Here is a 56,743-nt window from a genome sequence, read left to right on the forward strand (position 1 = left end):
TAACGCCTATCAGATAGCGATCATCGTTTCGCTGCTGTCACTTTCATTTCTCGGCGATATTTTTGGCTACCGTCGTATCTATCAGTGCGGCCTGGTGCTGTTCTGCCTGACGTCGCTGTTTTGCGCCACCTCAACCTCGCTGCCAATGCTGACGTTTGCCCGTGTGCTGCAGGGGTTTGGCGGTGCGGCGCTGATGAGCGTCAACACCGCGTTGATTCGCCTTATTTACCCTCAGCGTTTTCTTGGCCGAGGTATGGGCGTCAATTCGTTTATCGTGGCCGTGTCCTCGGCCGCGGGTCCTACGGTTGCCGCGGCGATCCTTTCCGTCGCTTCCTGGCAATGGCTGTTTTTGATCAACGTGCCGATTGGCATTGTTTCGCTGGTTTTGGCCCTGCGCTATTTGCCGCCTAATCAGCAGAAATCTCAGGGTCAGCGTTTTGATATTCCGAGCGCGATAATGAACGCCCTGACCTTCGGCCTGCTGATTTCGGCTATCAGCGGCTTTTCACAAGGCCAGCCTGGCTCAGTCATCATTGGTGAGCTGGCCGCGCTGGTGATAATCGGCTATTTCTTTATTCGTCGCCAGCTGCGCCTTCCGTTCCCGCTGCTGCCGGTTGACCTGCTGAGGATCCCGATTTTTTCGCTGTCTATCGGCACCTCAATATGCTCGTTTGGCGCCCAGATGCTGGCGCTGGTCTCCCTGCCCTTTTTTATGCAAACCGTGCTGGGGCGGAGTGAAGTTGAAACCGGGCTGCTGTTAACGCCGTGGCCGCTGGCGACCATGGTGATGGCTCCGCTGGCGGGCTACCTGATCGAGCGGGTTCACGCCGGCCTGATGGGTGCCGTGGGGCTTTTCGTGATGGCCTGCGGCCTTTTTGCTTTGGCAATGCTGCCGCACGATCCGTCCGATATCAACATCATCTGGCGTATGGTGCTTTGTGGCGCAGGCTTTGGCCTTTTCCAGTCGCCAAACAACCACACCATTATTTCATCCGCGCCCCGTCATCGCAGCGGAGGTGCCAGCGGCATGTTGGGCACCGCCCGCCTGCTGGGCCAAAGCTGCGGGGCCGCGCTGGTGGCGCTAATGTTTAACCTGTTTGGCGCGAGCGGCACCCATGCCTCGCTGATACTGGCGGGGATCTTTGCCACCGTGGCCGCCGTCGTCAGCGGGCTCAGAATGTCCCAGCCTCGGGCGCAGGCATAAAAAAAGCGTGCCGCCAGGGCACGCTTTTTCAGTTCAATGTTTCCGTTACTTCAGGTATTCACCGCTGCGCAGCGCTTCGATACGTTTGTCCAGCGGCGGGTGGGTCATGAACAGTTCGCTCATTGACTTAGCCTTCCCGTTGATGCAAAACGCCATCATGCTGCTGGCTTCCTGCGGCTCATAGCTGGTTTTCAAACGCTGCAGCGCAGCAATCATCTTCTCGCGACCCACCAGTTTCGCAGAACCGGCATCGGCGTGGAATTCACGGTGACGTGAGAACCACATGGTGATGATGCTCGCCAGAATACCAAACACCAGCTCCAGCACCGTAGCGACCGCAAAGTAAATCAGCGGGTTACCGTTGCTGCTTTCGTTTTCATCACGGTTCCCGGACAGGAAGCCGGAAGCTACCTGAGCGATGATGCGGGAAATAAAGATAACGAAGGTGTTCACCACGCCCTGAATCAGGGTCATCGTCACCATGTCGCCGTTGGCGATGTGGCTAATTTCGTGGGCGATAACCGCTTCGGCTTCGTCACGGCTCATGTTCTGCAACAGACCCGTGCTGACCGCCACCAGAGAAGCGTTACGTCGCGCCCCGGTAGCAAACGCATTGATGTCCGGCGCATGATAAATCGCCACCTGCGGCATCGCGATCCCCGCCTGCTGCGACTGCTGGCGCACGGTTTCGATTAACCAGCGCTCAGTTTCGTTACGAGGCTGCTCAATCACCTCACCGCCTACTGAACGTAACGCCATCCATTTTGACATCAGCAGGGAAATAATTGAGCCGCCAAAGCCAAACAGCACCGCCATGATCATCAGACCCTGAACGCTGCTTGACTGGATCCCCGTCAGGCTTAGCACCAGCCCGAAAACGACCATTACCGCAAGGTTGGTCAGCAGGAAAAGCCCGATACGCATCATAATTTTCTTTTTACCTCGGTTAAAAACACGCTCTTTGCGCTCCACAACATCGTAGGGGCGCGCCGCCTATTTTCAAGCATCTGACGCCGCCAAGTGATTAATAATACATAACTTTACATTTTGTATGCATTTGTCTTACATCGCTGGAGACAGGTAAAAAAATGGGCACCGTTTCGGGTGCCCATCCGGGAGAGTTATTTCGCCGGAGCCGGCTGCTCCGCCGGCCTGTCCTGCTCTATGCCGGCCAGGTCGACGGCAATGTGAACCGTCTCGTCCAGATACGGATCGGCTTCCTGATAGTCCTTCGGCAGGTCGTCGAGTTTCTTAATCGGCGCTTTGCCTTCACGTTTGAAGCGATCGTTGATTCGGGCCAGGCGCGTAGCATCATCTTCCTGATTCTCTTTTTCGCGCTGGGCGTAATTGAGGGAAACGATATTACGTTTTTCTTTCAGGGCATTGAAACGCGCAATGTCCTTCATGATGTACTGGAACTCCGGATCTTTTGCGATGCGCTCCTGATGCAGCTTCAGCAGCTCCGGCTCGAACGGCGTTAAATCACCGGTCTTCACGTAGGTCGCCGCATTGATGCTGTCCCAAGGCAACGCATTGTCTTCGAACTTCTCGCCGGTTTCCGTTTGCTCTGTCCCGGTCGGCATCATGATGTCTGGAGTTACACCTTTACGCTGGGTACTGCCGCCGTTGATGCGGTAGAACTTCTGAATGGTGTACTGCACGGACCCCAGCGCTGGCCACTCAGGGCGCAGCATCTGATCGTAGATGCGGTTCAAAGAGCGATACTGCTGGACGGTGCCTTTCCCGAAGGTCGGCTCGCCGACAATCAGCGCACGGCCGTAATCCTGCATTGCCGCAGCAAAGATTTCAGAGGCCGAGGCGCTAAAGCGGTCGACCAGCACGACCAGCGGGCCTTTGTAGTAAACCACGCCGTCGGTATCGCTATCTTCACGGACTTTACCGTTGTTGTCGCGAACTTGAACTACCGGACCACTTGGGATAAACAGGCCGGACAGAGAAACCGCTTCGGTCAACGCGCCGCCGCCGTTAGAACGCAGATCTATAATTACGCTCTTGACGTTCTGTTTTTCCAGCTTCTGCAGCTGAACCTTCACGTCATCGGTGAGGCCAACGTAGAAGCCAGGAATATCCAGCACGCCGACTTTATCTTTACCGACCGTTTTCACCGACATTTTGACCGCACGGTCTTCCAGACGGATACGCTCACGGGTCAGCGTCACGGTACGCGTTTTGGTCCCTTTGCCAGCAGGCAGGATCTCAAGGCGAACTTTGCTGCCTTTTGGCCCTTTAATCAGCGCCACGACGTCGTCCAGACGCCAGCCGATAACGTCAACCATCGGTTTGCCCGTCTGGCCTACACCAACGATGCGATCGCCTACGGTAATGGCCTTGCTTTTCGCCGCAGGACCGCCCGCAACCATCGAATTGATCAGCGTGTAGTCATCGTCCATCTGCAGAACCGCGCCGATGCCTTCCAGAGAAAGGCTCATTTCGGTGTTGAACTGTTCGGTGCTGCGCGGGGAAAGATAGTTGGTGTGAGGATCTATCTCATGCGCAAACGCGGTCATCGCCAGCGAGAACACATCTTCGCTGTTGCTTTGCGCCAGACGGCGGATCGCAAACTGATAGCGTTTGGTCAGCGTTTCACGAATTTCCTGCTCGGTTTTACCGGCCAGCTTCAGGCTCAGCTCGTCGTACTTAACTTTTGCGTCCCAGAGCTTGTCCAGCTCATCAACGCTTGTCGGCCACGGCGACTTGCTGCGATCCAGATTAATGGTGTCGTTGCCGGTGAAGTCCATTGGCTTCGCCAGCACCTTCAACGCGTACTGATAGCGTTCAAAACGGCGCTTCTGACCCAGATTGTATAAATCATAAAATACGTCGAGCTTACCGCTACGCAGCTCGTCACCAATCTGCCCTTTCTTCGCGGCAAATTGCGCAACGTCACTTGCCAGCAGCACGTTATGGCTGTAGTCCAGCAGGTTCAGGTAGCGATCGAAGATTTTTGCCGAGAAGTTAGCGTCAAGATCGAACTGACGGTAGTGCGAGCGCGTAAAGCGAGACGTCACGCGCTCGCTTACGGTTGCGTGCTGAGCTTCTTCCTTCAACTGCGGAATCTGGTCAGCACGAGTAATGTTGTCCAGGGCCAGGGCACTGCCTGCCACGAACAGCAGGCTGGCGATAGCCGTAAGCTTAAAGAGTTTGTTCATGCCTGAGTCAGGCCTCCGTTTCAGAACTGCAAGTGTTCTGCGCGTACGATCATTGCCATACCAGAAGTCAGCTGTACACGGACGCCATCTTTGGTAATTTCCAGTACGGTAGCATCCATTGCGTTGTTACCGGCTTTAACTTTAATGGCCTGTCCAACCTGCAGAGCGGTAATATCCGTTACCGGGGTACGACGCTCTTCGCGAGGTGCCTTAGGTGCCGGTTTTTCCGTCCGAGGTTTGCGCTCAGCGGCTTCTTTACGACGAGGTGCTGCGGCCGGGCGAGGTTTACGTTCGCGGCGCGGAGCCTCTTCCGTTCCGCCAGCGGCGGCGGCTGCTTCGCGTTTCTTCGCCTGCTGTTCAGCGCGCTGGGCCTGAACGCGGGCTTTTGCTTCCTCAAGCTGCTGGCGAGCATGTTCTACATGCTGTTCGTCCAGCTCACCGCACGGGTTGCCATCAAGATCTACGCGAGTCGCGCCAGCTTTGATGCCGTACAGGTAACGCCAGCTTGATGTATAAAGGCGTAATGCCGAGCGAAGCTGAGTTTTGCTGAGGCTCATTTCGCCTTCAACACGAGAAACTAAATCCTGGAAGATACCAATCTTCAACGGACGGGCTTCACCTTCAGCGCTAAAACAGCGTGGAAAACGCTCGGCCAAAAATGCGATGACTTCTTTACTACTATTCAACTTAGGTTGATTTTCCATGAAATTTCCTGATTACAACGGAGTTGCCAATAAGTCGCAGGCATGAACAGGCGACATTATAATGACGCCATCGCTAAATGCCACGTTATCCGTTGCTTATCATGCTATCGAGGGAAGAATTTTTTAAAATCAGTGCCGCTTAGCACGTCTGAAAGCCGCGAAACCAAGGTTTTTAAACCGATTTCGTCTTCTTCTGAAAAACGGCCGTACTCGGTGCTGTCGATATCCAGGACGCCGATCGTCTGACCATCAACCGTCAACGGCAGAACGATTTCAGAATTGCTGGCTGCATCGCAGGCGATATGCCCATCAAAGGCGTGCACGTCTTCGACACGTTGAATCGTTCCTGTGGAGACAGCAGTACCGCATACGCCCTTACCTACAGGAATACGCACGCAGGCAATTTTGCCCTGGAAGGGTCCCAGGACTAGCGTTTGTGCCTCAAGAAGATAGAATCCTGCCCAGTTAACACCGTCCAGACGTTCAAACAGCAAAGCACTGGTATTTGCCAGCGTTGCGAGGAAGCTGGTTTCACCTGCCATTAACGCACTAAAATCGCGGTTGAGATCCGCGTAAAATTGTTCTTTGTTCATTAAATAACCGTTATGTTGTCTTACTTTACTTCGTAGCATACTAAAATAAGCATTAAATGCGCCGTGCCACAAGGTGTATCATTTTATGAATTACGATAGGCTAAATGAATAATTCAGATAACAACGCTCCCGGCTTACGACGCACTATGAAAATACACGCCATTAGTCAGGCCCTGCCTCAGGCACGTTATCAGCGTTGTCCCCAATGCGATACCCTTTTCTCACTGCCGCCGGTCAAATCGACACAAAGCGCCTACTGCCCCTGCTGTGAGGCAAAAGTACACAATGGCCGCGACTGGTCATTAACTCGCCTGGGGGCAATGGCCGTGGCGATGCTGGTGCTGATGCCGGTCGCCTTCTCCGATCCGCTGCTGCGCATTTACCTGCTGGGTTCAAAGATTGACGCGAACGTTATGCAGGGGATCTGGCAGATGGCGAGCCAGGGGGACGTGCTTACCGCCGCCGTGGTGCTCTTCTGCGTTGTCGGCGCCCCGGCGACGCTGGTCGCGGCTATCGCTTACCTTTGTTTTGGCAACATTCTGGGGATGAACCTTCGCCCGGTGCTGCTGATGCTGGATAAGCTCAAAGAATGGGTAATGCTGGATATCTACCTGGTGGGGATTGGCGTGGCCTGTATTAAGGTTCGCGAGTACGCTTTTATACAGCCAGGTCCAGGCCTCATCGCCTTTATCGTTCTGGTGGTCCTGAGCCTGCTGACGATGATCCACCTGAATATTGAGCAGCTTTGGGAGCGTTTCTATCCGCAGCGCCCGGCGCGCGCCTTTAACGCCCAGCTGCGAGTTTGCCTCGGCTGCCATTTCACCGGCGTGCCGGACGAGCGAGGCCGCTGCCCTCGTTGCCACGTGCCGCTGTACCATCGCCGTAAACAAAGCTTACAAAAATCCTGGGCGGCGCTGATTGCTTCCCTGGTCTTTCTGCTGCCGGCTAACCTGCTGCCTATTTCGATTATCTACGTGAACGGAGCACGCCAGGAAGACACCATTATGTCGGGCATTATCTCTCTGGCGCACAGCAATATTGCCGTCGCCGCGGTGGTATTTATTGCCAGTATCCTGGTGCCGTTTACTAAAGTTATTGTATTGATTACGCTTCTTATCAGCATTCATTTCAAATGCCAGCAGGGACTAAGAACCCGTATTTTGCTGCTGCGCTTTGTCACCTGGATTGGCCGCTGGTCTATGCTCGATCTGTTTGTCATTGCATTGATGATGTCACTGGTTAATCGTGACCAGCTGTTAGCTTTTACGATGGGTCCCGCCGCGGTCTTCTTTGGCGCGGCGGTTATATTAACTATTCTTGCCGTCGAATGGCTGGATAGCCGACTACTTTGGGACGCACATGAGTCAGGAAACGCCCGCTTCACCGACTGAGGCGCGAATTAAAACAAAACGCCGGATCTCCCCTTTCTGGCTGTTACCTATTATTGCGTTGCTGATCGCCGGCTGGCTGATCTGGACGACTTATCAGGAGCGCGGTAACACCGTTACCATCGATTTTATCTCTGCCGACGGCATTGTTGCCGGCCGTACGCCCGTGCGTTACCAGGGGGTTGAAGTCGGTACCGTGCAGAACATTAGCCTGAGCGACGATCTGCGTAAAATCGAAGTCAAAGTCAGCATCAAAAGCGACATGAAGGACGCTTTGCGGGAGGATACTCAGTTCTGGCTGGTCACGCCGAAGGCCTCTCTCGCCGGCGTATCCGGGCTTGATGCACTGGTTGGCGGGAACTATATCGGCATGATGCCGGGCAAAGGCGAGCCGAGCGATCATTTCACCGCGCTCGATACCCAGCCTAAATATCGCCTTGATAACGGCGAGTTGATGATACACCTGCATGCCCCGGATCTGGGCTCGTTGAACAGCGGTTCGCTGGTCTATTTCCGTAAGATTCCGGTTGGCCGCGTGTACGACTACGCCATCAATCAGAACAAACAGGGCGTGACCGTCGACGTGCTGATCGATCGCCGCTTCACGAACCTGGTGAAAAAAGGCAGCCGCTTCTGGAACGTGTCCGGCGTTAAGGCGGATGTAGGCCTGAGCGGGGCGAAAGTTCAGCTTGAAAGCCTGGCAGCCCTGGTGAATGGCGCGATAGCCTTCGACTCCCCCGATAACTCTGCCCCCGCAAAAGCGGATGACGAATTTGGGCTGTATGAAGACCTGGCCCACAGCCAGCGCGGCGTCATCATTAATCTTGACCTCCCGAGCGGCGATGGCCTCAAGGCTGGCTCGACAAAGCTGATGTATCAGGGGCTGGAAGTTGGCTCATTAACTAAGCTAAACCTTAACCCAGGCGGCGCCGTCACCGGTGAGATGACCGTAGACCCTGGCGTTGTTAGCCTGATGCGCAGCGGAACGCGTATCGAGCTACGCAGCCCTAAAATCTCGCTCGATAATCCGAGCATCAGTAGCCTGCTGACGGGCAGCACTTTTGAGCTCGTTCCAGGCGAGGGCGAGCCGCAGGCTAAATTTACCGTAGTACCAAGCGACAAAACGCCGCTACAGCAGCCTGACGTGCTGACGCTTTCCCTGAGCGCGCCGGAGAGCTACGGCATCGACGCCGGGCAGCCCATTATCCTGCACGGAATACAAATCGGCCAGGTGGTCGAGCGCAATCTGTCGGCGAAGGGTGTCACCTTCTCCGTTGCCATTGAACCGCAGTATCGCCACCTGCTGCAGGGCGACAGCAAGTTTGTCGTCAACAGCCGCATTGACGTGAAGCTCGGCATGGACGGCGTTGAGTTACTTGGTGCCAGCGCCAGTGAATGGGTAAACGGCGGTATCCGCGTGTTGCCGGGCAGCAAAGGCGAGATGAAAAGCAGCTATCCGCTTTACGCCAACATGGAAAAGGCCATCGAAAACAGCCTGAGCGACATCCCCACCACCACCTTAACGCTCACCGCCTCCAGCCTGCCCGATATCCAGACAGGCTCCGTGGTGCTGTACCGCAAATTCCAGGTGGGGGAAATTATCTCCATTCGCCCTCGCGCCAATAACTTTGATATTGATGTACATATCAAGCCGGAATACCGCAAGCTGCTGACGCCAAACACCGTGTTCTGGGCTGAAGGCGGTGCGCGCGTGCAGCTTAACGGCAGCGGGCTTACCGTTCAGGCTTCTCCGCTTTCTCGTGCCCTGAAAGGTGCCATCAGCTTTGACAATATGAGCGGTGCGAGCGTGGGCCAGGTCAAAGGCGAAAAACGCGTACTTTATGCTTCAGAAACCGCAGCGCGGGCGGTAGGCAGCCAGATAACGCTGCACACGTTTGATGCCGGGAAGCTTTCAGCAGGCATGCCAATCCGCTATCTGGGTATCGATATTGGTCAGCTTGAGTCGCTGAACCTGACGCAGTCGCGTAACGAAGTTGAGGCGAAGGCGGTCCTGTACCCGGAATATGTTTCCACCTTTGCACGGGGCGGCACCCGCTTCTCCGTTGTGACGCCGCAAATCTCGGCGGCGGGCGTCGATCATCTTGATACGATTTTCCAGCCTTACATCAACGTTGAGCCAGGCAACGGCAACCCACGCCGTGATTTCGAGCTACAGGAGGCGTCAATCACCGACTCCCGTTATTCCGACGGCCTGAACATCGTGCTCGAGGTGCCGGAAGCCGGTTCTCTGAGCATCGGCACTCCGGTGCTGTTCCGAGGGATTGAAGTTGGTACGGTGACCGGCATGACGCTTGGCAACCTCTCAGATCGCGTAATGGTTGGCCTGCGCATCAGCAAGCGCTACCAGCATCTGGTGCGTGAGAGTTCGGTATTCTGGCTGGCTTCCGGCTACAGCCTGGACTTTGGCTTAACCGGTGGCGTGGTCAAAACCGGGACCTTTAACCAGTTTATTCGCGGCGGCATTGCGTTTGCCACCCCACCGGGGATCCCGCTCTCGCCGAAGGCCGAAACGGGCAAACACTTCCTGCTGCTGGAAAGCGAGCCGAAAGAGTGGCGCCAGTGGGGAACCGCCCTGCCACGCTAACCCTCAAGCCCGGAGCGGTGCGCCGCCCGGGCAATTCCGTGTTAAACTGCGCCCCTTAATTTTTCCAGGGGCGTTTTTCATGGCTCAATCTACTGCCGTTTATCTTCCGCAACCTTTCCTCGACGCTATTCGCGATGCGCTTCCCGCAGACCAGACGCTGGAAAGCTTTATCGAATACTGCCAGCTGCCGCTGCGCCGCAGCCTGCGCGTAAATACGCTGAAGATCTCCGTGGCCGAGTTTCTCACGCTCGTCGCCCCTTATCACTGGCGCCTGACGCCGGTGCCGTGGTGTGCAGAAGGTTTCTGGATTGAGCGAGATGATGAAGAAACCCTGCCGCTGGGCAGTACGGCCGAACACCTGAGCGGCCTGTTCTACATTCAGGAAGCCAGCTCGATGCTGCCCGTCGCCGCCCTGTTTGCCGACGGCAATGAACCGCAGCGCGTGATGGACGTCGCCGCCGCCCCAGGCTCAAAAACGACCCAGATAGCCGCTCGTATGGGTAATACTGGCGCAATTCTGGCGAACGAATACTCTGCCAGCCGGGTGAAAGTCCTGCACGCAAACATCAGCCGTTGCGGTATCAGCAACGTGGCACTTACCCATTTTGACGGCCGCGTATTTGGTGCCGCCCTGCCGGAATCCTTCGACGCCATTCTGCTGGATGCTCCCTGCTCGGGCGAAGGCGTGGTGCGTAAAGATCCGGACGCCCTGCGCAACTGGTCACCTGAAAGCACGGCTGAGATAGCCAATACCCAACGTGAACTGATCGAAAGCGCTTTTCACGCTCTGCGCCCAGGCGGCACCCTGGTCTACTCAACCTGCACGCTTAATCGCCAGGAAAATCAGGAAATCTGCCAGTGGCTGCTGGATACCTGGCCGGACGCGGTAGAAATTGCGCCTCTCGACGAGCTTTTCCCTGAAGCAGCTCGCGCGCTGACGCCGGAAGGCTTCCTGCACGTCTTCCCGCAGATTTACGACTGTGAAGGCTTTTTCGTCGCACGTTTACGCAAAACGGCCTCCATCGAGCCGCTTCCGGCTCCCGGCTATAAAGTGGGAAAATTCCCCTTCGTGCCTATGAAGGGAAAATCGGCGGCAGAAGTCACCGCCGCCGCGGAAAAATCGGGTCTTACCTGGGGCGATGAACTCCGTCTGTGGCTGCGTGATAAAGAAATCTGGCTGTTCCCGACCGAAATAGAACCCCTTATCGGCAAAGTTCGTTTCTCCCGTATTGGCCTGAAGCTTGCCGAACAGCACAACAAAGGCTTCCGCTGGCAGCATGAAGCCGTGGTCGCGTTGGTAAAAAGTGACAACTCGCTTTGTTTCCCGCTGAGCGAAGCAGAGGCCGAAGAGTGGTACCGTGGGCGAGATATCTACCCAGAAGTGACACCGTCACGTGATGAGGTTGTTGTCACTTTCCAGGGGCAACCGCTTGGCCTCGCGCGTAAAGTCGGCTCACGCCTGAAGAACAGCTATCCGAGAGAGCTGGTCCGTGACGGCAAGCTTTTCGCCGCGCCGCAGGCTGGCTGAAGAAATAAGCACGTTTTAAGTTGGCAATTTGTGCTGCCTTGACTACGCTGAAAATGGGGTGACTTACTGGTCATACCACCTGCCGCAGATAACAAGGAGCCAAAGATGACAAAAACCAACGTCCGGATCGGCATCTTCGAAATTGACGATGCCGAATTACACGGTGAACAACAGGGGGATCGAACGTTAAGCATCCCCTGCAAGTCCGACCCTGACCTGTGCATGCAGCTTGATGCCTGGGATGACGAAACCTCGATTCCCGCCGTGCTGGACGGCGAACACTCCGTCCTTTACCTACAACATTACGACCAGCACCGTGATGCCTGGGTGATGCGTCTTGCATAACTCAAGATGAACCCGTCCACGAGACGGGTTACATAGATGACAAACAGCCGAAAAACGTGGTTTTCAGCTGTTTGGAGTAAACCAGAGAACATCATTCATTGTTTTCTTAGACCAAAGTGCATTATTTAAATCAATGATTTTTGCCAGCACGTTCTCCGTCCACGGGACGGATTATTTATTTCCCCCACTCCCTTTTGCTCCCCTACACTTAAACCAAACGAAGCGGTTCTGAGGCGCTAATGTTTGCTTTGGTTTTATTTGTTTGTTACCTGGACGGCGGCTGCGACGATTTGGTGCTTGAGGTGTTTACCAGCGAACGCCAGTGCCTGAGTGCGATGAGTGAACAGCGCATGCGCCACGGTGGATGTTACCCGGTAGAAGATTTTATCGATGGGTTCTGGCAGCCTGCCCGGCAGTACAGCGACTTCTGAGCAGGAGCCAGTGAAGACTAGCGGCTAAGCGGGCGCACCAACATTCTGATCAGTTTACCGTGGTACTCCACATAGTGCTGGAAAACAAAGCCGAAACGTTCCGCCAGCCCAATAGAACGTTGATTATCGTCGTCAATAATGCAGCACACCGGCCCGTCGAAGTTTTCATCCGCCCAGCCTAAAACAGCGCTGAGCGCTTCAGCCGCATACCCTTTACCGTGTACGGCCGGAATCAGCGACCAGCCCGCCTCAGGGTGCACCAGCGCTGGCGTGAGGTTGCGTTTAGCTTCCTGGAAACCGAACGAACCGACAAACCGCCCACTCTGTTTCTCAAACAAAGCCCAGTAGCCATAGCCCAGCGCCTGCCAGTGACCGATGTAGCGCATCAGCCGTCCCCAGCTCATCTCGCCGTCCTGCGGCTTCCCGCCGCCGATAAATTTGACCATTTCCGGATCGGCCCAGCAGGCGACCAGCGCCTCGTAGTCGCTCAGCGTGAAGTGGCGCAGAACGAGGCGTTCCGTTTCAAGGCGTGGTGCTTCAGTAACCATCATGACTCCGCTCAGTTTTACTCTTGTAATCGTTGTGTAAGGCCGGATTTGCAGGCGTAGATAATAGCGCACAGCAGCAGGCTAAACAGCATTGTGGCCAAAAAGACGCCGGCTCCCGTCAGGGTCAGCATTACGCCGCCAATCAGCGGCCCCAGCGCAACGCCCAGCGTGGTCAGCGTAGAAGCCCCAAGATAAGCTCCCCGGTGCTCATCCGGCGCAAGCTGATCCAACAGGATATTCAGGTTAGGCAACAGAATCGCCTCACCGATGCTGAAAATAATCGTGACGCTCACCCACAGCAGCGCATCCGGCGTCCGCACGGACCAGAACAGAAGCTGTGAAATCGCAAAAATAGCGCCACCCAGCAAAATACGGTCAGGCAGGCTAACCTGCGCCAGAAAGCGAACCAGGAACAGCTGGGCTATCAACACCGTACAGGCGTTGGACACCAGAATCAGCGTAATCAGTTTCACCGCGGCTTCCGCGTCCAGGGTCAGCAAATAAAGCGGCACCACGGATTCATAATGAACGAAGACCACGGCGCACAACGTGCTGCACAACAGTGCCGCGACAAACAGTTTATCGCGAGCGATAATCAGCATAACGTCGCGCAATCTCACTGCCGATTTATGTTCGCTTCCATTGGCCACCAGCTTTCCGGCAGGAATAAACAGTAAGGTATAAACCAGCAGCGGCAAATAGCTGATGGCGGTTATCACGAACGTCCCTTTTTGCGACGTCAGCCCAAAAGCAATGCCGACCACCGGCCCGGTAACCGCCGCGACGTTCACCAGATAGTAACGAATCTGCAGCGCCAGGGCGCGGCGACGGCGATCGCCCAGGAGGTCACTCATCAGGGCACGAGTTGGCGGCTCAACCCACGCAAAACAGACGCCAACGATCATCAGGCCAATGATAAACAACGTCATTCCTGTCGCCAGCCCGAGCAGCGCATATCCCACGAACGACAGCGCACAGCCAAGGGAAAGCACGCCCCGGCGGCCTAATTTATCCGACAGCTGTCCGCCATACATCCCCAGCATTACGGCTAAAAGCGCGCTACTGGTCATCGCTATCCCAACCGAGATGGGCGAAAGATGGTAATTACGGGTCATGATCACCGTCATAAACGGCCAGGCCATAAAATAGCTGAAGCGGATGACCAGGGTGAAAAACAGTAGCGCAATCACCGTCGCCGGGAAGGTTTTGACCGTCGGCCAAAAGCCGCGCGCATCGTCCTCCCGGACGGCATCGTTTGTCGTCATAAAGTGTCCTGTTATTTATCGTTATTGTGGAGGCGGGGCCGCTTAATATCACTAAGCGGTTAAATAGTAATAAGTTATTCCGTAATGGCTGGCAACGGAAATGTTGCAGAAATGTTTATTTCCCCAGCTTATAATTTAAACAGCCAGCCGGGCAGCGTAAAGTAGTGGGAAATTGTGATCGCGCGCTCAAAAAGCGGCATTTCATGCTGAGAGAGATCGGCAGTAGCCGGCAGCCTGACGCTGCCGGAAAAAAGACTAAAGTTTGCCGCTCAATCGTTGATGGAAATCCGCGCTGTGGGTATCCAGGCCAACAATCTCAACGCGCGTCTGGTAACGTTGATAACGCGTTTCAATGGCGTCGAGCACGGCAACGGTGGAGGCATCCCAAATTTGCGCATAGGTAAGATCGATAATCACCCGCGGCGGATCGTCGGCATAGTGAAAATGTTCCACGAGGTCATTACTGCTGGCGAAGAACAGCGGCCCGCGCACCCGGTAAGTCACTTCGCTCCCATTCTCAGCAAGCTGCCGTTCGGCGCGCACTACGTGGGCAATGCGGCGAGCAAACAGCATCATCGCGAAGATAGCGCCGCCGAGCACGCCAAGCGCCAGGTTATCGGTATAAACCGTTACGGCGACGGTGGTGAGCATCACCAGCGTTTCCGGAAGCGGCATGCGTCGCAGCGTGGCGGGCGAGATGCTGTGCCAGTTCAACGTTTTCACCGCCACAATCATCATAATCCCGGCCAGCACCACCATTGGGATTTTGGCCATCACCTCGCTCAGCGCGGTCACCAATAGCAATAACACCAGCGCAGCCGCCACCGTCGAAAGCCGCGTACGCCCTCTTCCCAGCTCGACGTTGACGATGGTTTGCCCGATCATTGCGCAGCCGGCAATACCGCCATAAAAACCGGCGAAGATATTTGAAACGCCAAGCCCCCAGCACTCACGGCGCTTACTGGACGGCGTGTCGGTCAGGTCATCCACCAGCTTCGCGGTCAGCAGCGATTCCATCAGCCCAACGAAGGCAATACTCAGCGCACAGGGCCAGATAATTTGCAGCGTCTCAAGGTTCAGCGGCACCATTAGCTCCGTTAATCCAGGCAACCCTGCCTTCATTGGCCCACTGTCGCCGACCGTCGGCAACGTCCAGCCCATGGCAGCACTCAGGCCGGTCACCAGCACGATAGCCACCAGCGGTGAAGGCACTGATTTCAGCACCTTCGGCAGCAGCAGCACCACGCTAAGCGTCACGACAAACAGCCCCCAAACCAACGGCGATTGCCCCCAGACATGAGGCACCTGAGCGAAGAAAATAAGTATGCCCAGGGCGTTAACAAAACCGGTCATAACCGAAAGCGGTATATAACGCATCATGCGCGCCAGCCCGGTCACGCCGAACAGGATTTGGATCCCCCCGGCCAGCACCACCGCAGGCAGGATATAGCCGATGCCGTACTGGTGAACCATCGGCCCAATCACCAAAGCTACCGATCCTGCCGCGGCGGTGACCATCGCCGGGCGGCCGCCCAGGACAGACATGGCCAGGCAGAGCACGATGGAGGCGATCAGGCTGACTTTCGGGTCGACGCCCGCAATCAGCGAAAAGGAGATAACTTCGGGGATCAGCGCCAGCGCGGTTACGACCCCGGCAAGCACTTCGCGCTGAAACAGCCGCGGTGAACGGAGCACGGCGCGCAGGCTATTCTCGTGGGCATGTTGAGCGGCAGGCTCGGTTTGATTTGTCATAGTGGATGCAGGCTTATTGTCATGGATGCCGCGTCTCTCACGGAACGCGGTCAAAGAGGCCGGAATTGTAGCCTTGTCGCCATACTGATGCGAATTTTTGTGACCGACATCACCTGTTACAGGCCAGCCATGGCCTGACCCCGTCGTTTGCGCAACAAATAATTAACAAATTAAGCAAAAAACGCTGGACGGCGAGCTATCAAGGTGTGGTATGGTTTTAGCGCACTGGTCGAGCCAAAGCGTTATGGGAAACGCTTTACGGGCTGACGGGTTCCCGAATAAAAAAAAGACCGAACACGATTCCTGTATTCGGTCCAGGGAAATGGCTCTTGGGAGAGAGCCGTGCGCTAAAAGTTGGCATTAATGCAGGCTAAGTCGCCTTGCCTCTTAAGAATAGATTACCGACGCAGGTTTTCCAGTCCGCAACAAAAGTGGTCAGAAAAAAGCCGCGTTTCAGGTGACTGTTTATGCAAAAACAGCAATATCCCGTTGAGGCTATTGCTGTTTTTTTATGATAAAAATTTGTGTGGTTTTTATTCGCTACACAGCTTTTGCGCACGTTCAATGAAGGGTTCGAGACTCATCTTCTGGCCAGGATGCTGCGGATCGTCGACCTGAATCACGCTAATAGGCTGCCCGCTCGTTTTACCGCTCTTAATCTGCTGTTCGGCAATGGCGTTCAACGGATACTGCATCAGGGTGCTTGGGTTGATGGCAAACAGCGCATTCCCCGCCCTGCAGCTCAGCATCACCTCTTCACGGTTGAATGCCCAATTGTCTTTACCCACCTCAAACCGACTAACGGTGATAATTTGCGGGGCAGCAAGCGCAGAGCCCGCGCAGGCCAGCAGCAGTAAAGTCAAAATGCTCTTTTTCATGAGTCTCTCATATAACCAATTTGTGCCGTCAGAACGGCTCCCAGGTGGCGAATATGCTGACAAGCAGCAGTACCGCTACCGACAAAATCACTTCCAGCCAGGTCAGCTGAATAAAGCGCCGCTGCGCCCCGGCTTGCGCAGCGTCAAAACGAGGTACCAGCATATAGCGGTTTATAAGCGCCAGCGTCACCATCACCAGCACCAGCCCAGCCTTCAGCGCCAGTAATCGTAAATAGCCGCTTTCCAGCGGCAGCGACCAGCCCAGAATCAGCAGGCTGTTAACAACCCCGGTCACCAGCACCACCGCCACGGCAAGGTGCCCGTAGCGTGAAAAGCGCATCATCGCCGTAATTGCCGGGCCGCGCCAGCGCGGCTTGTGCGCCATATGCATACACACCAACAGCGGAAGCAGGCCCCCAACCCACCAGGCCGCGCTCAGCAGGTGAATGGCGTGGTTGATACGCTGGAACGCGCCAAGGGCGCCATCATGCATCGCGGCGTGCCCTACTCCGGCCAGAACGATCAGCTGTGCGGCGGCAAACAGCAGCAGCAATCCCTGCATCGCGCGTGGCCCAATAAGCACCACCGCCAGCGTCACCACGGCCAGCAACAGCTGCCATATCCAGACGGATCCAAAGCGGGTGGACAGTACAGCCTGCCATACGTCCGGGGAAATCACGTCGCGCCAGCCGTCGCCCATTAGCCCGGCCTGGGCCATAAACAGCAGGCAAGCGCTGACCAGCGACAGCCAAACGGCAGGCCGCCACTGCGCCCTGAGTCGGCGTACAAGAATGGGTTTAAATCGTTGCGGAGCCAGCAGTGAACAGCAGATGGCGCTGCCAAGCAGCACCATCAATGCGGTGAAATGGACAAAACGCAGCGCGATGTAAAACGCCGACAGCATGGCGCTTACTTCACGGAGAAGTGATAGTTACCCTTGGTTTTGTGCCCGTCGACCGACACGACATGCCAGTCAACAGAATAGTCACCCGGCTTTAAGGCCTCTTCTACCGGCACAATCAGCTGTTTATTGTCGGCTTCGGCAACCTTCACTTTCCCGGTCTTCACCGCTGATTTCTGCGGGCCAGTCACGGCCACGCCGCTGAAGCCAGGCTCAACGCCTTCGGAGAAGCTCAGGGTCAGCGCCTGCGGGGACGTGGTCACGGCAGAATCAGCGGCCGGAGACTGTTGCTTCAGGTGGGCGTGAGCGAAAACGGCTGGAGAAACGGCCATAGCAGCGACAAATGCCGCGACGGTTGCGATGCGGGAGGAGATGAACGCCATATTAACTATTCCTTTTTGTTATGTGATAAGGCGGAAAGGATAACCCCGGCCCGTTATCAAGTCGAGACGGGAAAAGCTATTGTTACTTGTCATCCGGGGCGCAAAACAGTAACTTCTGCGCTGACATTGCAGGAGGATATGATGAGCTACAATCTCGCCGATTTACCCCAGGAAGAAATGGATAAAGTTAACGTCGATCTCGCCGCCGCCGGGGTTGCGTTTAAAGAGCGCTATAACATGCCCGTCGTGGCTGAAATGGTAGAGCGTGAACAGCCGGAGCATCTTCGCGGCTGGTTTCGTGAAAGGCTGATTGCCCATCGTCTGGCGTCGGTAAATTTATCCCGCTTGCCGTACGAACCGAAGCAAAAATAAAAGCTTAATATTGCCCTCGCTGCTTATAAAAGTAATTCCTGCTCAGTTCACCACTAGCTTTAGCCCATCCGTCGGAACAAGAGGTTGGCATGACAAGTTCATTGCTTTACGCTAGTGCCTGAAGCCTGTTAACGGAGCCCGAAATGCTGCGCATTATAGATACGGAAACCTGTGGATTGCAGGGTGGCGTGGTGGAAGTGGCGTCGGTCGATATCCTCGACGGCCAGATTGTGAACCCGATGAGCGACCTTGTTCGCCCAGACCGCCCGATTAGCCATCAGGCGATGGCCATCCATAAAATTACCGAAGAGATGGTGGCCGATAAACCCTGGATTGAAGACGTGATCCCCCGCTATCACGGTAGCCGTTATTATGTTGCGCACAACGCCAGCTTTGATAGCCGCATGCTGCCTGAAATGCAGGGAGACTGGATTTGTACCGTGAAGCTGGCGCGTCGCCTTTGGCCGGGCATTAAATACAGCAACATGGGCCTGTATAAGTCGCTGAAGCTGCACGTGGACACGCCCGCCGGGCTGCATCATCACCGAGCGTTGTTCGACTGCTATATCACCGCGGCCCTGTTGTTAAGAATTATGGACGTGTCCGGCTGGACGCCGGAAGAAATGGTCACGATAACCGGCCGTCCGGCGCTGGTGACCACCATGATGTTTGGTAAATACCGCGGTAAGCCTATCGCGGAAATCGCCGAAGACGATCCGGGTTATCTGCGCTGGATGCTCAACAACATCAAGGAGCTAACGCCGGATCTTCGTATGACCTTAAAACATTATCTTGCCGCCAACGCGGCTGACTAGTGTGCCCGCCCTGGCAGCGTCCCCTGCGCCAGGGCTATCAGGAAAGCAAACTCCAGCGCCACGCCTTCGTAAGCTTTAAAGCGCCCCGACTTGCCGCCGTGCCCGGAGTCCATGTCCGTGCAAAGCAGCAATAGCGTATCGCCCCGCTTGTAGTCTCGCAATTTGGCGACCCACTTCGCGGGCTCCCAGTACTGCACCTGTGAATCATGCAGCCCGGTCGTCACCAGCAGATGAGGATAAGCCTGCTCGTGAACCTGGTCGTAAGGGCTGTATTGCTTCATGTAGTGATAATACTCTTCGTCCTGAGGATTGCCCCACTCTTCAAATTCACCGGTTGTGAGCGGGATCGACTCATCAAGCATCGTCGTCACGACGTCGACAAACGGCACCTGAGCCACCACGCCATGGAATAATTCAGGACGCAGATTGATTGCCGCCCCCATCAGCAGGCCGCCTGCGCTCCCGCCCATGCCATAAAGCAATTTCGCATCGCCATAGCCCTGCTTAAGCAGCTCGTCACACACGTCCAGGTAGTCGTTAAAGGTGTTATTTTTTTTCAGGTACTTACCGTCTTCGTACCACTGTTGCCCCAGTTCGCCGCCGCCGCGAACGTGGGCTATCGCAAACACAAAACCTCTGTCCAGCAGGCTCAAACGGCTGCCGCTGAAATCCGCATCCATGCTGCTGCCGTAAGACCCGTAGCCATAGACCAGCAGAGGACTTTTCCCCCGGCGGAAATGCTTGCGGTGGTAAACCAGCGAAACCGGCACCTGCACGCCATCCCTCGCCGTCACCCACAGATGTTCACTGCGGTAGTTGCTGGCCTCAAAACCGGCAACATGGGTTTGTTTGATGACCTTCCGTTCACCGCTGTCCATATCCAGCTCGAAGAGTGTATCCGGCGTAGTCATTGAGGAGTAGCCGTAACGCAAGTGAGAAGTTTCGGGCTCGGGATTGTAGCCAAGCCAGGTGACATAGGCCGGATCGTCAAAAGCAATACCGGTGGACTCGCGCGTATGGCGATTAATCTGGCGCAGGCTGGTTAGCCCCTGCTGTCGCTCTTCAACCACCAGCCAGTCGCGAAACAGCGTGAAGTCCTCGAGCATGACCTGCTCCCGCGCGGCAATCAGCGTTTCCCACTGCTTCTCATCCCGGACGGTGCTGCGATAAAGACCGAAATTTTTGCCGTCTTTGTTAGAGCGAATGTAGAAACCGTGCTGATAGTGATCGACCGTATATTCATGATCTTTCCGGCGAGGCGTAAACACGTGAGGCTCGGCGTCAGCAAGCTCTGCATCCAGCAACAAAACCTCACTCGTCGTCGCGCTGGCAAGATGGATGACAACAAAATGCTGCGAGGTCGTTTTATGCAGGCTGACGTAAAAAGCGTCATCTTTCTCTTCATACACCAGTTGATCGTCGGCAACCGGGTGGCCAGGCGTGTGCCGCCAGACCTGATAAGGCAGCAAGGTTTTGGGGTGTTTTCGCACGTAGTAAAGCGTGACGGAGTCATTTGCCCAGACAAAACTGGTCGAGACGTTTTCAAGCAGCTCAGGATACCAGTTTCCGGTTTTTAAATTGCGCAGGCGCAGACCAAACTGGCGGCGAGACAGGTAATCCTCCGCCAGCGCCATAACGGTATTATCCGGCGTGATAGCAAGCCCGCCCATGGTGTAGAACTCGCTGTGGGCGGCGCGCTGGTTGGCATCCAGCAGAACTTCCCAGCCCTCCCACTCTTCGCGAACCGCAGACTGCCGTTGATAAATCGCGTACTCATTTCCCTTCTCGTAAACCTGACGGTAGCGGAAGCCGTTTTTCACATAGGGCGCAGAAACATCGTGAGGTGGAACACGAGCGATCATCTCTTTGAGCAATTGATCCTGCAGGGCTCGCTGGCTCTCCATGATTTTTTTGCCGTAGTCGTTTTCCAGTTCGAGGTACGCCAGGACTTCGGGATCGGCACGGTCATCATCACGTAGCCAATAGTAGTTATCCAGGCGGGTATCGCCATGAAGCGTCATAGCGTGAGGAATTTTTTTGGCTTTGGGTGGCATCACTTTCAACATTTTCCGTTTAACACCCCGTAAGGGTGGCAAATTCAGCCGAGCTTGCAAGCGGAACCTGAAGGATTAAAAGAAAAAGCCGGGCAGAACCCGGCAGATTGGGAATCAGAGGGATTAAACCGGGAGCGCCTGTTTTTGCTGCTGAAGATCCTGCTCGATGCCTGCCCGGACATCCTGAGGAATGTTTAACGCATCACCCAACGCGCTCAGATAGCTGCGCTCCATAAAGTGATCGATATCGATGGCGGTGCAGCTCAGGTAATAAATCTCCAGCGCCTCTTCCTCGTTTCTAACGCCCTGAGCAAGCAGCTGTGGATCTAAAGGCCTGTCGATGGCCCGCTCGACCAGCGCTTTGCCTTCACCCTCGATGCCCACTTCACGCAGCTGCTGTTCGATAAACTGACGCTCCTTCGCGTCAATATGGCCGTCGCTTTTGGCGGCAAAGACCAAAGCCGTGATCAGCCGTTCAGTTCGAACATCAACCGACGAGTGCGGCTCGCTATAAGCCGCAGTAGCAGGCTGATTCTGGCGAACCCGCTCTTTGTATTTGTTCCATAGCACGCTACCGGCGACGGCCCCGCCGCCAACCAATAAGGCGCTGGTGCCGTATTTAGTTAGCAGTTTGCGCGAGGATTTGCTTGCCAGCAGTAACCCGGCTAATCCGCCCAGCGCCCCCGGCACCAGAAGCTTGCTAAGCCCTTCCGGGCCAGCACCGGCCGCAGGCTGCGAAGAGTGTTGGGAGGAGGTAGATTGCCCCAGTAAAGACTGAAGCTGCTGTAACCAGTTATTCATGACGGGTACCTTTTGTTGGCTTAACTCGTCGAGAGTAGGTCACGGGACGTCAAGAAACGTCGGTCAGCGCTAAAGATGGGAAAAGAATAGCGCCGGCGGCCCGGCGCATGCAGCAAAAATTACGCTGCTTTAGTCCGTTTACGTCCAGGGTGTTCGCTGACGTTATCTTCCGCAGCCGGCGCTTGCTCAGCCTCAGTAGCTTCTGTTTCAGGCTCAGCCGGATTTAACTGTGGCTCCGGTAGCTTGCCGTTTTTCAGCACGCCCGCCAGCAGATCCTTGTTTTCCGCCATCCACATTGCCAGGGTATCGCTTTGTCCTTCCTCAAGCGTAAGCGGGCTTTGCTGCAGCCATTCGCCAAGCACTTCGGCCAGATCCAGCATTTTGTCGTAAGCGTCAGCGTCCTTTTTACTGGCAAAGGCCATTTTTTCTTGTCCCTCTCTCACCACCACGTATTTAATCTCGACCGCCATTTTGCAGCTCCGTTTCACCTGTTTATTTATCCAGTATATCGCCAATCATTTTATCACACAAGCCGTAAAGCCGCTGCCAACGCAAACGTTTTCGTTTATACTGCCGCGGTCTTTTTCTTTGTTAAGGCTAAATCACATGTCAACGTTGGGAACAGCTCTGCGCCCGGCAGCTACGCGAGTTATGCTGCTGGGTTCCGGTGAATTGGGTAAAGAAGTGGCCATTGAATGTCAGCGTCTCGGGGTTGAGGTTATCGCCGTTGACCGCTATGCGAATGCCCCTGCGATGCACGTTGCGCACCGCAGCCATGTCATCAATATGCTGGATGCCGCTGCATTAAAAGCGCTCGTCGCCGCCGAAATGCCCGACTTTATCGTTCCTGAAATTGAAGCCATTGCCACCGATGCCCTGCTGGAACTTGAAGCGCAGGGTCAGCGCGTGGTGCCCTGCGCTCGTGCGACTAAGCTGACCATGAACCGCGAAGGTATTCGCCGCCTGGCCGCAGAAGAGCTTCAGCTGCCAACCTCCTCCTACCGCTTTGCCGATAGCGAAGAGGCTTTCCAGCAGGCCGTCCAGGAGATTGGCCTGCCTTGTATTGTCAAACCGGTGATGAGTTCATCCGGTAAAGGCCAAAGCTTTATTCGCACCGCCGACCAGTTGGCGAAAGCATGGGAGTACGCGCAGCTTGGCGGGCGCGCCGGTAAAGGCCGCGTGATCGTTGAAGGCGTGGTCAATTTTGATTTTGAAATCACCCTGCTGACCATCAGCGCCGTCGACGGCGTGCATTTCTGCGCGCCAATTGGCCATCGACAGGAAGAGGGCGACTACCGCGAGTCATGGCAGCCACAGCAGATGAGCGATATCGCGCTGGCAAGATCGAAAGAGATTGCGGAGAAAGTGGTCACCGCGCTGGGCGGCCACGGTCTGTTTGGCGTTGAGCTGTTCGTTTGCGGTGATGAGGTGATTTTCAGCGAAGTCTCCCCTCGCCCGCACGATACCGGCATGGTGACGCTGATTTCGCAGGATCTCTCTGAGTTTGCCCTGCACGTTCGCGCCTTCCTCGGCCTGCCCGTCGGAGAGATTCGCCAGTATAGTCCGGCTGCGTCGGCGGTGATCCTGCCCGAACTGCATAGCGACAACGTTAAGTTCAGCAACGTGGGCGCTGCGCTGGGCGGGGGTTTACAGGTTCGCCTGTTTGGCAAGCCGGAAATCGCCGGTAAACGCCGTATGGGCGTGGCGCTGGCAACCGGGAACAACGTCGATGAAGCTATCGCCCGCGCCGTGGCATCTGCCGCGCAGGTGAAGGTAGAAGGCTAAAAAAAAATCGCCCCCAGGTGAGAGCGATTTAATCATTGAGCCCCGCTAAACACGGGGCTTTTTTATGGCTTACAGCTTAGCGCCTTCCACGGCTTCGCGGGCAAGCTTAGTGATGCGATCATAGTCGCCAGCTTCAAGCGCGTCTGCCGGCACCAGCCAGGAGCCGCCGATGCACAGCACGCTTTTCAGCGCCAGGTAGTCACGGTAGTTAGCCGGTGAGATACCGCCGGTTGGGCAGAAACGTACCTGAGAGAACGGGCCAGCAATAGCCTGCAGCGCTTTGGTGCCGCCGTTGGCTTCCGCAGGGAAGAATTTAAACTCTTTCAGGCCGTAGTCCATACCCAGCATCAGTTCAGAAACGGTGCTGATACCCGGGATCAGCGGAATGCTGCCTTCGGTAGCGGCTTTCAGCAGCGGCTCGGTCAGGCCCGGGCTGATGGCGAACTGCGCGCCCGCTTCGGTCACTTCTGCCAGCTGCTGTGGGTTCAGCACGGTACCCGCCCCGATAATCGCGTCAGGCACTTCTTTCGCAATCGCGCGAATGGCCTCGATAGCGCAGGCGGTACGCAGCGTAACTTCCAGCACGCGAACGCCACCTGCAACCAACGCTTTTGCCATCGGCACGGCATGTTCCAGCTTGTTAATGACGATAACCGGCACGACCGGGCCAGTTTTCAGGATCTGTTCTGCTGTTGTTTTCCAATTTTTCATCTGAGCGCCTCTTAGCCAGTTTTAATCTGTTTTCCGTGGGGCATTGCCGCCACGGGCTTAAAATTTAATGCAGGTTGCGCCTTGTTCAGCGCCCGAAAGCTGTTCGCGCAGGGCGCCAAATAGCTCACGTCCGGTCCCTACACGCTCGGCGCTGAGATCCGGGTGATAAGCGGTGCGCGCCGCAAGTACGGCGTCATCCACCAGCAGCGTCAGCTCGCCGGTTTGGCCGTTAACGCGAATAATGTCACCGTCCTGCACCTTCGCCAGCAGCCCGCCATCGTACGCTTCCGGGGTGACGTGGATTGCAGAAGGAACCTTACCTGAGGCGCCGGACAGTCTTCCGTCCGTCACCAGAGCAATTTTGAAACAGCGGTCCAATAATACTCCAAGCGGCGGCATAAGTTTATGCAATTCTGGCATGCCGTTCGCTTTTGGCCCCTGATGGCGCACCACAACTACGCAGTCACGGTCCAGCTTGCCGGCTTCAAACGCCGGTAAGACGTCGTGCTGGCTTTCAAAAATAACCGCAGGCGCCTCGATCACCTGGTTTTCTACCGGCACCGCTGAGGTTTTCATCACCGCACGGCCCAGGTTCCCGCTCAGCACCTTGGTCCCGCCGTGACGGGAGAATGGTTTTTCCATGGTGGCGATAACGTCGGCGTCCAGCGGCTCACTGGCACCTTCACGCCAGGCAAGCTGGCCGTTGTCGAGCCACGGCTCCATGGTGTAATGGTGCAGGCCAAAACCGGCCACGGTATTAACGTCTTCGTGCAGCAGGCCGCCTTTCAGCAACTCGCGCATCAGCACCGGTACGCCGCCCGCCGCCTGGAAGTGGTTAATGTCCGCCGGGCCGTTCGGGTATAAGCGCGCCAACAGCGGCACAATTTCGGAGATGTCGGAGAAGTCATCCCAGTTGATGACGATCCCCGCAGCTCGAGCCATCGCCACGAGGTGCATGGTGTGGTTCGTCGAGCCGCCGGTAGCCAGCAGCGCAACAATGCCGTTCACCACCACCTTCTCATCGATCATCTTCCCAAGAGGCATCCATTCGTTGCCGTTGCCGGTCAGGCGAGTCACCTGGCGGGCGGCAGCATCCGTCAGCGCGTGGCGCAGTTCGGCATCAGGCTGAACAAAGGAAGAACCCGGCAGCTGCATGCCCATGAACTCAACCACCATCTGGTTGGTATTCGCCGTGCCGTAGAAGGTACAGGTTCCCGGCGCATGGTAAGAAGCGGCTTCCGCCTCCAGCAGCGCCAGCCTGTCCACTTTGCCTTCGGCATAAAGCTGGCGAATGCGGACCTTTTCTTTATTCGGCAGGCCGCTGGCCATCGGGCCTGATGGCACGAAAAGCGCAGGTAAATGACCAAACGACAGCGCGGCCATGGTCAGCCCCGGAACAATTTTGTCGCATACGCCGAGGTAAAGTGCACCGTCAAACATGTTATGGGAAAGGCCAACGGCGGTAGACATGGCAATCACTTCGCGGCTCAGCAAGGAAAGCTCCATACCATCCTGCCCTTGAGTGACCCCGTCGCACATCGCCGGTACGCCGCCCGCAACCTGCCCCACGGCGCCCACGGAGTGCAGCGCTTTGCGGATTTGCTCAGGATAATGCTCATACGGCTGATGCGCGGACAGCATGTCGTTGTAGGAGGTAACGATCGCAATATTGTTACGCAACATGCTTTTCAGCGCCGCCTTATCGTCCGGCTGGCAGGCAGCGAAACCATGCGCCAGGTTACCGCAGGCAAGTTCCGAGCGGTGAACCGTGTTGCTCCTGGCTTTCTCAATGCGTGCCAGATAGGCTTCGCGCGTTGGGCGGGAGCGTTCGATAATACGCGATGTTACCCGTAACAAATTTGGATGCATAGAAATTCCTCAGAAAGTGGCTGTTCCCCCGCGCTACTATCATCATGTTCCGGGCAGCTGAAAATAGCCTTGTAGCCCATCAATCTTGACTGTCGGGAGCAAAATCGCTTCAGCTAGTGTAAATAAAAAAGCCCCGCGGGTGAATCCACGCGGGGCTATTATTCATAAAAAACTATGCCACTTCTGTGTTAGATCATGTTACCGGTAAAATGAGATGTGTTTGTTATCACCTTTTTACCGGCAACGCGCTCCAGATGTTACTCAAATTCGTTCCAGGAGTGCCCGTCACGGGTAATCATCGCCACGGAAGCCACCGGCCCCCAGGTTCCTGCCTGATAAGGTTTCGGGGCGTCGTTATCCGCAGCCCAGGCTTCGGTGATGGAGTCGACCCATTTCCACGCCTCTTCCACTTCATCGCGGCGAACGAACAGCGCCTGAATGCCCCGCATGGTTTCCAGCAGCAGGCGTTCATAGGCATCCGCCAGATGAGATTCGTTGAAGGTCTCGGAATAGCTCAGATCAAGTTTGGTCGTCTGCAGGTTATGCTTATGCTCCAGGCCCGGAACTTTGTTCAGGATCTGGATATCCACGCCTTCGTCCGGCTGCAGACGAATGGTCAGCTTGTTCTGCGGCAATTCCTGCCAGGAGTCTTTAAACAGATTCAGCGCAGGGTTTTTGAAATAAACCACGACTTCAGAGCATTTGGTTGGCAGACGTTTCCCGGTACGCAGGTAGAACGGCACGCCGGCCCAGCGCCAGTTATCGATATCCACGCGGATAGCCACGAAGGTTTCCGTTGCGCTGGCTTTGTTAGCGCCCTCTTCTTCGAGGTAGCCTGGCACTTTTTTGCCCTGCGCGAAGCCCGCGGTGTACTGACCACGCACGGTTTTGTCACGCACGTTGGTGCGGTCAATGCGGCGCAGCGACTGCAGAACCTTCACCTTCTCATCGCGGATGTGGTCCGCGGTCAGGTCAGACGGTGGAGACATGGCAATCATGCACAGGATCTGCAACAGGTGGTTCTGGATCATGTCGCGCATCTGCCCGGCCTGATCGAAGTAACCCCAACGCCCTTCAATCCCCACTTCCTCGGCCACGGTGATTTCTACGTGATCGATGGTGCGGTTATCCCAGTTGTTGGCAAACAGGGAGTTGGCAAAACGCAGCGCCAGCAGGTTAAGAACGGTTTCTTTACCCAGATAGTGGTCGATGCGGTAAACCTGGCACTCTTCGAAGAACTCGCCGACCTGGTCATTGATTTCCTGAGAAGTTTCGAGGGAGGTCCCCAGCGGTTTTTCCATCACCACGCGAGCAGGTTTTGCATTCAGCTTCGCCTTGCCTAACCCTTTGCAGATAGCGCCGAAGGTGCTTGGCGGCATCGCGAAGTAGTTGATGGTGACGCGGTTCTGCTGGTCCAGCATTTTGCCCAGCTTGGTGAAAGCAGAGGTATCGTTAACGTCCAGGTTACAGAAATCCAGACGACCGCTCAGTTTTTCCCACAGGCTCTCGTCAATCTTCTCTTTCATGAAGGTTTCGAGGGCTTCGCGCACCACTTTGGTGTATGCCTCTTTATCCCAGTCTGCACGGCCAACACCAAGAATGCGGGTTTCCGGGTGGATTTGACCTGCTTTTTCCAGCTGATACAGGGATGGCAACAGTTTTCGGCGCGCCAGGTCGCCTTTTGCACCGAAAATGACCAGATCGCACGCCTGGGCCGTTTGCGTTACCGCCATGTTTGTCTCCTCGTTTCGGATATCCCGGCTTTTACCGGCCCTCGGGGGCGCGGATAGCATTAAGCCAGGCAAGTCTTGTAATTTTATTACGCTGCAATGTACTGCTTTTGCTGAATTGAGGACAACCGTTAACCCCGGTTTGACCGCCTCAATTGCTAACTTTTCCCACAATGCCGCACTAAAGCGTCATTCAATGGCGTTTTTTTACACAATGTAACCGTTGCCAAAGTTAGACACCGATCATGTAATGAAAAAAAACAACAACATTACCCGAGCAACTCGCCCTTTCACATTTTAGCCAGAGTATATTCTTGCTAAATCGGCCCACGATTTCTTCTTTTACTGAAATCGCTAAAACCCATGAGTGCCCGCCTTTATGAATATGCTGGAAAAAATCCAGTCACAGCTGGAACACCTTAGCAAATCGGAACGCAAAGTCGCAGAAGTGATTCTCGCCACACCTCAGGATGCCATTCACTCAAGCATCGCCACGCTCGCCCGCAGTGCAGACGTCAGTGAACCCACAGTAAACCGCTTCTGCCGCCGCCTGGAAACCAAAGGCTTCCCGGATTTTAAACTGCATTTAGCCCAGAGTCTGGCGAATGGCACGCCGTATGTAAACCGGAATGTTGATGAAGATGATAGCGTCGAGTCCTACACCGGTAAGATATTTGAGTCCGCGATGGCAGGACTTGACAGGGTTCGCCAGTCGCTGGATATGTCAGCCGTTAATCGCGCCGTCGATCTGCTGACCCAGGCAAAGAAAATCGCCTTCTTTGGGCTTGGATCTTCTGCCGCCGTCGCCCACGACGCCACCAATAAATTCTTCCGCTTCAACGTACCGGTAATTTACTCAGATGACGTTGTTATGCAACGTATGAGCTGTATGAATTGTACTGAACAGGACGTTGTGGTGCTGATATCCCACACCGGGCGGACTAAAAACCTGGTCGAACTCGCCCAGCTAGCCCGTGAAAACGATGCCATTGTGCTCGCCATCACCTCTGAGGGGAGCCCCCTTGCCCGCGAGGCCACGCTTTCGCTGCTGCTTGATGTGCCTGAAGACACCGATATCTATATGCCAATGGTGTCTCGTCTCGCGCAGTTAACCGTTATTGACGTGCTGGCAACGGGCTTTACTTTGCGCAGAGGGGCAAAATTCAGGGATAACTTGAAGCGAGTCAAGGAAGCGCTCAAAGAATCGCGCTTTGATAAACAACGCCATCTCTCAGGCGATGAACATTAATTTTTGATAACAAAGTTGTAACTTATTAGGCTGTTCGGTTACGTTGTCATGGGGGCTCACAGCACACCCTGACCTACCGAGTTTTGTTCACGCAACACCAAGTTGTTTCAGTCAACGGAGTAATACATGTCCAGACGGCTACGTAGAACCAAAATCGTTACCACTTTAGGCCCGGCAACCGACCGCGATAATAATTTAGAAAAGATTATTGCCGCCGGCGCTAACGTGGTGCGCATGAACTTCTCCCACGGTTCACCCGAAGATCACCTGCTGCGTGCGGATAAAGTGCGTGAGATTGCCGCAAAACTGGGGCGCCACGTGGCGATTCTCGGTGATTTGCAGGGGCCAAAAATTCGCGTATCTACCTTCAAAGAAGGCAAAGTTTTCCTTAACCTGGGCGACAAATTCCTGCTGGATGCCAACCTGGGTAAAGGTGAAGGCGACAAAGAGAAAGTCGGTATCGACTATAAAGGCCTGCCGGCCGACGTCGTGCCTGGCGATATTCTGCTGCTTGATGATGGCCGCGTTCAGCTCAAAGTGTTGGAAGTTCATGGCCTGAAAGTGTTTACCGAAGTGACCGTAGGCGGCCCACTGTCCAACAACAAAGGGATCAACAAGCTGGGCGGCGGCCTGTCGGCCGAAGCGCTGACGGATAAAGACAAAGCGGACATCGTGACCGCCGCCAAAATCGGCGTTGATTACCTTGCTGTCTCCTTCCCTCGCTGCGGCGAAGACCTGAACTACGCTCGCCGCCTGGCGCGTGACGCGGGCTGTGATGCAAAAATTGTTGCTAAAGTAGAACGCGCGGAAGCCGTTTGCGATGAAGCAGCAATGGACGACATTATTCTCGCCTCTGACGTGGTCATGGTTGCACGTGGTGACCTGGGCGTAGAGATCGGTGACCCGGAGCTGGTCGGTATCCAGAAGACCCTGATTCGCCGCGCCCGTAAGCTGAACCGCGCCGTGATCACTGCGACCCAGATGATGGAGTCGATGATAACCAACCCAATGCCAACCCGTGCAGAAGTCATGGACGTGGCAAACGCCGTACTTGACGGTACCGATGCGGTGATGCTGTCGGCGGAAACCGCCGCTGGCCAGTACCCGGCTGAAACGGTCGCGGCTATGGCGCGCGTTTGCCTGGGTGCGGAAAAAATCCCAAGCATCAACGTGTCTAAACACCGCCTGGACGTGCAGTTCGATAACGTGGAAGAAGCCATTGCGATGTCCGCGATGTATGCCGCTAACCACCTGAAAGGGGTTACCGCTATCATCTCGATGACGGAGTCCGGGCGTACCGCGCTGATGACGTCTCGTATCAGCTCCGGCCTGCCTATCTTTGCGCTGTCCCGTCACGAACGTACGCTGAACCTGACCTCGCTGTACCGCGGCGTAACGCCGGTCTACTTTGATAGCGTGAACGAAGGCGTTGTCGCCGCAAGCGATGCGGTAAACCTGCTGCGCGATAAGGGCTATCTGATCTCCGGCGACCTGGTCATCGTGACCCAGGGCGACGTGATGAGCACCATCGGCACCACCAACACTACCCGCATCCTCTGCGTTGAATAATCTACGCACACCCTAACCGGGTAAACCCGACAAAGCCGCGACATCCCGTTGCGGCTTTTTAATTTCCCGCACCGACGCCTGCCGGTATATCCACACTGAGTTCATCGTTTTAAATTTATAGCCCATTTAAATGATACGTTATAACATAACAATTTACATGGCGTAATCAGACCTTATATATCGCCAATTTCTGAACAGGCACGTTCATTTTGAGTCCCCACAGACATGATGAAAATCAAACGCAACCTCTTATATGCTGGCGTGTTTCTGGCGCTTATTTCTCAACCGCTTTTTGCCGCAGACTGCAACACGACATCCTGTGAGGAAAACATCACGGTAGTAAGCCAGGCCCCTGCGGAGCGGCCACCCGCCAGCGGCACGGCCTCACGCCTGGGCCTGACTGATAAAGAAACGCCGCGGTATGTGGAAACCTTTGCACAAAAACAGATCGTCGCGCAGGGTGACCGCACGCTTGCCGAAACGGTCAGTCATGCTACCGGGATGTCCGGCGTGGCCTCCCCTACGCTTTCCAACAGCTTTTCTCTGCGTGGTTTTATGCCCGTAAGCTGGCTGCTGGACGGGCTGGAAATGCCCGGCAGTACGCTGCAACTTGGCAATCCAGCCCACTACCAGCAGGTGGATATTTTGCACGGCCCAGGCTCCGCGCTGAATGGCCTGACCGCCACCGCCGGTAGCGTCAACCTTGTGTCACATCAACCCAGCTTTGTTGACTCCCCCGCCATGCTCCGCTACCAGGCGGGTAGTTACAGTACCCAGTCCTTGCAGGGCGGAGCGGGGGGGACGCTGATTGAAGACAAGGTAGCCTGGCGGCTAGATGCTTCGGGTAGCGAAGGGCACAGCCAGGTACAGCATGAACGCAACCGGCAGTCCAGAGTCAGCGGCTCGCTGCTGTTCCGCCTGACTGACGAAACCACTCTGACGCTTTACGGCGACAGAATGAACAATAGCAGCGACAACCCTTACTTCGGAACGCCGCTGATTGAAGGCAAGGTGCAGGCACAGCTGCGCGGTATTAACTATAACAATCTGACCGATGCCAGAATTGCCAGCCATGCCACTGCATTGCAGGCTGTGCTCGACACGACTCTCGCCCCAGGCATAACCTTTAATAACCACACCTGGTATTACAATGGCTATCGCTTCTGGCATAACGTTGAGCGCTATCGCTACAATGCAGCCTCTCCGGACGCCGTCAATCGTGACTCCTGGGGTGACTTAAGCCATAAAAATACGCTGCTGGCCAACCGCTCAAGCGTCTCAATAGACCACACTTTACTGGGCCTTGATAACCGAATGGTTGGCGGAATTGAGCTGCAAACCAGCCGTTTCGACTATCAAAAAAACGGATTCCCCGGCTCGCAGGATGTTCCTTTACTCAACCCGCCACGTGACCCATTTAGCGCCGAAACAAGTATTACCCGCGCCCCATGGAGCAGGGTCACCCAGCGCCAGTATGCGGTCTTTATAGAAGACAGCCTGCAACTGACCGACAGCCTCAGCCTGCTCAACCAGCTGCGGTTTACGCGACTGGATATGGACTGGCATTACTTCGCTCCGGCTCGCAGCGAAAGTCAAAATCGCAGCTTCATTAACGCCGGTGTCGGCCTGAACTGGGATATCAGCGACGGCACAACGCTCTATGCCAGCTACGCCAACGGCAAGGAAGCTGGCGGCGACATTTTCTTCCTCAGTGCAGATCAAACTCACCTGCCGCTCACCCAGTCACAACAATGGGAAACCGGCATTAAGAGTCTGTTCTGGGATAGTAAAGCATCCGTTAATCTTGCCCTCTACCAGCTGCGCAAAAATAATCTCTTTACCCCTTCTGCCACCACGCCGGGCGAACTCCTCGCTATAGGGCAACAAACTTCACGGGGTATTGAGCTGTCAGCCACGGCCCGGCCAACCGATCGCTGGGAGGTGACGGGCAACGTGGCATGGACTCATGCAAGGTTCGATAGCTTTAGTGCAGGCTCCCCACCTGAAAATCTGGACGGCAACCAGCCCGCTTACGTCCCTACCTGGACCAGCAATCTGGCGCTGATCTGGCATCCCCTCGCTCCGCTCAGCTTGAGGAGTGATTTACGCTACGTCGGCAGCAGCTACAACGACAGCCGCAATGCTAAAAAGATGGACGACTACATCACGCTGGATCTGGCGGCAGAATATCAGCTGACGCCCAAAGTTAGCCTGGGAACGCGGGTTCGCAACCTGACCGATACCTTCTACTCCTATCAGCGCACTTACGACGGCCAGGCCCTGATCGCCCCTTCACGCACCTGGGAAGGCTGGATAACGGTATGGTTCTAATGCTGAAGGCTTTTATGTTTGCGGCAGCGGGCCTTCTCTTTTCATCTGGTTCTTCGGCCGTCACGGTGACCAATTGCGGTGTGCCGCAAACAATGACCTCGGTACCCACGCGCATCGTCGTTTATGGCAACCCTGCTCTGGAAAACCTTCTGGCACTGGGCATACGCCAGGAAATTGTTGCCGTCGTGGGCTATGACCCGTCCAGAGATCCTATGGGCTTTTCTGCGCGTAATGCCCTCTCATTGCCCGTCGTTGCCCGAACCGGGCTTATCTCCGCCGAGGCGCTGCTGCTGCTGCGCCCCGAAATGATCTACTCCTCAAGCTGGTACTGGTTCTGGTCGCCGGAAGGGGCAAGCCGGGATCAAATCACAGCCTGGGGAATATCAAGCTGGCTCTCTCCCGGCGCCTGCAGCGGCCAGCAGAGCGCTCCGAAGGAAAGAATCAGCTTCGCCGTTCTGTTTCGGGAAATACAAGATCTGGCCAAAATTATGCATCTTGAGGATCGGGGACTGGCGCTGGTTAGCCGGGAAGAAGAACACCTTGCAGCCCTGCGCCAACACGCTGGCGAATTGGCTCCGGCTCGCCTGCTCTGGTGGTATTCCGGCACCGACTCGCCGTACGTTGCAGGCTGCTGTGGCGTGCCGGACATGCTGAGCAAAGAAAGCGGCAACCGCAATATTTTCTCGGACATCTCTGCGCTATGGCCAAACGTCGCCTGGGAAGAAATAGCCCGTCGGGACCCGGATATTCTGGTGCTGGCCGATTTGCCCCGCGGCAGCACCGGCGACAGCGCTAAAGATAAAATAGCCTTCCTCGAACACTTTCCCCTGACCTCGGGCCTTCGCGCCGTGAAAGAAAAAAAATTTATCATCCTGCCCGGCTATGACATGGATCCCTCCATCCGCTCAGTGGACGCACTGGACAGGCTTATCACCTCACTTTCTACCAGGAAAAATCATGACTGACGCCACATGGAATACTCTCGTCACCCTCTGGGACCAGCAGCAAAGCGCTTATATTGCCAGCAGGGAAGCTCGCTTCGACGCCCTGATGGACACGCTGGCCTTACAGTTCAAGGGGGAATTCTCGCTGATCGAGCTTGGCTGTGGGCCAGGCTCCCTTACAAAACGCCTTCTTGAAAGGTTTCCTGCAGCACACGTTACCGCCATGGATGTTGATCCCGTGATGTTGGCCATCGCCCGCGAAACGCTTACCGGTTATGGCGATCGAGTGCGTATTCTTTCTGCCGACCTGGCTACCCCAGCCTGGCAGGAAAAAATAATCGGTCCTCGCCCGGATGCCATCGTCTCGAGTACGGCGCTGCACTGGCTGATGCCGGACAGACAGCACATCCTGCACGGTGAGATCCTGAAATTGCTTGCCGATAACGGCATATTTCTCAACGCCGACCACCAGCGCTTTAACCCGGCAGACGGCAATAAAAAAGCCATCAGCGAGCGTCATGATGCCCGGACTCAACAACAGGCATGGGATAAAGGCGTGGTTGACTGGGACAGCTGGTTCACCCTTGCTAAAGAAATACCGGAAATTGCCGACCTGATCCCTGCCCGTGAAGCCGTATTCGCAGGCCGCCCGGTACCTCCCTCAACGACGCTGGCCTTTCAGCTGGCAAGCCTCAGCCAGGCCGGTTTCAGCGAAACCGGTACGCTGTGGCAGCTCATGGACGATTACCTGATTGCCGGTTGGAAATAAGCACGTGCTGCCATTGCGCCTGCTGCTGTGCGGGGTAGTAACTCTGCTTGGGCTGATTTACAGCCTGCGCTTTGGGGCCGTGACGCTGTCCCTGAGCGAAGTCATTCAGCTTCTGCATCCTGCTCCCGTTGAAGAACCCCGCCTGGCGCTATACCAGAAGATAGTCTGGTCACTACGCTTGCCCAGAGCGCTGCTGGCGATGGTCTGCGGCGGCGGCCTGGCGCTGGCAGGCGCCGTGCTTCAGACCCTAACCCGAAATCCGCTGGCCGACCCGTGGCTGCTGGGTATTTCTTCCGGGGCGGGCCTGGGGGCTGTCACCATTATCGCCCTTGGCGTTCAGCCGCTGCTAACGGCCATGCCCGGCGGGGCTTTTATCGGGGCTCTGGCAGCTTTTGGGCTGGTTTTGCTGCTCGCCGGACGCACCATTATGCAGCCGGCCCGGTTTATGCTCGCCGGCGTGGCGATTGGGCAATTGCTCAGCGCAATAACCTCATTAATCGTCTTCTGGCAAACCGATGCGACAACCTCGCGTGGCTTTACCTTCTGGCTACTGGGTGCGTTTGGACAAGCAACATGGCCACAGGTGGCTATCTGTGCCGCCGCGCTATTCTTTGCGGGGACGCTTTGCCTGGCGATGTCCCCAACGTTGAATGTTATGGCGCTGGGCAATTTTGCCGCTAAGGGCCTGGGCGTTAACGTTTTCGCCCTGCAAATATCACTCTACCTGGCCATCACGCTGCTCACCGCTACCCTGGTGTCGTTTTGCGGCGCAATTGGCTTTGTCGGACTGACCGTCCCCCACCTGGCAAAAATGATAATCGGCAATCGTCACCAATGGACTTTGCCCGCCAGCATTCTCTGCGGTGCAATGCTGACGCTAGTGTCCGATACGCTGGCTCGTACGCTATTTGCCCCCAGAGAACTTCCTCCCGGCGTCATCACGGCGCTTATCGGCGTGCCGGTATTTCTTTTAACTCTTCGCCGTCGCCCCCGGCCTTAACTCCCCGCGCAGAAAGGCTCCGGCCTGACTGCGCTTTCCCCTGGGCACTTACGCTGCCGCCCTGATAGTTGTCACGAAATTGTTAACTCTTGAAGAGGATTTAGTGAGTATTCTCTTTATAAAGTACAGGCATATGTTCATGCAGAGCCCGGTCAATTTTAGCCGGCTTTACGTTCACTCACCCTCACAGGGACATTGACGATGCTGGTAATTATCCTTGCTTATCTGGGCGGCCTGTTAACCATTGCCAGCCCTTGCATCCTGCCGGTGCTGCCATTTGTATTTGCCCGCTCCGACCAGCCTTTTGCCCGTACCGGGCTGCCGCTGCTGGCCGGTATGGCATTAACTTTTACGCTGTTTGCTACCCTTGCGGCCGTGGGCGGCGGCTGGGTGGTAGCGGCTAATCAGTATGGCCGCGGCGTGGCGTTAGTACTGATGGCGCTGTTTGGCATTACGCTGCTGTTTCCTCGCCTGGCCGAGCGCGTGATGCACCCTCTGGTTACCGCCGGTAATTCTCTGTCTAACCGGGTGGCTCCGGGCCAGCCTGCGGGACCAGGTGGTTCGTTTTTAGTCGGTATCGCTACCGGGCTGCTTTGGGCACCCTGTGCAGGCCCGATTTTAGGGCTGGTGCTCACCGGTGCCGCCTTGCAGGGAGCAAATGTCGGCTCCACGCTGCTGCTGTTAGCCTATGCCGCTGGCGCAGCCACCTCGCTCGCACTTGCGTTGCTGATTGGCGGGAAGGTCTTTAGCGCGATGAAAAGCTCTCTTGGCGTGGGGGAATGGATCCGCCGTATCCTGGGGGCCGGCATGCTGCTTGGCGTGGTCGCGATTACCTTTGGCTTAGATACCGGCGTGCTGGCTCGCCTGTCTACGGCCTCCACCGGCGGGATTGAACAGGCTCTGGTTAAGCGTCTTTCCCCGGACAGTACGACAGCGAACGCCCCCTCGCCGGCCTCCGTGGTGAAAACGTCTGACGATGACGCGATCCCCACGCTGACCGATGCAGGCGCAATGCCTTCGCTTAACGGCGCAACGCAGTGGCTAAACTCGCCGCCTCTCACCGCAGAATCGCTGAAAGGCAAAGTCGTGCTGGTCGATTTCTGGACATACTCCTGCATTAACTGCCTGCGCTCGTTGCCTTATGTGAAAGCCTGGGCCGAGAAATATCGCGACCAGGGTTTGGTTGTCATTGGCGTTCACGCGCCAGAGTTTGCCTTTGAGCGCGATCCGGGCAACGTCGCCAAAGAAGCGAAAAAACTGGGCGTGACCTACCCCATCGCTATTGATAACGATTACAGCATCTGGCGGGCCTTCAATAACCAGTACTGGCCGGCGCACTACTTTATTGATGCCAGCGGGCACATTCGCTATGAGCACTTTGGCGAAGGGGATTATGCACAGTCCGAGCGCGTCATTCAGGAACTGCTGCGCCAGGCCGGAGCCAAAAACGTCACTCGCGGCATAAGCACGGTGTCCGCCAGCGGCGTAGAACAGGCGGCCAGCGGCCAGAATGATATCTCTCCAGAAACCTACCTCGGCTATATGCGGGCACAAAACTTCGCCTCCGGCGAGGTCACCGGCGATAAACCGGCAGACTACAGTAAGCCTACCGCGCTGCCGCTTGATAGCTGGGGGCTCGAGGGGAACTGGACCGTTGGCGGGGAGAACATCACGCTTAATCGCGCCAATGGCCGTATTTTCTATCAATTCCATGCCCGCGATTTACACCTGGTCCTCGGCCCGGGGGCTGAAGGTAAACCGGTTCGTTTTAAGGTCACTGTCGACGGTCAGGCACCGGGCAGTGTTCACGGCTCAGACGTCGCGCCAGACGGCAGCGGTACGGTGACAGAACAGCGCCTGTATCAGCTTATTCGTCAGTCAAGCGGCGGCGGCGAGCACACCTTCAGCATTGAATTTGAAGATGCCGGCGTCAACGCCTATGCCTTTACGTTCGGTTAACCAGGAGATTTGAAATGAAAACCACTATTGTTTCCTCCGCTAAGCGCCGCATAGCGTTATTCAGCGCGCCTGTTCTGGTTATCGCCGCGCTGGTTTTCCAGAACACCGCATGGTCTGAGGCAGAGCCTGCCGTTGCTATTCCTGCGCCTTTGCAGGATGAGGCACCCACGACGGGCGCACACCTCGAAACCGCCGTCTTTGCCGGCGGCTGTTTCTGGGGCGTTCAGGGCGTTTTTCAGCATGTTAAAGGCGTGACCAGCGCAATATCCGGATATACCGGCGGCAAGGCGCGTACGGCGAATTATGAGACGGTGAGCATGGGGATGACCGGGCACGCCGAGTCCGTACAGGTTGTCTTCGACCCGGCGCAAGTCACCTATGGCCAGCTGCTGCAGGTTTACTTTTCCGTGGCGCATAACCCAACGGAGCTGAATCGCCAGGGGCCGGATTACGGCACGCAATATCGTTCGACCGTTTTCCCGCTCAGCGACGCTCAGGCAAAGGTTGCCAAAGCGTATATTGCGCAGCTTAATGCCAGCCATAAATTTAGTACGCCGCTGGTCACTACTGTGGAAGAACATGCCCGCTTCTACCCGGCGGAGAAATACCACCAAAATTTCCTGAACGACAACCCGAACTACCCTTACATCGTTATCAACGATCTTCCTAAGGTTGAGCAGCTTAAACAACTGTTCCCCGCGCTGTGGAGCAAAGAACCGGTGCTGGTAAAATCCTGAAAAAAACCGCGCCAGCTATGCAGTGGCGCGGTTTTTTGGTTTGAGGAGAGTAAGCTACTTCTTCTTCGGGTACAGTTCATCCCGGCAGTAAGGCTCTGTCTCACCCTCTTGGCGTGTCTTTAAGAGCTTCAGGATCCAGGTGTACTGTTCCGGATGCGGGCCAACCAGCAGCTCCACCTCTTCGTTCATCCTGCGGGCGATGGTATGGTCATCGGCTTCAAGCAGGTCATCCATCGGTGGGCGGATAAAAATATCCAGCCGGTGCGTGTCGCTGTTATAGACCGGGAACAGCGGGACGACTCGCGCACGACACACTTTCATCAGCCGGCCAATTGCCGGCAGCGTCGCCTTATAGGTGGCAAAGAAATCAACGAATTCGCTGTGTTCAGGCCCGTGATCCTGGTCCGGAAGATAGTAGCCCCAATAGCCCTGACGCACCGAACTGATAAACGGTTTGATGCCGTCGTTGCGGGCATGCATACGGCCCCCAAAGCGGCGACGGACGGTATTCCAGACATAATCGAACAGCTGGTTGCCCTGATTGTGGAACATCGCCGCCATTTTCTGACCTTCGGAGGCCATCAGCATCGCCGGAATATCCACCGCCCAGCCGTGCGGCACCAGGAAAATCACGTTCTCCCCTTTCGCACGGAACTCATCCACGATTTCTTTGCCGTGCCAGTCCACACGTGCCATCACTTTCTTTGGATCGCGTAGGCCCAATTCAGCCATCAGCACCATTGCCTGTGGCGCGGTGGCAAACATACGGTCGATGATGGCCTCGCGCTGCTCTTCCGGCATATCAGGGAAGCAGTAAAGCAGGTTGATTTGCGCACGGCGTCTGGCGCTTTTGCCCAAACGGCCCGCTAAACGCCCAAGTTTACCCAGCAAAGGATCACGGAGTCCCGGAGGCAGAAGCGCCAGCCCGGCAAAAGCGCCCACGCCAAGCCATGCTCCCCAGTAGCGCGGGTGCAAAAAGGCTTTTTGAAATTCAGGGATAAACTCACTGTGGTTTTTTTTTGCTTTTTCCATGCGACTCTCAATAGTTCGCCAGCGGCCTGGCGAGACGAATTTATCGTTATTTTAGCGGGGCGACGGGCGACAGACAAAAGAAAAAGCCGGTCACGAGTACCGGCTTTTCATATTGAGGCTAAATCAGTCAATGCGCAGCTGCGGAAGAACCTCTTTCACCTGTGCCAGGTAATCACGGCGATCGGACCCGGTCAGACCTTCAGAACGCGGCAGTTTAGCCGTCAGCGGGTTAACCGCCTGCTGGTTAATCCACACTTCGTAGTGCAGGTGTGGGCCAGTAGAACGCCCGGTATTACCGGAGAGCGCAATGCGATCGCCGCGCTTCACTTTCTGACCGGGTTTCACCAGCAGCTTCTTAAGGTGCATGTAGCGGGTGGTATAGGTCCGGCCGTGGCGGATGGCAACAAAGAAACCTGCCGCACCGCTACGCTTAGCCATCACGACTTCACCGTCACCGACCGACAGCACAGGCGTCCCCTGCGGCATAGCGAAATCAACGCCTTTATGCGGCGCGACGCGGCCGGTAACCGGATTGAGGCGACGAGGATTGAAGTTCGACGAAACGCGGAACTGCTTCACGGTTGGGAAACGCATAAAGCCTTTCGCGAGGCCCGAGCCGCTGCGATCGTAGAATTTACCGTCTTCGGCGCGGATGGCGTAGTAATCTTTGCCGTCGCTGCGCAGGCGTACGCCCACCAGCTGGCTTTGCTCACGCTTGCCGGCCAGCATTTCGCGGGACATCAGCACGGAGAACTCATCGCCTTTTTTCAGCTTCCGGAAGTCCATCTGCCACTGCATCGCTTTGATAACCGAGCTAATTTCAGCGCTGGTTAAGCCCGCATCACGCGCGCTGGAAACAAAACTTGCGCCCACTGTGCCCTTCAGCACGCTGTTAACCCAATCGCCCTGCTGGGTTTCGCTGGTCATTTTGAAACCGTTATCAGCGCGATCGTAGGTGCGCGTTTCGCGGCGCGACATTTCCCAGGTCAGTCGCTGCAAATCACCGTCTGCGTTAAGCGTCCAGGAAAGCTGCTGACCAATTTTCATGTTTCGCAGGTCTTTATCAGCGGAAGCGAGCTGGCTGATATCGCCCATCTCGATACCGTACTGATTAAGAATACTGCTCAGCGTATCGCCGGTGGAGACAACATATTCATGAACGCCAGCTTCACCGGATGTTTTATCATCCAGCTCATCCTGAGGGATGGTGTCATCTTCAGCGTCCGGGGATAGGTCAAGCGGCTCGCTGGCCTCGGGCAGCAGCGAATGAATTTCGCTTTTTTCAAGCTCGATGGTCTTGATTATCGGGCTGGAATGCGGATGGTAAATGGACGGTCGCCATACTGCGACCGCCAGAGTGAGAACCGTAAGCGACCCCAGCATTACGCGATGGGGTCGTGAAAGATTGTCAAATGCCATGGCGACAGAGCGGGCTATCTGTTGCACGTATTCACTTCCTCGTTAATCTCCTTTCAGGCAGCTCGCATACTGATTCGCAAGGCTGGTCATAAACTGCATATAGCTGTTTTTACCCAATGCGACTTCAATTCCCAGAGGATCTAAGGTGCCGGAGCGAACGTTAGTGCCTCTGGCAACGGCGTTAATTACCGCTGGCCTGAATTGTGGCTCAGCAAAAACGCAAACCGCTTTATGCTCAACCAACTGTGTTCTGATTTCATGTAAACGCTGCGCACCAGGCTGTATTTCAGGGTTCACGGTAAAGTGGCCAAGCGGCGTTAAACCGTAGTGTTTTTCAAAGTAGCCATAGGCATCATGAAAAACGAAATACCCTTTTCCTTTCAGCGGTGACAGCACGGAACCAACCTGCTTATCGGCGTCGGCTAAGCCTGACTCGAAATCTTTCAGGTTGGCGTCAAGTTTGGCTCGATTTTCGGGCATAAGTTCCACTAATTTATCGTGGATTGCAACCGCTGACAGCCGCGCTACGTCTGGGGAGAGCCAAATATGCAAGTTGTATTCGCCGTGATGGTGATCTTCGTCACTCTTTGCGCCAGGAGCGTGTTCTTCGCCGTGCTCATGATCGTCATCGTCACCGCCTTTCATCAGCAGCGGTTTCACGCCGGCAAGCGCCGCCAGCTCGAGCTGTTTTTTCTCAGGAAGTTGACGGACAGACTTCTGCATGAAGGCTTCCATTTCCGGCCCAACCCAAACAACTAAGTCCGCGCCCTGTAAGCGTTTTACATCGGACGGACGCAGCGCGTAATCGTGTTCAGAGGCGCCATCAGGCAGCAATACTTCTGTGCCAGTCACCCCGTCGGCAATCGCGGAGGCGATAAAGCCCAGAGGTTTGATGGAAGCCACGACGGCGGCCTGGGCGCCGGTAGCGGCAGAACCACAAAGGGCGGCGGAAAATGCAGCGAAAAGAAGTGTCTTTTTATGTAACATAATGCAACTTATCATCGTGATAATCAGAATAATTGTGATATTATAACATCCGCTAACTTATGCAACCCCTGAAATTGTCATGACAAATTTGGTTGAACTAGAAAATATCTCGGTCTCTTTCGGCCAGCGTCGCGTGCTGTCCGATATCTCACTGGCGCTAAAGCCAGGCCGTATTCTTACGCTGTTGGGGCCAAACGGCGCCGGTAAATCGACGCTGGTACGCGTGGTGCTCGGCCTGGTCACGCCGGACAACGGCATCATCAAGCGCGACCAGCATCTGCGCATCGGCTATGTGCCGCAAAAATTACACCTGGATGCCACGCTGCCGCTGACGGTGAGCCGTTTTCTGCGCCTGCGTCCCGGCGTAAAAAAAGCAGACATACTCCCGGCGCTTAAACGTGTGCAGGCTGCCCATTTGGTGGATGCGCCGATGCAGAAGCTTTCCGGCGGTGAAAATCAGCGCGTTCTGCTGGCGCGAGCGTTGCTCAATGAACCTCATCTGCTGGTGCTGGATGAACCCACCCAGGGCGTGGACGTTAACGGCCAGCTGGCGCTTTACAATTTGATCGACCAGCTTCGCCAGGAGCTGAACTGCGCGGTGCTGATGGTTTCTCACGACCTCCACCTGGTGATGGCGAAAACCGATGAAGTGCTGTGCCTGAACCACCACATCTGCTGTTCCGGCACGCCGGAGGTGGTCTCCACCCACCCTGAATTTATTTCAATGTTTGGCCCAATCGGCGCCGAGCAGTTAGGCATTTATCGCCACCACCATAATCATCGGCACGATCTGCAGGGTCGCATCGTTCTGCGCAGAGGGAATGGACAGTAATGCTTGAATTGTTGTTACCCGGCTGGCTGGCCGGGATTTTGCTCGCCTGTGCGGCGGGGCCACTGGGTTCGTTTGTGGTCTGGCGCCGTATGTCCTACTTCGGCGACACGCTGGCACATGCTTCACTGCTGGGCGTAGCGTTTGGCCTGCTGCTTAACGTTAATCCGTTCTATGCCGTTATCGCGGTAACCTTACTGCTTGCGGTTGGCCTGGTATGGCTGGAAAAACGCCCTCACCTCGCCATTGATACCCTGCTCGGTATTATGGCGCACAGCGCCCTGTCGCTCGGTCTGGTGGTGGTCAGCCTGATGTCGAACGTGCGCGTTGACCTGATGGCCTACCTCTTTGGCGATTTACTGTCGGTCACGCTGCCGGACATTGTGTCCATCGCTGCAGGCGTGGTCGTGGTGCTTGGCGTGCTGGCGTGGCAGTGGCGCAGTCTGCTGGCGATGACCATCAGCCCGGACCTCGCCCACGTCGACGGCGTGAATCTGCAGCGCGTGAAAATGCTGCTGATGCTGGTGACGGCGTTAACCATCGGCGTTGCAATGAAGTTTGTCGGGGCGCTGATCATTACCTCTCTACTGATTATCCCGGCGGCAACGGCACGTCGTTTCGCGCGTACGCCTGAGCAAATGGCCGGCTTTGCGGTCCTTATTGGTATGATTGCCGTTACCGGTGGGCTCGCTTTCTCCGCACTTTACGATACCCCGGCGGGCCCGTCCGTTGTGCTGGCTGCTGCGGTATTGTTTATTCTCAGCATGGCAAAGAAACAGCCGGCTTAACCTTCATGTAGACACGAAAAAGGCGCCCGAAGGCGCCTTTTTTAATGCGGAATATTCACGGCTGAGCCGGTGGCACAATGCCAAAGTGCGTCCAGGCGCGTGGCGTGGCAATACGCCCGCGTGGCGTACGCTGCAAGAAGCCCTGCTGGATCAGGAACGGTTCCAGCACGTCTTCAATCGTCTCACGCTCCTCACCGATGGCTGCGGCAAGGTTGTCCAGCCCAACCGGGCCACCAAGGAATTTGTCGATAACCGCCAGCAGAAGCTTGCGGTCCATGTAGTCGAAACCTTCGCTGTCGACGTTAAGCATATCCAGCGCCTGCGCCGCTATTTCTGCCGTAATCGCGCCGTCGTGTTTCACTTCGGCAAAGTCACGCACGCGGCGCAGCAGGCGGTTTGCAATACGAGGCGTACCGCGAGCGCGGCGGGCAACTTCCAGCGCCCCCTCGTCGCTCATCTCCAGCCCCAACACGCTGGCGCTGCGCCCGACGATATGCTGCAGATCGGCAACCTGATAAAACTCCAGCCGCTGCACAATGCCGAAACGGTCGCGCAGCGGCGAGGTCAATGAACCCGCTCGCGTGGTGGCACCAATCAGGGTAAACGGCGGCAGATCGATTTTGATCGAACGCGCAGCCGGACCTTCGCCAATCATGATATCGAGCTGATAGTCTTCCATCGCCGGATACAGCACCTCTTCCACCACCGGAGAAAGACGGTGAATCTCATCGATAAACAGCACGTCGTGAGGCTCAAGGTTGGTCAGCATTGCCGCCAGATCACCGGCTTTTTCCAGCACCGGGCCTGACGTGGTGCGCAGGTTAACGCCCATTTCGTTGGCAACGATGTTAGCCAGGGTGGTTTTACCCAGCCCCGGAGGCCCGAAAATCAACAGGTGATCGAGCGCGTCGCCGCGCAGCTTGGCCGCCTGGATGAAGATTTCCATCTGCGAACGCACGTGCGGCTGCCCGACATACTCTTCGAGCAGCTTAGGGCGGATCGCACGATCGATTAACTCGTCCGGGGTAATATTTCCTGGCGATACCAGGCGGTCTGCTTCAATCATCCTCTACCTCATAGCGCCGCGCGCAGCGCTTCGCGGATCAGGGTTTCACTGTCTGCACCGGCACGGCCCACTTTGCTGACCATGCGGCTGGCTTCCTGTGGTTTATAGCCCAGAGACACGAGGGCAGCAACGGCTTCCTGCTCCGCGTCGTCTGCCTGCCCGTTATCCGGGGAGGTCAGCACGAGATCGGCCGCCGGCGTAAACAGGTCGCCATGCATTCCTTTGAAGCGGTCTTTCATCTCAACTATCAGGCGTTCTGCGGTTTTCTTACCCACGCCCGGCAGCTTGATGAGGGAGCCTATTTCTTCGCGCTCAACCGCGTTAACAAACTGCTGGGCAGACATGCCTGAAAGAATAGCCAGCGCCAGTTTTGGCCCAACGCCGTTGACTTTAATCAACTCGCGGAACAGCGTACGCTCCTGCTTGTTGTTAAAACCGTAGAGCAGCTGAGCGTCTTCACGCACCACAAATTGGGTGAACACCACCGCCTCTTTGCCGATTTCCGGCAGCTCGTAGAAGCAGGTCATTGGCATATAAACCTCGTAGCCTACGCCGTTGGTTTCCAGCAATACCAGCGGGGGCTGCTTTTCCAGAACGATGCCTCTGAGTCGACCTATCACATTGTGCTCCTGCGTATTAGCGTTGATGCGCGAAAAATTCAGCCTATGATATAAAAAAGGCTGGATAGATATCCAGCCTTAATTATTTTAATCGTCCCCGCGCCAGATTGAGCCGCGATTCGCTCATCTGGGCCGCGTTTTGCGTGACGTGGCAGTGCGTAATGGCGATGGCCAGTGCATCCGCCGCATCCGCCTGCGGGTTGGCCGGGAGCTTAAGCAGCGTGCGCACCATGTGCTGCACCTGGCTTTTCTCCGCGCTGCCAATACCCACCACGGTTTGCTTTACCTGACGCGCCGCGTACTCAAATACCGGCAGGTCAGCGTTCACCGCGGCAACAATCGCCGCCCCGCGCGCCTGGCCCAGCTTGAGTGCGGAGTCCGCGTTTTTCGCCATAAATACCTGCTCAATGGCAAAATACTCGGGCTGGAACTGGGTAATGATTTCGCTCACCCCCGCGTAGATAAGCTTCAGGCGCGAGGGCAAGTCGGCGACCTGCGTTCGGATACAGCCGCTGCCAAGATAGGTTAGCTGCCGTCCGGTTTGGCGAATAACGCCATAACCGGTGACGCGTGACCCCGGGTCGATGCCGAGAATAATCGCCATTAAACCTCTCAATCAGGTAGAGACGATACCCTAAAAGATTTCAGCTCACAGAAAGGCGGCGACGCAGCGCATCCCCAGGAGCGTAGATGAACTACGTGTCTGGGGTAAGCGAGGAGAGCCAACGCATCTGTGGGCTGAAAAATGACGGGTATTAAAGGAGAGCCGCCACCTCGTCGGAGATCTCACCATTGTGGTAAACCTCCTGCACGTCGTCGCAGTCTTCCAGCATGTCGATCAGGCGCATCAGCTTAGGCGCGGTATCCGCATCCATGTCTGCTTTGGTCGAAGGGATCATCGAGACTTCTGCGTTGTCAGCCTTCAGGCCGGCCGCTTCCAGAGCATCTCTCACGGCGCCCATTTCTTCCCACGCGGTGTAAACGTCAATTGCGCCGTCGTCGAAGGTCACAACGTCTTCAGCACCGGCTTCCAGCGCCGCTTCCATGATCTGGTCTTCATCGCCCGCTTCGAAGGAGATAATGCCTTTCTTGCTGAACAGATAGGCGACGGAGCCGTCGGTGCCCAGGTTACCGCCGCATTTGTTGAACGCGTGGCGCACTTCAGCCACGGTACGGTTGCGGTTGTCGCTCAGGCATTCAACCATGACGGCTGACCCGCCAGGACCGTAACCTTCATAAATGATGGTTTCCATGTTCGCGTCATCATCGCCACCCACGCCGCGTGCAATGGCACGGTTCAGGGTGTCGCGCGTCATGTTGTTAGACAGCGCTTTATCGATAGCCGCGCGCAGACGCGGGTTAGACCCAGCGTCACCGCCGCCCAGACGGGCAGCCGTCACCAGCTCGCGAATAATTTTGGTGAAAATCTTACCGCGCTTGGCATCCTGTGCCGCTTTGCGGTGTTTCGTGTTGGCCCACTTACTATGACCTGCCATAACAATCTCCAAAAGCGCCTGTATCAGGCGGCATCAATTACAAACTCTTCAATCGCCTGCCGGTTACTCCATGACTTGGTCATCAGGGCCGCCTCTTCGGCGGGCACCCATTTCCAGGCCAGATGTTCCGTAATAGTAATCTGGCGTTCATGAGGCAGCGCAAGACAGAACCACGATTCCGTATTACGCGTAATCCCCGGCGCATAGCGATGACGCAAATGAGTAAATATCTCAAACTCCACGCAGCGCTGGCAGTCAACTAGCGGCAGCGGCTCACTGACCACGTCGATAGCGACCTCTTCCTTTACTTCACGCTGAGCGGCATGCAGCGCGCTTTCCCCCTCCTCCAGGCTGCCGGTAACCGACTGCCAGAAATCAGGATCGTCGCGCCGCTGTAACATCAGCACCCGTTGAGTATCCTGCGCGAAAATAACCACCAGAACGGAAACGGGACGCTTAAAGGGCATCAGTTCTTCTCAGCCTTTTTGATGACTTCAATGCCCAGCTCGGCAAGCGAGGCCGGGTTGGCGAAGCTTGGTGCTTCGGTCATCAGGCAGGCTGCAGCCGTGGTTTTCGGGAAGGCGATAACGTCACGGATGTTGTCGGTGCCGGTCAGCAGCATGGTCAGGCGATCCAGACCAAACGCCAGGCCTGCGTGCGGCGGCGTACCGTACTTCAGCGCGTCCAGCAGGAAGCCGAACTTCTCGCGCTGTTCCTGCTCGTTAATGCCCAGAATGCCGAACACGGTCTGCTGCATCTGGCTACGGTGAATACGCACGGAACCGCCGCCCACTTCGTAGCCGTTGATAACCATATCGTAGGCGTTGGCAATCGCGGTTTCCGGCTGCGCCGCCAGTTCTTCCGGCGTCATGTCTTTCGGCGCGGTGAACGGGTGGTGCATCGCGGTCAGGCCGCCTTCACCGTTATCTTCAAACATTGGGAAGTCAACCACCCACAGCGGCGCCCATTTTTTCTCATCGGTAATCTGCAGGTCTTTACCGATTTTCAGACGCAGTGCGCCCAGCGCATCGGCAACGACTTTCTTGCTGTCCGCGCCGAAGAAGATCATGTCGCCATCGGCCGCACCGGTGCGCGCCAGGATACCTTCCACGATGTCCGCGTTCAGGAATTTCGCCACCGGGCTGGTGATTCCTTCGATGCCTTTCGCACGCTCGTTAACCTTGATGTACGCCAGGCCGCGAGCGCCGTAAATTTCAATGAACTTGCCGTAGTCGTCAATCTGTTTACGGCTGATCTGTGCGCCACCCGGCACACGCAGCGCGGCAACGCGGCCTTTCGCGTCGTTTGCCGGGCCGGAGAAGACCTTAAACTCCACGTCTTTCACCAGATCGGCCACGTCCACCAGCTCCAGCGGGTTACGCAGGTCTGGTTTATCGGAACCGTAGCGACGCTCGGCTTCGGCGAAGGTCATCACCGGGAAGTCGCCCAGGTCAACGTTAATGATGTCGATCCACAGTTTACGCACCAGGTCTTCCATCACTTCACGCACCTGCGGCGCGGTCATGAAGGAAGTTTCTACGTCGATCTGGGTAAATTCTGGCTGACGGTCAGCGCGCAGGTCTTCGTCGCGGAAGCATTTAACAATCTGATAGTAGCGGTCAAAGCCGGACATCATCAGCAATTGTTTGAACAGCTGAGGAGACTGAGGCAGCGCGTAGAATTTGCCTTTGTGTACGCGGGAAGGCACCAGATAGTCACGTGCGCCTTCAGGCGTGGCTTTGGTCAGCATCGGGGTTTCAATGTCAAGGAAACCGTGGTCGTCCATAAAGCGACGGACAAAGCTCGTCACTTTAGCGCGGGTTTTCAGGCGCTGGGCCATTTCCGGGCGACGAAGATCCAGGTAGCGATACTTCAGGCGCGCTTCTTCGGTATTAACGTGATTGGAGTCCAGCGGCAGCACGTCGGAGCGGTTAATGATGGTCAGTTCGGTGGCGAACACTTCTACTTCACCGGTGGCCATATCTTTGTTCACGTTGCGCTCGTCGCGAGCACGCACGGTGCCCACAATCTGAATACAGAACTCATTACGCAGTTCAGAGGCGAGCTGGAACGCTTCCTGACGGTCAGGGTCGAAAAACACCTGCACGACGCCTTCACGATCGCGCATATCAATAAAGATAAGGCTACCGAGGTCACGGCGACGATTAACCCACCCACTAAGCGTTACTTGCTGTCCCACATGGGATTGATTGAGCTGCCCGCAATATACTGTACGCATGAGATATCCCTTAATCAGCTGCACGCGACCCGCCACCTGCGACGGCAGGCGCTTTGGTGGCAGCTATTTCGACTGTCACAACTGGATGAAAAAAGGGGGCTATTATACTGGAAATAATGGCTGGCGATAACCCCGAAACCGCCGACTGGCGCGAATCGCAGCGCCGGTATTGCAGATTCTCACAAAAATTAACAAAATTTGTAAACTCAGCAACCTGGCTTCCAGCGTAAGGTATTGACCCTTAACCCCCATTTTACCGGAGTCACAATGACAGAACTCAACGCATCTCGTACTGCCCTGGTGGTGATTGACCTGCAGGACGGCATTCTGCCGTTTGCCGGCGGTCCGCACGGCGCCAATGACGTCGTGGCACGCGCAGCACGCCTGGCGGAGAAATTCCGGGCCAACGGTTCACCGGTAGTGATGGTGCGAGTAGGCTGGTCAGCCGACTACGCCGAAGCCCTGAAACAGCCGGTTGATGCGGCACCTCCGGGCCATACCCTGCCAGAAAACTGGTGGAACTACCCTACTGCGCTGGGTAAACAGGACAGCGACATCGAAGTCACTAAACGCCAGTGGGGCGCGTTTTACGGCACCGATCTGGAGTTACAGCTGCGCCGTCGCGGCATCGACACCATTGTCCTGTGCGGTATTTCAACCAACATTGGCGTCGAGTCTACCGCACGCAACGCCTGGGAAATGGGCTTCTCACTGGTTCTAGCGGAGGACGCCTGCAGCGCGTCCTCCGCCGAGCAGCATAACCATAGCCTGAAGTTTATCTTCCCGCGCATCGCCCGCGTCCGCAGCACCGATGAGATAATCGCCTCGCTATGATTTATCTAGGCCTTCCACAATGGCAGCACCCCAAATGGAACCGGCTCGGCATCACTTCGCTTGAAGATTACGCCCGCCATTTTAACTGTGTGGAAGGCAATACCACGCTGTACGCGCTGCCAAAAGCAGAAACCGTACAGCGCTGGCGGGAGATGACAGGCGACAGTTTTCGCTTCTGTTTTAAATTTCCCGCCACCATTTCCCATAACGCTGCCCTGCGAAACTGCGGCGATCTTACCGCCGAGTTTTTTGACCGCATGTCGCCGCTGGCTGGCCGCATCGGGCAATACTGGCTTCAGCTACCGGCAGCGTTTGGGCCAGGCGACCTTCCCGCTTTGTGGCATTTTCTGGACTCTTTACCCGCTGAGTTTACCTATGGCGTTGAAGTGCGCCATCCGGCCTTTTTCAACAAAGGGGCAGATGAGCAGGCGCTGAATCGCGGGCTGCACGAACGTCTGGTAAACCGCGCTATTCTCGATAGCCGCCCTATTCATAGCGCCGTGCCGCATAACGAAGCGGTGCGGGAGGCCCAGCGTAAAAAGCCTAAAGTCCCGGTGCATGCCATCGTGACCGCTTCAAACCCGCTAGTGCGCTTTATCGGCAGCGATAACATGGCGCAAAACGCCGCGCTATTCGACGTCTGGTTAAAAAAACTGCCTGAATGGGCAACGAAAACCACGCCCTATCTGTTTCTTCATACGCCGGACATTGCCCAGGCACCAGAGCTGGTCCATACGCTATGGCCCGCGCTGCAGCAGGCATTCCCTGAATTAGGCCCCGCACCAGCAATCCCTCAGCAGGCCACACTTTTCTGACCACTAGCGACAGCACTCCGGTTGCGAGCTATCATAGCGTGAGCCGTAACTGTTTCGACATGGAGTTCATATGGTAAGCGCGCTTTATGCGGTGCTGGCTGCTCTGCTGTTAATTAAGTTTTCATTCGACGTCGTTCGCCTGCGCATGCAGTACCGCGTTTCCTACGGCGACGGCGGCTTTAGCGAACTCCAAAGTGCGATACGTATTCACGGCAATGCCGTCGAATATATTCCTATCGCCCTCCTGCTTTTATTACTGATGGAGATGGACGGCGCCGAAACCTGGATGGTGCATATTTGCGGTCTTATGCTGCTGGCCGGACGCCTGCTGCACTACTACGGATACCATCACCGACTGATCCGCTGGCGTCGTTCCGGCATGGGCGCTACCTGGTGTACGCTGCTGCTGATGGTGCTGGCTAACTTATGGTATATGCCGTGGGAGTTGGTTTTCTCGCTCCATTAACGCAAAATACGCCCCTTTCGAATTTCCGGATTTAACGTTATGTCTGACCGCGATACGCTGTTTTCCGCCCCAATAGCCAAACTAGGCGACTGGACCTTTGATGAACGGGTGGCCGAAGTGTTCCCCGATATGATCCAGCGCTCGGTGCCCGGTTACTCCAATATCATCTCCATGATTGGCATGCTGGCGGAGCGCTTCGTTCAGCCCCACAGCCAGGTTTACGATCTTGGCTGTTCTTTGGGTGCGGCAACGTTATCGGTGCGTCGTAACATCCGTCACGATAGCTGCAAAATCATTGCCGTTGATAACTCTCCGGCCATGGTCGAGCGATGCCGCCGCCATCTGGATGCGTTTAAGGCGCAGACCCCGGTTGAGGTCATCGAAGGCGATATTCGCCATATCAGCATTGAAAATGCCTCAATGGTGGTGCTGAACTTCACCCTGCAATTCCTAGAGCCCGACGATCGTCAACTGCTGCTGAATAAAATCTGGCAAGGCCTGAAGCCGGGCGGCGCGCTGGTGCTTTCGGAAAAATTCAGCTTTGAAGATGCCGAAGTCGGCGAGCTGCTGTTTAACATGCACCACGACTTCAAGCGTGCAAACGGTTACAGCGAACTTGAAATCAGCCAAAAGCGCAGCATGCTGGAAAACGTGATGCTGACCGACTCGGTTGAAACCCATAAAAAACGCCTTAAACAGGCGGGCTTTGCGCACGCCGAGCTGTGGTTCCAGTGCTTTAACTTTGGCTCTCTGGTGGCCGTCAAATCCGGAGAAACCGCATGATTGATTTCGGTAATTTTTATCAGCTGATCGCCAAAAACCACCTGGCCCCGTGGCTGGAAACGCTGCCTGCGCAGATTGCCAGCTGGCAGCGCGAATCCCTGCACGGCCAGTTTAAGCACTGGTACAACACGGTGAATTACCTGCCGGAAATGACCCCGCACCGCCTCGACCTGCTGCACAGCGTGACGGCCGAGTCGGCTGCGCCGCTGAGCGAAGGCCAGCAGCTGGGCATTGAAAAGCTGCTGCGTAACCTGATGCCGTGGCGTAAAGGGCCATATTCGCTCTATGGCGTAGACATCGATACCGAATGGCGCTCGGATCTTAAGTGGGATCGCGTGCTGCCGCACATCTCTCCACTTGCAGGACGCACCATTTTGGACGTCGGCTGCGGCAGCGGCTATCACCTGTGGCGGATGATTGGCGCTGGCGCACAGCTTGCGGTTGGCATCGATCCGATGCAGCTGTTTATTTGCCAGTTCGAAGCCGTACGCAAGCTGTTGGGTAACGATCAGCGCGCCCACGTTCTGCCGCTGGGCATAGAGCAGCTTCCGGAGCTGAACGCCTTTGATACCGTGTTCTCGATGGGGGTGCTTTATCACCGTCGTTCGCCGCTGGACCATCTCTGGCAGTTGAAGAATCAGCTGGTCAAGGAAGGTGAGCTGGTGCTGGAAACGCTGGTTGTGGAAGGGGATGAAAATACCGTGCTGGTGCCCGGTGAGCGCTATGCGCAGATGCGTAACGTGTACTACATTCCGTCCGCGCTGGCGCTGAAAAACTGGCTGGAGAAATGCGGTTTTGTCGACGTTAAGATTGTCGATCACTGCCTCACCACCCAGGAAGAGCAGCGCCGAACGTCGTGGATGACCACCGAATCACTGGGCGATTTCCTTGATCCTAACGACAGCAGCAAAACCATAGAAGGCTACCCTGCCCCGCTGCGTGCCGTTTTGGTGGCTCGTAAGCCATAATCCTCGAATAAAAAACCCGGCGCTGAGTGCCGGGTTTTTTATCTTCGCTATCGCTTAGCGATAAACCTGCGCGGTACCGCTCCACAGGCTGGAGTCGCCCGGTGTGCCAAGGCCGGTAATGTTAATTTTGCTGCCGCCAATTTTCTCGGCTTTTACCTGAAGCTGGTTGATGGCGTCATCGGTGCTGCCTGACACGCCGCGAATGGACACTACGCCAATTTGCTCCTCACCCACGGCGCTGCCGTTAAGCACCTGAGGCAGTGGTGCAGCAAAAGCGGAAGAAGCAAAGACGGATGACAGAGCCAGGATTACAGTTGCAGTTATTTTTTTCATTTTAATTCCCTCTAACATTGATAGTTGTCGGAGAGGATTATTCACAATGGGGTGTTTTGTAACGTAAGTGACTGGCAAACGATGTTAAACAATGTGTGCAAATAGTGCAGAACCAGTTACACAACGCTTCCCCGGTTACAAAATAAAAAAAGCCCCAGCAATCCGCCGGGGCCTGGTACGAGCAAGCATCATATTGGGCGACATGATGCGCGGTAAAAATCTTTTCAGCGCGACGGGCTCGTCACCGACAGCGCGTTTTTCATTGCCGCCACTACGTCTGCATCCACGCAGTAGCGATTAAACTCATCGGCTTCGGCATCGGCGCTCATGGACACGCCAGCTTTGCGATAGCGCATCGGCGAAGGAACCGAGCGCCCGGCGGAGCTGTGAAGCTCTTCAATGCCGTTTGCAACAAACTTGCTTACGTTGCTCAGACGCACGCCTGCGCCAGCCATAATGATTGGAGCACGGGAATGCTGTTTTAGTTCCCGAAGAAGTGAGATTCCCGTTTCAGCCGTTTGCTGCTGCCCGGAGGTCAGTATTCTCGCCACGCCCAGCGCCGCCAGCTGTTCGAACGCCTGCAGCGGATGATGACACATATCAAAAGCGCGGTGGAACGTCACGGCCATCCCTTCGGCGGCCTGCATCACCAGCTCCATTCGCGGCAGATCGATATTGCCGTCCTCATCAAGCATCCCGATCACCAGCCCCGGAAAGCCTAGTTCGCGCACGAAGGCGATATCTTCCAGCATGGTGGCAAATTCACCGTCGGTGTAGCAAAAATCACCGCCGCGCGGACGAATAATCGGGTGCACGGGAATCGACACCTTTTGTCTGACCTGCCGAAGCACGCCGGCGGAAGGCGTCAGCCCTCCTTCTTTAGGCGCAGAGCAGAGTTCAATTCTGTCCGCGCCGGCTTGTTCTGCAGTGACAGCACAATCTATTCCATAACAGCATATTTCAAGCAAAGCCATTGATTACTCCTAAAAAAACCTGCAGTTCGCCGGTTGTGTCCCTGTACCTCGATGAACATCTGAAAACAGGTTCACAAAAAGGTAGCGTACTATGACATTCAATTTTGATGAAGGGATCGACGGACGTCACAGCGACAGCGCGAAATGGAATAAATTTTGGCGGTACGGCGGCGCTGCCTGATGAAGCGTCCGCCGCCTGCAAACGCGGTGAAGCAATGTTAATCAGTCGGCCCGTTCGCTGGCGACGATCTGCTCGATGCTCCAGGGGTGGAATTTAATAGTGACTTTACCGTCGGTGACCGCAAGCGTTGGGTTAGGCAACCTTTCGCGTTCACCTTTTGGCGAGCTGGTTTTCACCGAAATCCCCGTTTCACGCAGCCCGGCGTCGGACAACAAATCCAGCGCCCGTGCGTTGAGCGTTTCCGGCTCGCCCGGCAGCACAATTTCAATATGCTCCCAGCCTTCGTGCGGGTAACGCTTCTCGCCCGGCCAGGGCAGCTCCACCACCGTAAACCGCCAGTGTTCTACGCACACCGGCTCATCCAGCTTGAATAAGCAAATCGGGCGACCGTTAATCACATTTTCACTCAGTAAGGCGCCGCATTTTTCCAGCCCCGCACGCCAGCGGTCGGCGGTCGCGTTCTGATGGCAGCGCAAAGAAATGTGATCGGCATCAAGCGGCGCAATATCCAGCCCGAGCCGGGTGGCAAGTTCTGTTAACGCTTTCGTAAATCTCGGCAGATCTGCCGAAATATCATGCAGTTCATCTACCGCCTGCCAGTTTGCCATGCCGCCATCCTCTTTTTCAGAAAGCGCGTAATCTACCCTGTTCCTGGGGGCGAGCCAACTCCCCGCCGGGGCCAAAATAAGATGAATGGTTATTCATTACGCCGTTAATAATAATTGCGCGCCCCGTGAGCGAGGCTTTTGCTGACGCCAGGCCGCAAATAACGTTATACTCACGCCCTGTTTCGTTCCTCATTTTCAGGCTGCCCTTGATGCGGCGGCCCAGTACAAATTGTAAGGTATCCCGGTGAATATTCAGTCTCTTCTCTCAGAAAAAGTCAGCCAGGCGCTGATTGCTGCAGGCGCACCAGCGGACTGCGAGCCGCAGGTTCGTCAGTCGGCAAAAGTCCAGTTCGGCGACTATCAGGCCAATGGCGTGATGTCCGTTGCTAAAACGCTGGGCATGCCGCCACGACAGGTCGCAGAGAAGGTCATCGCCAACCTCGATCTGACCGGGATCGCCAGCAAAGTTGAAATTGCAGGCCCAGGCTTTATCAATATTTTCCTCGATCCGGCATTTCTGGCTAAAAACGTCGATGAGGCTGTGGCGTCTGACCGCGTGGGCGTTAGCGTGTCTAAACCGCAAACTATCGTGGTGGACTATTCCGCGCCGAACGTTGCCAAAGAGATGCACGTGGGCCATATCCGCTCCACCATCATCGGCGATGCCGCCGTGCGTACTCTCGAATTCCTGGGCCACAAGGTGATCCGCGCGAACCACGTCGGTGACTGGGGTACTCAGTTCGGCATGCTCATCGCGTTCCTGGAAAAACAGCAGCAGGAAAACGCGGGCGAAATGGCGCTGGCCGACCTCGAAGAGTTTTATCGCGCCGCCAAAAAGCACTACGACGAAGACGAAGCCTTTGCCGAGCGTGCACGCGGCTATGTGGTTAAGCTGCAGGGCGGCGATGAATACTGTCGTGAGATGTGGCGCAAGCTGGTCGACATCACCATGACGCAGAACCAGAAAACCTACCAGCGCCTCAACGTGACGCTGACCCGCGATGACGTCATGGGCGAAAGCCTCTACAACCCAATGCTGCCCGGCATCGTTGCTGACCTGAAAGAGAAAGGTCTGGCGGTAGAAAGCGAAGGCGCGACCGTGGTGTTCCTTGACGAGTACAAGAACAAAGACGGCGATCCGATGGGCGTTATCATCCAGAAGAAAGACGGCGGTTATCTCTACACCACCACCGATATCGCCTGTGCGAAATATCGCTACGAAACCCTGCATGCAGACCGCGTGCTGTACTTCATCGACTCCCGCCAGCACCAGCACCTGATGCAGGCGTGGACCATCGTGCGTAAAGCGGGCTACGTGCCTGAGTCCGTCACGCTGGAGCACCAGATGTTCGGCATGATGTTGGGCAAAGACGGCAAGCCGTTCAAAACCCGCTCCGGCGGCACCGTTAAGCTGACCGACCTGCTGGATGAAGCCATGGAACGCGCCCGCGGCCTGGTAGCGGCGAAAAACCCGGACATGCCTGCGGACGAGCTGGAAAAACTGGCGAATGCGGTAGGTATTGGCGCGGTGAAATACGCCGACCTTTCCAAGAGCCGTACCACGGACTACATCTTCGACTGGGACAACATGCTGGCCTTCGAAGGCAACACCGCGCCGTATATGCAATACGCCTATACCCGCGTGCTGTCCGTGTTCCGTAAGGCAGATCTCGACGAAGCCGAACTGCTGAAAGCCAACGTTGTGATTGCCGAAGATCGTGAGGCCCAGCTGGCCGCTCGCCTGCTACAGTTTGAAGAGACGCTAAACGTGGTTGCTCGCGACGGTACGCCGCACGTGATGTGTGCCTACCTCTACGATGTAGCAGGCCTGTTCTCCGGCTTCTATGAGCACTGCCCAATCCTGAGCGCCGCCGACGAAGCCACCCGCAACAGCCGCCTGAAGCTGGCGCTGCTG

Annotated in this window: 53 protein-coding genes (2 of these 53 running past the window's edge); 25 read left to right on the forward strand and 28 right to left on the reverse strand. The window is 56.0% G+C overall.

Features of this window, described 5'->3' with window-relative positions:
- On the forward strand, positions 1-1,204 hold the 3' portion of the coding sequence (locus ACE38U_RS01085; RefSeq protein ID WP_038482050.1) for an MFS transporter. 170 nt of this gene lie to the left of the window's left edge; the window shows 1,204 of its 1,374 coding nt (coding positions 171-1,374); the start codon falls outside the window, past its left edge; it ends in the stop codon at positions 1,202-1,204.
- A 45-nt stretch (positions 1,205-1,249) separates the two neighbouring features.
- Here the strand turns inward: ACE38U_RS01085 and htpX are convergent, their stop codons facing one another.
- From htpX to msrC, 4 genes are all read right to left on the reverse strand, one after another.
- Entirely contained in the window at positions 1,250-2,131 is an 882-nt protein-coding gene (htpX, locus tag ACE38U_RS01090) for a protease HtpX (RefSeq protein ID WP_038483477.1), read from the reverse strand.
- Positions 2,132-2,325: 194 nt separating this feature from the next.
- The gene (prc, locus tag ACE38U_RS01095) at positions 2,326-4,374 is read right to left on the reverse strand and encodes a carboxy terminal-processing peptidase (protein WP_038482046.1); all 2,049 of its coding nucleotides are present in this window, start codon (positions 4,372-4,374) and stop codon (positions 2,326-2,328) included.
- Between the two features lie 20 nt (positions 4,375-4,394).
- Entirely contained in the window at positions 4,395-5,078 is a 684-nt protein-coding gene (proQ, locus tag ACE38U_RS01100; protein WP_038482043.1) for an RNA chaperone ProQ, read from the reverse strand.
- A gap of 104 nt (positions 5,079-5,182) precedes the next feature.
- A complete protein-coding gene (gene msrC / locus ACE38U_RS01105) occupies positions 5,183-5,671 on the reverse strand; it encodes a free L-methionine (R)-S-oxide reductase MsrC (protein WP_038482040.1) in 489 nt (162 codons plus the stop codon).
- A 146-nt stretch (positions 5,672-5,817) separates the two neighbouring features.
- Between msrC and yebS the strand changes: the two genes are divergently transcribed.
- The 5 genes from yebS (at position 5,818) to ACE38U_RS01130 (ending at position 11,968) form a co-directional block, all read left to right on the forward strand.
- A complete protein-coding gene (yebS, locus tag ACE38U_RS01110; protein ID WP_370527347.1) occupies positions 5,818-7,062 on the forward strand; it encodes a membrane integrity lipid transport subunit YebS in 1,245 nt (414 codons plus the stop codon).
- The gene (locus ACE38U_RS01115) at positions 7,031-9,664 is read left to right on the forward strand and encodes a PqiB family protein (RefSeq protein ID WP_038482034.1); all 2,634 of its coding nucleotides are present in this window, start codon (positions 7,031-7,033) and stop codon (positions 9,662-9,664) included. The genes yebS and ACE38U_RS01115 overlap by 32 nt, the downstream gene beginning before the upstream one ends.
- Before the next feature lie 79 nt (positions 9,665-9,743).
- Positions 9,744-11,192 (forward strand): 16S rRNA (cytosine(1407)-C(5))-methyltransferase RsmF, encoded by a 1,449-nt coding sequence (rsmF, locus tag ACE38U_RS01120; protein ID WP_375528991.1) that lies wholly within the window; start codon positions 9,744-9,746, stop codon positions 11,190-11,192.
- A gap of 105 nt (positions 11,193-11,297) precedes the next feature.
- The gene (locus ACE38U_RS01125) at positions 11,298-11,537 is read left to right on the forward strand and encodes a YebV family protein (RefSeq protein WP_038482028.1); all 240 of its coding nucleotides are present in this window, start codon (positions 11,298-11,300) and stop codon (positions 11,535-11,537) included.
- Positions 11,538-11,776: 239 nt separating this feature from the next.
- Entirely contained in the window at positions 11,777-11,968 is a 192-nt protein-coding gene (locus tag ACE38U_RS01130) for a YdfD/YebW family protein (RefSeq protein WP_176981410.1), read from the forward strand.
- 17 nt (positions 11,969-11,985) lie between these two features.
- On the opposite strand, the gene ACE38U_RS01135 is transcribed toward ACE38U_RS01130, so the two are convergent.
- The 6 genes from ACE38U_RS01135 to yobA all read right to left on the reverse strand — a co-directional run bounded on the left by ACE38U_RS01135 (position 11,986) and on the right by yobA (position 17,695).
- Positions 11,986-12,519 (reverse strand): GNAT family N-acetyltransferase, encoded by a 534-nt coding sequence (locus ACE38U_RS01135; protein ID WP_375528992.1) that lies wholly within the window; start codon positions 12,517-12,519, stop codon positions 11,986-11,988.
- A gap of 14 nt (positions 12,520-12,533) precedes the next feature.
- Entirely contained in the window at positions 12,534-13,781 is a 1,248-nt protein-coding gene (locus ACE38U_RS01140) for an MFS transporter (protein ID WP_375528993.1), read from the reverse strand.
- Between the two features lie 255 nt (positions 13,782-14,036).
- Positions 14,037-15,533, reverse strand: a complete 1,497-nt coding sequence (locus ACE38U_RS01145; protein WP_375528994.1) for a SulP family inorganic anion transporter — start codon at positions 15,531-15,533, stop codon at positions 14,037-14,039.
- 533 nt (positions 15,534-16,066) lie between these two features.
- Entirely contained in the window at positions 16,067-16,411 is a 345-nt protein-coding gene (locus tag ACE38U_RS01150) for a YebY family protein (protein ID WP_038481874.1), read from the reverse strand.
- A gap of 28 nt (positions 16,412-16,439) precedes the next feature.
- On the reverse strand, positions 16,440-17,315 hold the full coding sequence (gene copD / locus ACE38U_RS01155; RefSeq protein ID WP_375528995.1) for a copper homeostasis membrane protein CopD: 876 nt from the start codon (positions 17,313-17,315) through the stop codon (positions 16,440-16,442).
- Positions 17,316-17,320: 5 nt separating this feature from the next.
- A complete protein-coding gene (gene yobA / locus ACE38U_RS01160) occupies positions 17,321-17,695 on the reverse strand; it encodes a CopC domain-containing protein YobA (RefSeq protein WP_038481868.1) in 375 nt (124 codons plus the stop codon).
- 141 nt (positions 17,696-17,836) lie between these two features.
- On the opposite strand from yobA, the gene ACE38U_RS01165 reads away from it, so the two are divergent.
- Both ACE38U_RS01165 and exoX read left to right on the forward strand, forming a co-directional pair.
- Entirely contained in the window at positions 17,837-18,067 is a 231-nt protein-coding gene (locus tag ACE38U_RS01165) for a DNA polymerase III subunit theta (protein WP_167549833.1), read from the forward strand.
- 143 nt (positions 18,068-18,210) lie between these two features.
- Positions 18,211-18,882, forward strand: a complete 672-nt coding sequence (gene exoX / locus ACE38U_RS01170; protein WP_038481862.1) for an exodeoxyribonuclease X — start codon at positions 18,211-18,213, stop codon at positions 18,880-18,882.
- On the opposite strand, the gene ptrB is transcribed toward exoX, so the two are convergent.
- From ptrB to ACE38U_RS01185, 3 genes are all read right to left on the reverse strand, one after another.
- The gene (gene ptrB, locus ACE38U_RS01175; protein ID WP_375529128.1) at positions 18,879-20,936 is read right to left on the reverse strand and encodes an oligopeptidase B; all 2,058 of its coding nucleotides are present in this window, start codon (positions 20,934-20,936) and stop codon (positions 18,879-18,881) included. The two genes, exoX and ptrB, sit on opposite strands and share 4 nt — an antisense overlap.
- 123 nt (positions 20,937-21,059) lie before the next feature.
- Positions 21,060-21,737, reverse strand: coding sequence for a tellurite resistance TerB family protein (locus ACE38U_RS01180; protein ID WP_375528996.1), 678 nt, complete (start codon positions 21,735-21,737; stop codon positions 21,060-21,062).
- A gap of 119 nt (positions 21,738-21,856) precedes the next feature.
- Positions 21,857-22,207, reverse strand: a complete 351-nt coding sequence (locus tag ACE38U_RS01185; protein WP_375528997.1) for a YebG family protein — start codon at positions 22,205-22,207, stop codon at positions 21,857-21,859.
- A gap of 136 nt (positions 22,208-22,343) precedes the next feature.
- On the opposite strand from ACE38U_RS01185, the gene purT reads away from it, so the two are divergent.
- Complete coding sequence (gene purT, locus ACE38U_RS01190; RefSeq protein WP_375528998.1) at positions 22,344-23,522, forward strand: formate-dependent phosphoribosylglycinamide formyltransferase; 1,179 nt, start codon at positions 22,344-22,346, stop codon at positions 23,520-23,522.
- 69 nt (positions 23,523-23,591) lie between these two features.
- On the opposite strand, the gene kdgA is transcribed toward purT, so the two are convergent.
- From kdgA to zwf, 3 genes are all read right to left on the reverse strand, one after another.
- A complete protein-coding gene (gene kdgA / locus ACE38U_RS01195) occupies positions 23,592-24,233 on the reverse strand; it encodes a bifunctional 4-hydroxy-2-oxoglutarate aldolase/2-dehydro-3-deoxy-phosphogluconate aldolase (RefSeq protein WP_375528999.1) in 642 nt (213 codons plus the stop codon).
- Between the two features lie 57 nt (positions 24,234-24,290).
- The gene (gene edd, locus ACE38U_RS01200) at positions 24,291-26,102 is read right to left on the reverse strand and encodes a phosphogluconate dehydratase (protein ID WP_375529000.1); all 1,812 of its coding nucleotides are present in this window, start codon (positions 26,100-26,102) and stop codon (positions 24,291-24,293) included.
- A 257-nt stretch (positions 26,103-26,359) separates the two neighbouring features.
- A complete protein-coding gene (gene zwf, locus ACE38U_RS01205; protein ID WP_038481845.1) occupies positions 26,360-27,835 on the reverse strand; it encodes a glucose-6-phosphate dehydrogenase in 1,476 nt (491 codons plus the stop codon).
- A 376-nt stretch (positions 27,836-28,211) separates the two neighbouring features.
- Here zwf and ACE38U_RS01210 point away from each other — a divergent pair, with 376 nt between their 5' ends.
- From ACE38U_RS01210 to msrA, 8 genes are all read left to right on the forward strand, one after another.
- Entirely contained in the window at positions 28,212-29,081 is an 870-nt protein-coding gene (locus ACE38U_RS01210) for a MurR/RpiR family transcriptional regulator (RefSeq protein ID WP_038481843.1), read from the forward strand.
- Positions 29,082-29,207: 126 nt separating this feature from the next.
- Positions 29,208-30,650, forward strand: coding sequence for a pyruvate kinase (pyk, locus tag ACE38U_RS01215; protein WP_375529001.1), 1,443 nt, complete (start codon positions 29,208-29,210; stop codon positions 30,648-30,650).
- A 225-nt stretch (positions 30,651-30,875) separates the two neighbouring features.
- Entirely contained in the window at positions 30,876-32,981 is a 2,106-nt protein-coding gene (locus ACE38U_RS01220; RefSeq protein WP_375529002.1) for a TonB-dependent siderophore receptor, read from the forward strand.
- Entirely contained in the window at positions 32,972-33,946 is a 975-nt protein-coding gene (locus tag ACE38U_RS01225; RefSeq protein WP_375529003.1) for an ABC transporter substrate-binding protein, read from the forward strand. Before ACE38U_RS01220 ends, ACE38U_RS01225 begins: the two co-directional genes overlap by 10 nt.
- Entirely contained in the window at positions 33,939-34,694 is a 756-nt protein-coding gene (locus ACE38U_RS01230; RefSeq protein WP_375529004.1) for a class I SAM-dependent methyltransferase, read from the forward strand. The genes ACE38U_RS01225 and ACE38U_RS01230 overlap by 8 nt, the downstream gene beginning before the upstream one ends.
- A 4-nt stretch (positions 34,695-34,698) precedes the next feature.
- Positions 34,699-35,694, forward strand: a complete 996-nt coding sequence (locus ACE38U_RS01235) for a FecCD family ABC transporter permease (protein ID WP_375529005.1) — start codon at positions 34,699-34,701, stop codon at positions 35,692-35,694.
- A 201-nt stretch (positions 35,695-35,895) separates the two neighbouring features.
- Entirely contained in the window at positions 35,896-37,653 is a 1,758-nt protein-coding gene (locus tag ACE38U_RS01240) for a cytochrome c biogenesis protein DipZ (protein ID WP_176981769.1), read from the forward strand.
- Between the two features lie 14 nt (positions 37,654-37,667).
- Positions 37,668-38,390 carry a peptide-methionine (S)-S-oxide reductase MsrA gene (gene msrA / locus ACE38U_RS01245; RefSeq protein WP_375529006.1) on the forward strand — a complete coding sequence of 241 codons (723 nt, stop codon included), beginning with the start codon at positions 37,668-37,670 and terminating at the stop codon, positions 38,388-38,390.
- Between the two features lie 54 nt (positions 38,391-38,444).
- On the opposite strand, the gene lpxM is transcribed toward msrA, so the two are convergent.
- The 3 genes from lpxM to znuA all read right to left on the reverse strand — a co-directional run bounded on the left by lpxM (position 38,445) and on the right by znuA (position 41,828).
- A complete protein-coding gene (lpxM, locus tag ACE38U_RS01250; protein ID WP_176981767.1) occupies positions 38,445-39,422 on the reverse strand; it encodes a lauroyl-Kdo(2)-lipid IV(A) myristoyltransferase in 978 nt (325 codons plus the stop codon).
- Positions 39,423-39,545: 123 nt separating this feature from the next.
- Complete coding sequence (gene mepM / locus ACE38U_RS01255) at positions 39,546-40,868, reverse strand: murein DD-endopeptidase MepM (protein WP_375529007.1); 1,323 nt, start codon at positions 40,866-40,868, stop codon at positions 39,546-39,548.
- A 15-nt stretch (positions 40,869-40,883) separates the two neighbouring features.
- On the reverse strand, positions 40,884-41,828 hold the full coding sequence (gene znuA / locus ACE38U_RS01260) for a zinc ABC transporter substrate-binding protein ZnuA (RefSeq protein WP_375529008.1): 945 nt from the start codon (positions 41,826-41,828) through the stop codon (positions 40,884-40,886).
- Between the two features lie 79 nt (positions 41,829-41,907).
- Here znuA and znuC point away from each other — a divergent pair, with 79 nt between their 5' ends.
- Both znuC and znuB read left to right on the forward strand, forming a co-directional pair.
- The gene (gene znuC / locus ACE38U_RS01265; RefSeq protein ID WP_176981765.1) at positions 41,908-42,660 is read left to right on the forward strand and encodes a zinc ABC transporter ATP-binding protein ZnuC; all 753 of its coding nucleotides are present in this window, start codon (positions 41,908-41,910) and stop codon (positions 42,658-42,660) included.
- The gene (gene znuB / locus ACE38U_RS01270) at positions 42,660-43,445 is read left to right on the forward strand and encodes a zinc ABC transporter permease subunit ZnuB (protein WP_038481822.1); all 786 of its coding nucleotides are present in this window, start codon (positions 42,660-42,662) and stop codon (positions 43,443-43,445) included. Before znuC ends, znuB begins: the two co-directional genes overlap by 1 nt.
- Before the next feature lie 55 nt (positions 43,446-43,500).
- On the opposite strand, the gene ruvB is transcribed toward znuB, so the two are convergent.
- The 6 genes from ruvB to aspS form a co-directional block, all read right to left on the reverse strand.
- The gene (ruvB, locus tag ACE38U_RS01275; RefSeq protein ID WP_176981763.1) at positions 43,501-44,511 is read right to left on the reverse strand and encodes a Holliday junction branch migration DNA helicase RuvB; all 1,011 of its coding nucleotides are present in this window, start codon (positions 44,509-44,511) and stop codon (positions 43,501-43,503) included.
- A gap of 8 nt (positions 44,512-44,519) precedes the next feature.
- The gene (ruvA, locus tag ACE38U_RS01280; RefSeq protein WP_038481816.1) at positions 44,520-45,131 is read right to left on the reverse strand and encodes a Holliday junction branch migration protein RuvA; all 612 of its coding nucleotides are present in this window, start codon (positions 45,129-45,131) and stop codon (positions 44,520-44,522) included.
- Between the two features lie 82 nt (positions 45,132-45,213).
- Positions 45,214-45,735, reverse strand: a complete 522-nt coding sequence (gene ruvC / locus ACE38U_RS01285; protein WP_016536954.1) for a crossover junction endodeoxyribonuclease RuvC — start codon at positions 45,733-45,735, stop codon at positions 45,214-45,216.
- 151 nt (positions 45,736-45,886) lie between these two features.
- Entirely contained in the window at positions 45,887-46,627 is a 741-nt protein-coding gene (locus ACE38U_RS01290) for a YebC/PmpR family DNA-binding transcriptional regulator (protein WP_038481812.1), read from the reverse strand.
- A 23-nt stretch (positions 46,628-46,650) separates the two neighbouring features.
- Positions 46,651-47,094: a dihydroneopterin triphosphate diphosphatase gene (nudB, locus tag ACE38U_RS01295; protein WP_038481809.1), complete on the reverse strand. Its 444-nt coding sequence runs from the start codon at positions 47,092-47,094 to the stop codon at positions 46,651-46,653.
- Positions 47,094-48,866 carry an aspartate--tRNA ligase gene (aspS, locus tag ACE38U_RS01300; protein ID WP_038481807.1) on the reverse strand — a complete coding sequence of 591 codons (1,773 nt, stop codon included), beginning with the start codon at positions 48,864-48,866 and terminating at the stop codon, positions 47,094-47,096. The genes nudB and aspS overlap by 1 nt, the downstream gene beginning before the upstream one ends.
- 267 nt (positions 48,867-49,133) lie before the next feature.
- Between aspS and ACE38U_RS01305 the strand changes: the two genes are divergently transcribed.
- The 5 genes from ACE38U_RS01305 (at position 49,134) to cmoB (ending at position 52,732) form a co-directional block, all read left to right on the forward strand.
- A complete protein-coding gene (locus ACE38U_RS01305; protein ID WP_176981762.1) occupies positions 49,134-49,700 on the forward strand; it encodes a hydrolase in 567 nt (188 codons plus the stop codon).
- Positions 49,697-50,515: a DUF72 domain-containing protein gene (locus ACE38U_RS01310; protein WP_375529009.1), complete on the forward strand. Its 819-nt coding sequence runs from the start codon at positions 49,697-49,699 to the stop codon at positions 50,513-50,515. Before ACE38U_RS01305 ends, ACE38U_RS01310 begins: the two co-directional genes overlap by 4 nt.
- 70 nt (positions 50,516-50,585) lie before the next feature.
- Complete coding sequence (locus ACE38U_RS01315; RefSeq protein WP_038481798.1) at positions 50,586-50,981, forward strand: MAPEG family protein; 396 nt, start codon at positions 50,586-50,588, stop codon at positions 50,979-50,981.
- 39 nt (positions 50,982-51,020) lie between these two features.
- Entirely contained in the window at positions 51,021-51,764 is a 744-nt protein-coding gene (gene cmoA, locus ACE38U_RS01320) for a carboxy-S-adenosyl-L-methionine synthase CmoA (RefSeq protein ID WP_038481795.1), read from the forward strand.
- Positions 51,761-52,732 carry a tRNA 5-methoxyuridine(34)/uridine 5-oxyacetic acid(34) synthase CmoB gene (gene cmoB, locus ACE38U_RS01325; protein ID WP_375529010.1) on the forward strand — a complete coding sequence of 324 codons (972 nt, stop codon included), beginning with the start codon at positions 51,761-51,763 and terminating at the stop codon, positions 52,730-52,732. The genes cmoA and cmoB overlap by 4 nt, the downstream gene beginning before the upstream one ends.
- A 54-nt stretch (positions 52,733-52,786) precedes the next feature.
- Here cmoB and ACE38U_RS01330 read toward each other — a convergent pair whose 3' ends face one another.
- From ACE38U_RS01330 to ACE38U_RS01340, 3 genes are all read right to left on the reverse strand, one after another.
- Entirely contained in the window at positions 52,787-53,065 is a 279-nt protein-coding gene (locus tag ACE38U_RS01330; protein ID WP_375529011.1) for a YdgH/BhsA/McbA family protein, read from the reverse strand.
- 224 nt (positions 53,066-53,289) lie between these two features.
- Positions 53,290-54,039 carry a copper homeostasis protein CutC gene (gene cutC / locus ACE38U_RS01335; protein ID WP_375529012.1) on the reverse strand — a complete coding sequence of 250 codons (750 nt, stop codon included), beginning with the start codon at positions 54,037-54,039 and terminating at the stop codon, positions 53,290-53,292.
- Between the two features lie 222 nt (positions 54,040-54,261).
- The gene (locus tag ACE38U_RS01340; RefSeq protein ID WP_176981759.1) at positions 54,262-54,828 is read right to left on the reverse strand and encodes a VOC family protein; all 567 of its coding nucleotides are present in this window, start codon (positions 54,826-54,828) and stop codon (positions 54,262-54,264) included.
- A 244-nt stretch (positions 54,829-55,072) separates the two neighbouring features.
- On the opposite strand from ACE38U_RS01340, the gene argS reads away from it, so the two are divergent.
- On the forward strand, positions 55,073-56,743 hold the 5' portion of the coding sequence (gene argS, locus ACE38U_RS01345; RefSeq protein ID WP_038481781.1) for an arginine--tRNA ligase. The gene runs 63 nt beyond the window's last position; 1,671 of the gene's 1,734 nt are visible here — the first part of the coding sequence; its start codon is at positions 55,073-55,075; the stop codon falls past the right edge of the window.

The organism is Cedecea selenatireducens (genome assembly GCF_042138895.1).
Taxonomy (GTDB): Bacteria; Pseudomonadota; Gammaproteobacteria; order Enterobacterales; family Enterobacteriaceae; genus Cedecea; species Cedecea selenatireducens.

Excerpts from the sequence above, each read along its gene's own strand:
- htpX (WP_038483477.1), bottom strand. The coding sequence starts at position 2,131 with ATGATGCGTATCGGGCTTTTCCTGCTGACCAACCTTGCGGTAATGGTC.
- prc (WP_038482046.1), bottom strand. The coding sequence starts at position 4,374 with ATGAACAAACTCTTTAAGCTTACGGCTATCGCCAGCCTGCTGTTCGTG.
- proQ (WP_038482043.1), bottom strand. The coding sequence starts at position 5,078 with ATGGAAAATCAACCTAAGTTGAATAGTAGTAAAGAAGTCATCGCATTT.
- msrC (WP_038482040.1), bottom strand. The coding sequence starts at position 5,671 with ATGAACAAAGAACAATTTTACGCGGATCTCAACCGCGATTTTAGTGCG.
- yebS (WP_370527347.1), top strand. The coding sequence starts at position 5,818 with ATGAAAATACACGCCATTAGTCAGGCCCTGCCTCAGGCACGTTATCAG.
- ACE38U_RS01115 (WP_038482034.1), top strand. The coding sequence starts at position 7,031 with ATGAGTCAGGAAACGCCCGCTTCACCGACTGAGGCGCGAATTAAAACA.
- rsmF (WP_375528991.1), top strand. The coding sequence starts at position 9,744 with ATGGCTCAATCTACTGCCGTTTATCTTCCGCAACCTTTCCTCGACGCT.
- ACE38U_RS01125 (WP_038482028.1), top strand. The coding sequence starts at position 11,298 with ATGACAAAAACCAACGTCCGGATCGGCATCTTCGAAATTGACGATGCC.
- ACE38U_RS01130 (WP_176981410.1), top strand. The coding sequence starts at position 11,777 with ATGTTTGCTTTGGTTTTATTTGTTTGTTACCTGGACGGCGGCTGCGAC.
- ACE38U_RS01135 (WP_375528992.1), bottom strand. The coding sequence starts at position 12,519 with ATGATGGTTACTGAAGCACCACGCCTTGAAACGGAACGCCTCGTTCTG.
- ACE38U_RS01140 (WP_375528993.1), bottom strand. The coding sequence starts at position 13,781 with ATGACGACAAACGATGCCGTCCGGGAGGACGATGCGCGCGGCTTTTGG.
- ACE38U_RS01145 (WP_375528994.1), bottom strand. The coding sequence starts at position 15,533 with ATGACAAATCAAACCGAGCCTGCCGCTCAACATGCCCACGAGAATAGC.
- ACE38U_RS01150 (WP_038481874.1), bottom strand. The coding sequence starts at position 16,411 with ATGAAAAAGAGCATTTTGACTTTACTGCTGCTGGCCTGCGCGGGCTCT.
- copD (WP_375528995.1), bottom strand. The coding sequence starts at position 17,315 with ATGCTGTCGGCGTTTTACATCGCGCTGCGTTTTGTCCATTTCACCGCA.
- yobA (WP_038481868.1), bottom strand. The coding sequence starts at position 17,695 with ATGGCGTTCATCTCCTCCCGCATCGCAACCGTCGCGGCATTTGTCGCT.
- ACE38U_RS01165 (WP_167549833.1), top strand. The coding sequence starts at position 17,837 with ATGAGCTACAATCTCGCCGATTTACCCCAGGAAGAAATGGATAAAGTT.
- exoX (WP_038481862.1), top strand. The coding sequence starts at position 18,211 with ATGCTGCGCATTATAGATACGGAAACCTGTGGATTGCAGGGTGGCGTG.
- ptrB (WP_375529128.1), bottom strand. The coding sequence starts at position 20,936 with ATGCCACCCAAAGCCAAAAAAATTCCTCACGCTATGACGCTTCATGGC.
- ACE38U_RS01180 (WP_375528996.1), bottom strand. The coding sequence starts at position 21,737 with ATGAATAACTGGTTACAGCAGCTTCAGTCTTTACTGGGGCAATCTACC.
- ACE38U_RS01185 (WP_375528997.1), bottom strand. The coding sequence starts at position 22,207 with ATGGCGGTCGAGATTAAATACGTGGTGGTGAGAGAGGGACAAGAAAAA.
- purT (WP_375528998.1), top strand. The coding sequence starts at position 22,344 with ATGTCAACGTTGGGAACAGCTCTGCGCCCGGCAGCTACGCGAGTTATG.
- kdgA (WP_375528999.1), bottom strand. The coding sequence starts at position 24,233 with ATGAAAAATTGGAAAACAACAGCAGAACAGATCCTGAAAACTGGCCCG.
- edd (WP_375529000.1), bottom strand. The coding sequence starts at position 26,102 with ATGCATCCAAATTTGTTACGGGTAACATCGCGTATTATCGAACGCTCC.
- zwf (WP_038481845.1), bottom strand. The coding sequence starts at position 27,835 with ATGGCGGTAACGCAAACGGCCCAGGCGTGCGATCTGGTCATTTTCGGT.
- ACE38U_RS01210 (WP_038481843.1), top strand. The coding sequence starts at position 28,212 with ATGAATATGCTGGAAAAAATCCAGTCACAGCTGGAACACCTTAGCAAA.
- pyk (WP_375529001.1), top strand. The coding sequence starts at position 29,208 with ATGTCCAGACGGCTACGTAGAACCAAAATCGTTACCACTTTAGGCCCG.
- ACE38U_RS01220 (WP_375529002.1), top strand. The coding sequence starts at position 30,876 with ATGATGAAAATCAAACGCAACCTCTTATATGCTGGCGTGTTTCTGGCG.
- ACE38U_RS01225 (WP_375529003.1), top strand. The coding sequence starts at position 32,972 with ATGGTTCTAATGCTGAAGGCTTTTATGTTTGCGGCAGCGGGCCTTCTC.
- ACE38U_RS01230 (WP_375529004.1), top strand. The coding sequence starts at position 33,939 with ATGACTGACGCCACATGGAATACTCTCGTCACCCTCTGGGACCAGCAG.
- ACE38U_RS01240 (WP_176981769.1), top strand. The coding sequence starts at position 35,896 with ATGCTGGTAATTATCCTTGCTTATCTGGGCGGCCTGTTAACCATTGCC.
- msrA (WP_375529006.1), top strand. The coding sequence starts at position 37,668 with ATGAAAACCACTATTGTTTCCTCCGCTAAGCGCCGCATAGCGTTATTC.
- lpxM (WP_176981767.1), bottom strand. The coding sequence starts at position 39,422 with ATGGAAAAAGCAAAAAAAAACCACAGTGAGTTTATCCCTGAATTTCAA.
- znuA (WP_375529008.1), bottom strand. The coding sequence starts at position 41,828 with ATGTTACATAAAAAGACACTTCTTTTCGCTGCATTTTCCGCCGCCCTT.
- znuC (WP_176981765.1), top strand. The coding sequence starts at position 41,908 with ATGACAAATTTGGTTGAACTAGAAAATATCTCGGTCTCTTTCGGCCAG.
- znuB (WP_038481822.1), top strand. The coding sequence starts at position 42,660 with ATGCTTGAATTGTTGTTACCCGGCTGGCTGGCCGGGATTTTGCTCGCC.
- ruvB (WP_176981763.1), bottom strand. The coding sequence starts at position 44,511 with ATGATTGAAGCAGACCGCCTGGTATCGCCAGGAAATATTACCCCGGAC.
- ruvC (WP_016536954.1), bottom strand. The coding sequence starts at position 45,735 with ATGGCGATTATTCTCGGCATCGACCCGGGGTCACGCGTCACCGGTTAT.
- ACE38U_RS01290 (WP_038481812.1), bottom strand. The coding sequence starts at position 46,627 with ATGGCAGGTCATAGTAAGTGGGCCAACACGAAACACCGCAAAGCGGCA.
- nudB (WP_038481809.1), bottom strand. The coding sequence starts at position 47,094 with ATGCCCTTTAAGCGTCCCGTTTCCGTTCTGGTGGTTATTTTCGCGCAG.
- aspS (WP_038481807.1), bottom strand. The coding sequence starts at position 48,866 with ATGCGTACAGTATATTGCGGGCAGCTCAATCAATCCCATGTGGGACAG.
- ACE38U_RS01305 (WP_176981762.1), top strand. The coding sequence starts at position 49,134 with ATGACAGAACTCAACGCATCTCGTACTGCCCTGGTGGTGATTGACCTG.
- ACE38U_RS01310 (WP_375529009.1), top strand. The coding sequence starts at position 49,697 with ATGATTTATCTAGGCCTTCCACAATGGCAGCACCCCAAATGGAACCGG.
- ACE38U_RS01315 (WP_038481798.1), top strand. The coding sequence starts at position 50,586 with ATGGTAAGCGCGCTTTATGCGGTGCTGGCTGCTCTGCTGTTAATTAAG.
- cmoA (WP_038481795.1), top strand. The coding sequence starts at position 51,021 with ATGTCTGACCGCGATACGCTGTTTTCCGCCCCAATAGCCAAACTAGGC.
- cmoB (WP_375529010.1), top strand. The coding sequence starts at position 51,761 with ATGATTGATTTCGGTAATTTTTATCAGCTGATCGCCAAAAACCACCTG.
- ACE38U_RS01330 (WP_375529011.1), bottom strand. The coding sequence starts at position 53,065 with ATGAAAAAAATAACTGCAACTGTAATCCTGGCTCTGTCATCCGTCTTT.
- cutC (WP_375529012.1), bottom strand. The coding sequence starts at position 54,039 with ATGGCTTTGCTTGAAATATGCTGTTATGGAATAGATTGTGCTGTCACT.
- ACE38U_RS01340 (WP_176981759.1), bottom strand. The coding sequence starts at position 54,828 with ATGGCAAACTGGCAGGCGGTAGATGAACTGCATGATATTTCGGCAGAT.